The organism is Bacillus infantis (assembly GCF_020171945.1).
Classification (GTDB): Bacteria; Bacillota; Bacilli; order Bacillales; family Cytobacillaceae; genus Bacillus_AB; species Bacillus_AB infantis_A.
The window spans coordinates 1-55,860 of record NZ_JAIVAP010000024.1; the positions used below are offsets into that span (position 1 = coordinate 1).

General features: G+C 46.8%; 71 protein-coding genes, 1 rRNA gene and 1 other annotated feature (1 of these 73 only partly in view). Of the genes, 71 read left to right on the forward strand and 1 reads right to left on the reverse strand.

From position 1 onward, the window contains the following. Positions 1-103 (forward strand): 5S ribosomal RNA (gene rrf, locus LCM00_RS21685); the annotation flags it as partial. Between the two features lie 421 nt (positions 104-524). Here the strand turns inward: rrf and LCM00_RS21690 are convergent. Then, complete coding sequence (locus LCM00_RS21690; protein WP_224905974.1) at positions 525-698, reverse strand: hypothetical protein; 174 nt, start codon at positions 696-698, stop codon at positions 525-527. Between the two features lie 484 nt (positions 699-1,182). Between LCM00_RS21690 and LCM00_RS21695 the strand changes: the two genes are divergently transcribed. From LCM00_RS21695 to cwlD, 70 genes are all read left to right on the forward strand, one after another. Beyond that, positions 1,183-1,647, forward strand: a complete 465-nt coding sequence (locus LCM00_RS21695) for a CtsR family transcriptional regulator (RefSeq protein ID WP_263623464.1) — start codon at positions 1,183-1,185, stop codon at positions 1,645-1,647. A 27-nt stretch (positions 1,648-1,674) separates the two neighbouring features. After that, on the forward strand, positions 1,675-2,223 hold the full coding sequence (locus tag LCM00_RS21700) for a UvrB/UvrC motif-containing protein (RefSeq protein ID WP_224905976.1): 549 nt from the start codon (positions 1,675-1,677) through the stop codon (positions 2,221-2,223). 4 nt (positions 2,224-2,227) lie between these two features. Next, positions 2,228-3,295, forward strand: coding sequence for a protein arginine kinase (locus tag LCM00_RS21705; RefSeq protein ID WP_224905978.1), 1,068 nt, complete (start codon positions 2,228-2,230; stop codon positions 3,293-3,295). Positions 3,296-3,311: 16 nt separating this feature from the next. After that, the gene (gene clpC / locus LCM00_RS21710) at positions 3,312-5,765 is read left to right on the forward strand and encodes an ATP-dependent protease ATP-binding subunit ClpC (protein ID WP_148976990.1); all 2,454 of its coding nucleotides are present in this window, start codon (positions 3,312-3,314) and stop codon (positions 5,763-5,765) included. 221 nt (positions 5,766-5,986) lie between these two features. Then, positions 5,987-7,369, forward strand: coding sequence for a DNA repair protein RadA (gene radA / locus LCM00_RS21715; protein ID WP_224905988.1), 1,383 nt, complete (start codon positions 5,987-5,989; stop codon positions 7,367-7,369). A 3-nt stretch (positions 7,370-7,372) separates the two neighbouring features. Beyond that, complete coding sequence (disA, locus tag LCM00_RS21720; protein WP_009791539.1) at positions 7,373-8,446, forward strand: DNA integrity scanning diadenylate cyclase DisA; 1,074 nt, start codon at positions 7,373-7,375, stop codon at positions 8,444-8,446. Between the two features lie 210 nt (positions 8,447-8,656). Next, complete coding sequence (locus LCM00_RS21725; protein ID WP_009791540.1) at positions 8,657-9,739, forward strand: PIN/TRAM domain-containing protein; 1,083 nt, start codon at positions 8,657-8,659, stop codon at positions 9,737-9,739. A 21-nt stretch (positions 9,740-9,760) separates the two neighbouring features. Beyond that, entirely contained in the window at positions 9,761-10,453 is a 693-nt protein-coding gene (gene ispD, locus LCM00_RS21730; RefSeq protein ID WP_224905990.1) for a 2-C-methyl-D-erythritol 4-phosphate cytidylyltransferase, read from the forward strand. 18 nt (positions 10,454-10,471) lie between these two features. Next, the gene (gene ispF, locus LCM00_RS21735) at positions 10,472-10,951 is read left to right on the forward strand and encodes a 2-C-methyl-D-erythritol 2,4-cyclodiphosphate synthase (protein ID WP_009791542.1); all 480 of its coding nucleotides are present in this window, start codon (positions 10,472-10,474) and stop codon (positions 10,949-10,951) included. Between the two features lie 88 nt (positions 10,952-11,039). Beyond that, a complete protein-coding gene (gltX, locus tag LCM00_RS21740; protein WP_224905992.1) occupies positions 11,040-12,497 on the forward strand; it encodes a glutamate--tRNA ligase in 1,458 nt (485 codons plus the stop codon). Positions 12,498-12,991: 494 nt separating this feature from the next. Further along, positions 12,992-13,642 (forward strand): serine O-acetyltransferase EpsC, encoded by a 651-nt coding sequence (gene epsC, locus LCM00_RS21745; protein ID WP_224905994.1) that lies wholly within the window; start codon positions 12,992-12,994, stop codon positions 13,640-13,642. Next, positions 13,642-15,039 carry a cysteine--tRNA ligase gene (gene cysS / locus LCM00_RS21750; protein WP_009791546.1) on the forward strand — a complete coding sequence of 466 codons (1,398 nt, stop codon included), beginning with the start codon at positions 13,642-13,644 and terminating at the stop codon, positions 15,037-15,039. Before epsC ends, cysS begins: the two co-directional genes overlap by 1 nt. A 4-nt stretch (positions 15,040-15,043) precedes the next feature. Then, positions 15,044-15,469 (forward strand): Mini-ribonuclease 3, encoded by a 426-nt coding sequence (locus LCM00_RS21755; RefSeq protein ID WP_224905996.1) that lies wholly within the window; start codon positions 15,044-15,046, stop codon positions 15,467-15,469. Beyond that, positions 15,466-16,209, forward strand: coding sequence for a 23S rRNA (guanosine(2251)-2'-O)-methyltransferase RlmB (gene rlmB, locus LCM00_RS21760; protein ID WP_224905998.1), 744 nt, complete (start codon positions 15,466-15,468; stop codon positions 16,207-16,209). Before LCM00_RS21755 ends, rlmB begins: the two co-directional genes overlap by 4 nt. A 3-nt stretch (positions 16,210-16,212) precedes the next feature. Further along, positions 16,213-16,722 (forward strand): NYN domain-containing protein, encoded by a 510-nt coding sequence (locus tag LCM00_RS21765; protein ID WP_224906000.1) that lies wholly within the window; start codon positions 16,213-16,215, stop codon positions 16,720-16,722. A gap of 94 nt (positions 16,723-16,816) precedes the next feature. Further along, positions 16,817-17,455: an RNA polymerase sporulation sigma factor SigH gene (gene sigH, locus LCM00_RS21770; protein WP_224906048.1), complete on the forward strand. Its 639-nt coding sequence runs from the start codon at positions 16,817-16,819 to the stop codon at positions 17,453-17,455. Positions 17,456-17,569: 114 nt separating this feature from the next. Then, positions 17,570-17,713 (forward strand): 50S ribosomal protein L33, encoded by a 144-nt coding sequence (rpmG, locus tag LCM00_RS21775; RefSeq protein ID WP_009791551.1) that lies wholly within the window; start codon positions 17,570-17,572, stop codon positions 17,711-17,713. 57 nt (positions 17,714-17,770) lie between these two features. Next, a complete protein-coding gene (secE, locus tag LCM00_RS21780) occupies positions 17,771-17,941 on the forward strand; it encodes a preprotein translocase subunit SecE (protein WP_009791552.1) in 171 nt (56 codons plus the stop codon). A gap of 246 nt (positions 17,942-18,187) precedes the next feature. Further along, positions 18,188-18,721, forward strand: coding sequence for a transcription termination/antitermination protein NusG (nusG, locus tag LCM00_RS21785; protein WP_009791553.1), 534 nt, complete (start codon positions 18,188-18,190; stop codon positions 18,719-18,721). A 174-nt stretch (positions 18,722-18,895) separates the two neighbouring features. Next, complete coding sequence (gene rplK / locus LCM00_RS21790) at positions 18,896-19,321, forward strand: 50S ribosomal protein L11 (protein WP_141195060.1); 426 nt, start codon at positions 18,896-18,898, stop codon at positions 19,319-19,321. A 166-nt stretch (positions 19,322-19,487) separates the two neighbouring features. Then, the gene (gene rplA, locus LCM00_RS21795; RefSeq protein ID WP_148976997.1) at positions 19,488-20,186 is read left to right on the forward strand and encodes a 50S ribosomal protein L1; all 699 of its coding nucleotides are present in this window, start codon (positions 19,488-19,490) and stop codon (positions 20,184-20,186) included. A gap of 50 nt (positions 20,187-20,236) precedes the next feature. Further along, positions 20,237-20,374 (forward strand) — a sequence feature (ribosomal protein L10 leader region). Positions 20,375-20,406: 32 nt separating this feature from the next. Next, entirely contained in the window at positions 20,407-20,907 is a 501-nt protein-coding gene (gene rplJ / locus LCM00_RS21800) for a 50S ribosomal protein L10 (protein WP_224906002.1), read from the forward strand. 51 nt (positions 20,908-20,958) lie between these two features. Next, entirely contained in the window at positions 20,959-21,324 is a 366-nt protein-coding gene (gene rplL, locus LCM00_RS21805; protein WP_022543217.1) for a 50S ribosomal protein L7/L12, read from the forward strand. 121 nt (positions 21,325-21,445) lie between these two features. Beyond that, positions 21,446-22,048, forward strand: coding sequence for a class I SAM-dependent methyltransferase (locus tag LCM00_RS21810; protein WP_224906004.1), 603 nt, complete (start codon positions 21,446-21,448; stop codon positions 22,046-22,048). A 301-nt stretch (positions 22,049-22,349) separates the two neighbouring features. Further along, positions 22,350-25,910: a DNA-directed RNA polymerase subunit beta gene (gene rpoB / locus LCM00_RS21815; protein ID WP_035401163.1), complete on the forward strand. Its 3,561-nt coding sequence runs from the start codon at positions 22,350-22,352 to the stop codon at positions 25,908-25,910. A gap of 114 nt (positions 25,911-26,024) precedes the next feature. Next, the gene (gene rpoC, locus LCM00_RS21820; protein ID WP_224906006.1) at positions 26,025-29,624 is read left to right on the forward strand and encodes a DNA-directed RNA polymerase subunit beta'; all 3,600 of its coding nucleotides are present in this window, start codon (positions 26,025-26,027) and stop codon (positions 29,622-29,624) included. 200 nt (positions 29,625-29,824) lie between these two features. Next, positions 29,825-30,073 (forward strand): 50S ribosomal protein L7ae-like protein, encoded by a 249-nt coding sequence (locus tag LCM00_RS21825; RefSeq protein WP_224906008.1) that lies wholly within the window; start codon positions 29,825-29,827, stop codon positions 30,071-30,073. Positions 30,074-30,175: 102 nt separating this feature from the next. Further along, positions 30,176-30,598, forward strand: coding sequence for a 30S ribosomal protein S12 (rpsL, locus tag LCM00_RS21830; protein WP_009791334.1), 423 nt, complete (start codon positions 30,176-30,178; stop codon positions 30,596-30,598). Positions 30,599-30,645: 47 nt separating this feature from the next. Continuing rightward, positions 30,646-31,116: a 30S ribosomal protein S7 gene (rpsG, locus tag LCM00_RS21835; protein WP_009791333.1), complete on the forward strand. Its 471-nt coding sequence runs from the start codon at positions 30,646-30,648 to the stop codon at positions 31,114-31,116. Positions 31,117-31,167: 51 nt separating this feature from the next. Then, a complete protein-coding gene (gene fusA, locus LCM00_RS21840; protein ID WP_224906016.1) occupies positions 31,168-33,246 on the forward strand; it encodes an elongation factor G in 2,079 nt (692 codons plus the stop codon). 118 nt (positions 33,247-33,364) lie between these two features. Beyond that, entirely contained in the window at positions 33,365-34,552 is a 1,188-nt protein-coding gene (gene tuf, locus LCM00_RS21845; protein WP_224906018.1) for an elongation factor Tu, read from the forward strand. 628 nt (positions 34,553-35,180) lie between these two features. After that, on the forward strand, positions 35,181-35,489 hold the full coding sequence (gene rpsJ, locus LCM00_RS21850) for a 30S ribosomal protein S10 (protein WP_009791329.1): 309 nt from the start codon (positions 35,181-35,183) through the stop codon (positions 35,487-35,489). 36 nt (positions 35,490-35,525) lie between these two features. Continuing rightward, positions 35,526-36,152, forward strand: coding sequence for a 50S ribosomal protein L3 (gene rplC / locus LCM00_RS21855; RefSeq protein WP_224906020.1), 627 nt, complete (start codon positions 35,526-35,528; stop codon positions 36,150-36,152). A gap of 28 nt (positions 36,153-36,180) precedes the next feature. Continuing rightward, complete coding sequence (rplD, locus tag LCM00_RS21860) at positions 36,181-36,804, forward strand: 50S ribosomal protein L4 (RefSeq protein WP_009791327.1); 624 nt, start codon at positions 36,181-36,183, stop codon at positions 36,802-36,804. Continuing rightward, positions 36,801-37,088, forward strand: a complete 288-nt coding sequence (rplW, locus tag LCM00_RS21865; protein ID WP_170939578.1) for a 50S ribosomal protein L23 — start codon at positions 36,801-36,803, stop codon at positions 37,086-37,088. The genes rplD and rplW overlap by 4 nt, the downstream gene beginning before the upstream one ends. Positions 37,089-37,118: 30 nt before the next feature. After that, on the forward strand, positions 37,119-37,949 hold the full coding sequence (rplB, locus tag LCM00_RS21870; protein WP_009791325.1) for a 50S ribosomal protein L2: 831 nt from the start codon (positions 37,119-37,121) through the stop codon (positions 37,947-37,949). Between the two features lie 60 nt (positions 37,950-38,009). Then, entirely contained in the window at positions 38,010-38,288 is a 279-nt protein-coding gene (gene rpsS, locus LCM00_RS21875) for a 30S ribosomal protein S19 (protein WP_009791324.1), read from the forward strand. 18 nt (positions 38,289-38,306) lie between these two features. Continuing rightward, the gene (gene rplV / locus LCM00_RS21880; protein WP_009791323.1) at positions 38,307-38,648 is read left to right on the forward strand and encodes a 50S ribosomal protein L22; all 342 of its coding nucleotides are present in this window, start codon (positions 38,307-38,309) and stop codon (positions 38,646-38,648) included. A 3-nt stretch (positions 38,649-38,651) separates the two neighbouring features. Next, positions 38,652-39,308, forward strand: a complete 657-nt coding sequence (rpsC, locus tag LCM00_RS21885) for a 30S ribosomal protein S3 (protein ID WP_009791322.1) — start codon at positions 38,652-38,654, stop codon at positions 39,306-39,308. A 1-nt stretch (position 39,309) separates the two neighbouring features. Further along, entirely contained in the window at positions 39,310-39,744 is a 435-nt protein-coding gene (gene rplP / locus LCM00_RS21890) for a 50S ribosomal protein L16 (RefSeq protein WP_009791321.1), read from the forward strand. After that, positions 39,734-39,937 (forward strand): 50S ribosomal protein L29, encoded by a 204-nt coding sequence (rpmC, locus tag LCM00_RS21895; protein ID WP_003351417.1) that lies wholly within the window; start codon positions 39,734-39,736, stop codon positions 39,935-39,937. Before rplP ends, rpmC begins: the two co-directional genes overlap by 11 nt. A gap of 19 nt (positions 39,938-39,956) precedes the next feature. Continuing rightward, complete coding sequence (gene rpsQ / locus LCM00_RS21900; RefSeq protein ID WP_009791320.1) at positions 39,957-40,220, forward strand: 30S ribosomal protein S17; 264 nt, start codon at positions 39,957-39,959, stop codon at positions 40,218-40,220. A gap of 40 nt (positions 40,221-40,260) precedes the next feature. After that, complete coding sequence (gene rplN, locus LCM00_RS21905; protein WP_009791319.1) at positions 40,261-40,629, forward strand: 50S ribosomal protein L14; 369 nt, start codon at positions 40,261-40,263, stop codon at positions 40,627-40,629. A 33-nt stretch (positions 40,630-40,662) separates the two neighbouring features. Then, a complete protein-coding gene (gene rplX, locus LCM00_RS21910; protein ID WP_009791318.1) occupies positions 40,663-40,974 on the forward strand; it encodes a 50S ribosomal protein L24 in 312 nt (103 codons plus the stop codon). 25 nt (positions 40,975-40,999) lie between these two features. Further along, positions 41,000-41,539 carry a 50S ribosomal protein L5 gene (rplE, locus tag LCM00_RS21915; RefSeq protein WP_009791317.1) on the forward strand — a complete coding sequence of 180 codons (540 nt, stop codon included), beginning with the start codon at positions 41,000-41,002 and terminating at the stop codon, positions 41,537-41,539. Between the two features lie 25 nt (positions 41,540-41,564). After that, complete coding sequence (locus tag LCM00_RS21920) at positions 41,565-41,750, forward strand: type Z 30S ribosomal protein S14 (RefSeq protein ID WP_009791316.1); 186 nt, start codon at positions 41,565-41,567, stop codon at positions 41,748-41,750. 30 nt (positions 41,751-41,780) lie between these two features. After that, positions 41,781-42,179, forward strand: coding sequence for a 30S ribosomal protein S8 (gene rpsH, locus LCM00_RS21925; protein WP_148977006.1), 399 nt, complete (start codon positions 41,781-41,783; stop codon positions 42,177-42,179). Positions 42,180-42,209: 30 nt separating this feature from the next. Beyond that, positions 42,210-42,746, forward strand: coding sequence for a 50S ribosomal protein L6 (rplF, locus tag LCM00_RS21930; protein WP_009791314.1), 537 nt, complete (start codon positions 42,210-42,212; stop codon positions 42,744-42,746). Positions 42,747-42,778: 32 nt separating this feature from the next. Beyond that, positions 42,779-43,141, forward strand: coding sequence for a 50S ribosomal protein L18 (rplR, locus tag LCM00_RS21935; protein WP_009791313.1), 363 nt, complete (start codon positions 42,779-42,781; stop codon positions 43,139-43,141). 21 nt (positions 43,142-43,162) lie between these two features. Continuing rightward, a complete protein-coding gene (gene rpsE / locus LCM00_RS21940; protein ID WP_009791312.1) occupies positions 43,163-43,663 on the forward strand; it encodes a 30S ribosomal protein S5 in 501 nt (166 codons plus the stop codon). A 13-nt stretch (positions 43,664-43,676) separates the two neighbouring features. Further along, complete coding sequence (gene rpmD / locus LCM00_RS21945; RefSeq protein WP_009791311.1) at positions 43,677-43,859, forward strand: 50S ribosomal protein L30; 183 nt, start codon at positions 43,677-43,679, stop codon at positions 43,857-43,859. A gap of 30 nt (positions 43,860-43,889) precedes the next feature. Continuing rightward, entirely contained in the window at positions 43,890-44,330 is a 441-nt protein-coding gene (gene rplO, locus LCM00_RS21950; RefSeq protein WP_022543220.1) for a 50S ribosomal protein L15, read from the forward strand. Then, complete coding sequence (secY, locus tag LCM00_RS21955; RefSeq protein WP_224906023.1) at positions 44,330-45,625, forward strand: preprotein translocase subunit SecY; 1,296 nt, start codon at positions 44,330-44,332, stop codon at positions 45,623-45,625. Before rplO ends, secY begins: the two co-directional genes overlap by 1 nt. A gap of 59 nt (positions 45,626-45,684) precedes the next feature. After that, positions 45,685-46,335: an adenylate kinase gene (locus tag LCM00_RS21960; RefSeq protein ID WP_224906025.1), complete on the forward strand. Its 651-nt coding sequence runs from the start codon at positions 45,685-45,687 to the stop codon at positions 46,333-46,335. Then, positions 46,335-47,081 carry a type I methionyl aminopeptidase gene (gene map, locus LCM00_RS21965; RefSeq protein WP_224906027.1) on the forward strand — a complete coding sequence of 249 codons (747 nt, stop codon included), beginning with the start codon at positions 46,335-46,337 and terminating at the stop codon, positions 47,079-47,081. Before LCM00_RS21960 ends, map begins: the two co-directional genes overlap by 1 nt. Before the next feature lie 127 nt (positions 47,082-47,208). After that, positions 47,209-47,379: a hypothetical protein gene (locus tag LCM00_RS21970; protein WP_318247645.1), complete on the forward strand. Its 171-nt coding sequence runs from the start codon at positions 47,209-47,211 to the stop codon at positions 47,377-47,379. Between the two features lie 50 nt (positions 47,380-47,429). Beyond that, on the forward strand, positions 47,430-47,648 hold the full coding sequence (gene infA, locus LCM00_RS21975; RefSeq protein WP_009791305.1) for a translation initiation factor IF-1: 219 nt from the start codon (positions 47,430-47,432) through the stop codon (positions 47,646-47,648). Between the two features lie 37 nt (positions 47,649-47,685). Then, positions 47,686-47,799, forward strand: coding sequence for a 50S ribosomal protein L36 (gene rpmJ, locus LCM00_RS21980; RefSeq protein WP_000868344.1), 114 nt, complete (start codon positions 47,686-47,688; stop codon positions 47,797-47,799). 21 nt (positions 47,800-47,820) lie between these two features. Then, positions 47,821-48,186, forward strand: a complete 366-nt coding sequence (gene rpsM / locus LCM00_RS21985) for a 30S ribosomal protein S13 (RefSeq protein WP_009791304.1) — start codon at positions 47,821-47,823, stop codon at positions 48,184-48,186. Positions 48,187-48,208: 22 nt separating this feature from the next. Beyond that, positions 48,209-48,598 carry a 30S ribosomal protein S11 gene (gene rpsK / locus LCM00_RS21990; RefSeq protein ID WP_009791303.1) on the forward strand — a complete coding sequence of 130 codons (390 nt, stop codon included), beginning with the start codon at positions 48,209-48,211 and terminating at the stop codon, positions 48,596-48,598. 171 nt (positions 48,599-48,769) lie between these two features. Further along, complete coding sequence (locus LCM00_RS21995; protein WP_009791301.1) at positions 48,770-49,714, forward strand: DNA-directed RNA polymerase subunit alpha; 945 nt, start codon at positions 48,770-48,772, stop codon at positions 49,712-49,714. Between the two features lie 65 nt (positions 49,715-49,779). Next, complete coding sequence (gene rplQ / locus LCM00_RS22000; RefSeq protein ID WP_009791300.1) at positions 49,780-50,142, forward strand: 50S ribosomal protein L17; 363 nt, start codon at positions 49,780-49,782, stop codon at positions 50,140-50,142. Between the two features lie 580 nt (positions 50,143-50,722). Further along, positions 50,723-51,562, forward strand: a complete 840-nt coding sequence (locus tag LCM00_RS22005) for an energy-coupling factor ABC transporter ATP-binding protein (RefSeq protein WP_224906029.1) — start codon at positions 50,723-50,725, stop codon at positions 51,560-51,562. Next, positions 51,538-52,407, forward strand: coding sequence for an energy-coupling factor ABC transporter ATP-binding protein (locus tag LCM00_RS22010; protein WP_224906031.1), 870 nt, complete (start codon positions 51,538-51,540; stop codon positions 52,405-52,407). Before LCM00_RS22005 ends, LCM00_RS22010 begins: the two co-directional genes overlap by 25 nt. After that, positions 52,404-53,201 carry an energy-coupling factor transporter transmembrane component T family protein gene (locus tag LCM00_RS22015; RefSeq protein WP_224906032.1) on the forward strand — a complete coding sequence of 266 codons (798 nt, stop codon included), beginning with the start codon at positions 52,404-52,406 and terminating at the stop codon, positions 53,199-53,201. The genes LCM00_RS22010 and LCM00_RS22015 overlap by 4 nt, the downstream gene beginning before the upstream one ends. A 12-nt stretch (positions 53,202-53,213) precedes the next feature. After that, positions 53,214-53,951 (forward strand): tRNA pseudouridine(38-40) synthase TruA, encoded by a 738-nt coding sequence (gene truA / locus LCM00_RS22020; protein ID WP_224906034.1) that lies wholly within the window; start codon positions 53,214-53,216, stop codon positions 53,949-53,951. Positions 53,952-54,145: 194 nt separating this feature from the next. Next, positions 54,146-54,580, forward strand: a complete 435-nt coding sequence (gene rplM / locus LCM00_RS22025) for a 50S ribosomal protein L13 (protein ID WP_009791293.1) — start codon at positions 54,146-54,148, stop codon at positions 54,578-54,580. A gap of 22 nt (positions 54,581-54,602) precedes the next feature. Then, positions 54,603-54,995: a 30S ribosomal protein S9 gene (rpsI, locus tag LCM00_RS22030; RefSeq protein WP_009791292.1), complete on the forward strand. Its 393-nt coding sequence runs from the start codon at positions 54,603-54,605 to the stop codon at positions 54,993-54,995. 189 nt (positions 54,996-55,184) lie between these two features. Beyond that, positions 55,185-55,628, forward strand: coding sequence for a YbaK family protein (locus tag LCM00_RS22035; protein WP_224906050.1), 444 nt, complete (start codon positions 55,185-55,187; stop codon positions 55,626-55,628). Between the two features lie 77 nt (positions 55,629-55,705). After that, positions 55,706-55,860, forward strand: the 5' portion of a protein-coding gene (gene cwlD, locus LCM00_RS22040; protein ID WP_224906036.1) for an N-acetylmuramoyl-L-alanine amidase CwlD. 565 nt of this gene lie beyond the right edge of the window; only the first 155 of its 720 coding nucleotides appear in the window; the start codon lies at positions 55,706-55,708; the stop codon falls past the right edge of the window.

A 55,860-nucleotide genomic window follows, 5' to 3' on the forward strand; every position in this document is an offset into this window, starting at 1 on the left:
CGAGAAGGTCACACCCGTTCCCATACCGAACACGGAAGTTAAGCTTCTCAGCGCCGATGGTAGTTGGGGGCTCTCCCCCTGTGAGAGTAGGACGCTGCCGGGCAAACGAAGAACAGTCTGTGAGACTGTTCTTTTTTTTGTGCTTTTTTAGTAAAAAGAGAAGTCTTTTAATTCGAAAGGTGCTCTTGAGCGGAGTTTTGTTGCCGGGGGCAGGCAGATGAGCAGGGTTTATGATTAGAATGGTGGGGTAAGCAGCTGCTTTGATTGCGAATTTCATCAATTGATCCGATAATCTACCAACTTGGCGGTTTATTTAATCAATCGGCCGATTAATTTACCGACTTCGGCACTTATTTTACCATTTGCCTCAAAACAGCCATAGACTGCCGCTAGGTTGCTGACATTGCTGGAAAAAGCATGCCGGGTGGACAACAGAGAAGTGTTTTTGATTAGAATAACGGGGAGAGCAGCTGCTTTGACTGCGAATCTCATCAATTGACTCGATAATCTACCAACTTCGTGATTTATTTAATCATTTGGCTGACTAATTTACCAACTTCGGCATTTATTTTACCATTTGCCTCAAAACAGCCATAGCCACCCGCTAGATTCCTGATATCACTGGAAAAAGCATACCGGGCGGGCGAATGAGCTGCATTTTTGATTAAAATAACGGGAAAAGCAGCTGCTTTAACCATGAATTTCATCAATTCACCCGATAATCTACCAACTTAGCGACTTATTTAATCAATTGACCGATTAAATTACCAACTTCCCCATTTATTTTACCATTTCCCCCAAAAACACCATCCAGAGAGCCCAACTCCAAAGCAAGGGCACTAAAAGGCCATCCGCCGTACAGCCAATCCGCCAAGGACGAATCACCATTCTCCCCCTCACCAACACAACCCGCACATCCCATACATCCTGTCCGTCTCTGCCCCACCAGCTGCAAAATATCCCGCCTACACGTTCTGCCTCTCTCCAAAATCAACTATCCCTTCCATGACAAGCACCCAAAAGCCCATCATCTGAATACTCTATACAGCTGGAAGAATTTGCTCTTGTTACGTTTGAGATATTTATTAAATGGGAAAATTAATAAGGCATCCATCTTGCAACTTTTTACATAATTCATTTATAATTAAAGTCAAATATAGTCAAAGTCAGGGAGGAGGAGGCCTGGTGAGGAATATATCCGACATAATCGAGAAATATCTGAAGGAAGTCTTGGAGCTTAGTGAACGGGAAAGTGTCGAGATCAAAAGGAGCGAAGTGGCTGATAAATTCCAATGTGTCCCCTCGCAGATCAATTACGTCATCAATACCCGATTTACAATCGAAAAAGGATATATTGTTGAAAGCAAGCGGGGCGGCGGAGGATATATCCGGATCATGAAGGTGCAGTCCTATGATCATGCGGATCTGATTGACCAGCTGCTGATGCTCATCCAAAGCAGGATATCGCAGGGAAGCGCCGAGAGCGTCATCTTGCGCCTGGTTGAAGAGGAAGTCATCACACGCCGCGAAGCTAAAATCATGCTCAGTGTAATCGACCGGTCGGTTTTATATATAGAGCTTCCGTTCCGCGATGAATTGCGATCAAGAATGCTGAGAGCAATGCTGACTTCGTTGAAGTATAAATAAAGATTAAGCAGCTGGAGAGGTGAGTGCATGATTTGCCAAGAATGTAATCAGAGGCCGGCAACGCTGCATTTTACAAAAAGCATAAATGGCGAGAAGATCGAGTTCCATCTATGCGAGGTCTGCGCCAAGGAAAAAGGCGAAATGTTCTTGATCAATAATCAGGCTTCCGGGTTTTCCCTCAACAGCCTGCTGGCGGGGCTGCTGAATATCGAGCCGGGTCTGCAGCAGCCGAAGAAAGAGCAAAGGCCGCAGGAGCATATCCTGCAGTGCAGAAAATGCCAGATGACTTTTAAGCAGTTCATTAAAATCGGACGGTTTGGATGTGCCCACTGCTATTCGGAATTCAAAGGGCAGCTTGACCCGATTCTGAAGCGCCTCCACAGCGGGAACTGGTCCCATAGAGGGAAGATACCGGCAAGAGCCGGCGGGAGCATTCAGCTCAGGAGAAAGATTGAAGACATGAGAAAAGAATTGAAGGAATTGATCCTGCAGGAAGAGTTTGAAAAAGCTGCCGAGCGCAGGGATGAGATACGGTCCCTTGAAAAGCAGCTGAGCAGCGGCAGGGAGGGGGACTGATATCGTGTCACTGGAACGTTTTATCAGCCAGGCGGTCAGTTCCTGGATGAGTGCGGAAGGCCCTGATTCTGATATTGTGCTAAGCTCCCGCATCCGACTGGCAAGGAATATGAATGTATATAAATTTCCGACTCTATTTTCAAATGAGGAAGCACAAAGCATCATTGAAGATATCCGGAAGATTTCGGCGGAGAAGCCTTTCAAAGGGCTAGGCGGAATGGAGCTTTTAGAGATGGGGAGCCTCCAGCCCCTTCAGAAAAGGGTGCTTGTTGAAAAGCATCTGATCAGCCCCAATCTGGCTGAGCAGTCTCCTTACGGTGCTTGTCTCCTGTCAGAAAATGAAGAGGTCAGCATCATGGTCAACGAGGAAGACCATATCCGGATTCAATGCCTGTTTCCTGCATTCCGGCTGACCGAGGCCCTGGAGATGGCCAATAAGCTGGATGACTGGCTGGAGGAAAACCTTGAATTTGCCTTTGATGAAGACTACGGGTATCTTACCAGCTGTCCGACCAATGTCGGAACAGGGCTTCGGGCTTCTGTCATGATGCACCTCCCCGGTCTGATGCTCACCCATCAGATGAACCGGATCATTCCGGCCATCAACCAGCTGGGGCTTGTGGTGAGAGGGACATATGGCGAAGGAAGCGAGGCGCTTGGCAATATTTTTCAGGTTTCCAATCAGATTACGCTCGGAAAGTCGGAGGAAGACATCGTAGAAGATCTGAAGAGTGTCGTGGGCCAGCTCATCGCCCAGGAAAGATATGCCCGGGAAGCATTAGCAAAGACTTCAAACATACAATTAGAAGACAGAGTGTACCGTTCTTATGGGATTCTCTCCAACAGCCGGATCATTGAATCAAAAGAAGCGGCAAAATGCTTATCTGATGTCCGGCTGGGTATAGATATGGGATACATCAAAGATATTTCCAAAAATATTTTAAATGAATTGATGATTCTTACACAGCCCGGTTTTCTGCAGCAATATGCCGGCGGGCCGCTCCGGCCTGAAGAACGTGATATTAGAAGGGCTGCACTTATACGTGAAAGATTGAAAATGGAAAAACAATAGTCGGGAGGATGAAAATATGATGTTCGGACGATTTACTGAAAGAGCTCAAAAAGTATTGGCATTAGCACAGGAGGAAGCCATTCGCTTAGGACACAGCAATATCGGCACAGAGCATATCCTGCTCGGCCTCGTCCGTGAAGGAGAGGGGATTGCCGCAAAGGCGCTGTATGCACTCGGGCTGGGCTCTGAAAAGATCCAAAAAGAGGTGGAAAACCTCATTGGCCGCGGCCAGGACTCCTCACAGACTCCCCACTATACACCAAGGGCCAAAAAGGTCATCGAACTCTCAATGGATGAGGCAAGAAAACTGGGCCACTCATATGTCGGCACAGAGCATATTCTGCTAGGCTTGATCCGCGAGGGCGAGGGAGTTGCCGCAAGGGTGCTGAACAATCTGGGAGTAAGCTTGAATAAAGCAAGGCAGCAGGTGCTCCAGCTTCTGGGCAGCAATGATTCAGGAAGCCATCAGGGAGGATCAGCGGCAAGCGCCAATACACCTACCCTTGATAGTCTTGCAAGAGATCTGACGGCCATTGCCAGGGAAGGCAGCCTTGATCCGGTCATCGGCCGAAGCAAGGAAATCCAGCGCGTCATTGAAGTGCTGAGCCGCCGGACAAAGAACAACCCGGTTCTGATCGGGGAGCCTGGCGTCGGTAAGACAGCCATCGCTGAAGGCCTTGCACAGCAGATCATCAACAATGAAGTGCCGGAGATCCTCCGTGACAAACGGGTCATGACGCTTGATATGGGAACGGTTGTAGCCGGAACAAAATACAGGGGCGAATTTGAAGACCGCTTAAAGAAAGTGATGGATGAAATCCGCCAGGCAGGCAATATCATTCTCTTTATCGATGAGCTTCATACTTTGATCGGTGCAGGCGGAGCAGAAGGGGCAATTGATGCTTCCAATATCCTGAAGCCTTCTCTTGCAAGGGGCGAGCTGCAGTGCATCGGCGCCACTACCCTGGATGAATACAGAAAATATATCGAAAAGGATGCTGCGCTTGAAAGGCGTTTCCAGCCTATTACGGTAGATGAACCGACAGCAGATGAGTCAGTCCAGATCCTTAAGGGGCTGCGCGACCGCTATGAGGCCCATCACAGAGTATCCATTACAGACGAAGCCATCGAGGCTGCTGTTAAGCTTTCTGACCGTTATATCTCAGACAGGTTCCTCCCGGATAAAGCAATCGATCTGATTGATGAAGCTGGTTCAAAAGTACGCCTGCGTTCTTACACTACTCCTCCTAACCTGAAAGAGCTTGAAATGAAGCTTGAAGAAGTCAGGAAGGAAAAAGATGCTGCCGTCCAAAGCCAGGAGTTTGAGAAAGCTGCATCTCTCAGAGATTCTGAGCAGCGCCTGCGCGAGCAGCTGGAGGAAACAAAGAAGAGCTGGAAAGAGAAGCAGGGGAAGGAAAACAGTGAAGTTACAGTGGATGATATTGCACATGTTGTGGCTAGCTGGACTGGAATTCCTGTGGCGAAGCTGGCCCAGACCGAAACAGCCAAGCTCCTGAACATGGAAGAAATTCTTCATTCCCGTGTCATTGGCCAGGAAGAAGCAGTCAAGGCGATCTCCAAAGCGGTCCGCCGTGCGCGTGCCGGACTGAAAGATCCTAAGCGTCCGATCGGCTCCTTTGTATTCCTTGGCCCTACCGGTGTCGGTAAGACCGAGCTTGCGCGTGCGCTGGCTGAAGCGATGTTCGGCGATGAAGATGCGATGATCCGCATTGATATGTCTGAATATATGGAGAAGCATTCAACTTCCCGCCTTGTTGGTTCACCTCCGGGCTATGTAGGCTATGAGGAAGGCGGCCAGCTGACAGAAAAGGTACGCAGGAAGCCATATTCAGTTGTCCTTCTGGATGAGATTGAGAAAGCACATCCGGATGTATTCAATATCCTCCTTCAGGTTCTTGAAGATGGGCGCCTGACAGATTCTAAAGGGCGGACAGTCGACTTCCGCAACACAGTCCTGATCATGACATCCAATGTCGGGGCAGAGGCGCTGAAACGCAATAAATATGTCGGCTTCAACATCCAGGATGGAGAGCAGGACTATAAGGATATGAAAGGCAAGGTAATGGAAGAGCTTAAGAAGGCTTTCCGCCCTGAATTCCTTAACCGTATCGATGAAATCATCGTGTTCCATGCCCTGGAGAAAAAACATCTCAAGGAAATCGTTACACTGCTTTCCGATCAGCTGGTTAAACGCCTGCAGGAACAGGAAATCGTCCTTGGCCTGACAGATAAGGCAAAAGAGAAAATTTCCGAGGAAGGCTACGATCCTGAATATGGTGCAAGGCCGCTCCGCCGTGCGATCCAAAAGCATATCGAGGACCGCTTGTCAGAGGAGCTGCTGAAGGGCCAGGTGCTGACAGGGCAGAATGTCATCATCGATGTAGAAGATGGGGAATTTGTCGTGAAAACAGAAGAATCTCCTGAAACTGCAACAAACTTATCTAAATAAACGTCATACTATATAATGAAAAGGTACACGGTGTACAATGCGTGTACCTTTTTCCATTCAAGGCATTTCGCTCTGCTTTTGAATAAAAATCAGCTATTTCCACTACTTTCCTTGGACAGGCATTTTTATATAGGCGGGCAAGTATAATATACTTTCCCTATAATGAAACTAATGGTGCACTTTTCACAATAGAAGAGAATGAGATAGAAAGGGAGAAACGGATGGCAAAAAGAAAGACCAAATTCATCTGCCAGGAATGCGGATATGAGTCCGCCAAGTGGATGGGCAAATGTCCTGCCTGCGGGCAGTGGAATACAATGGTGGAGGAAACAGAGAAGCCTGCAGCTGCAGGAAGAAGGGGTGCCTTTGCCCATTCGGCAGGCGCAACGCTTGCTTCTAAAGCCACGCCAATTACATCAATTGAGACAGTTAATGAACCGCGGATTTATACAGACCTGAAGGAGCTTAACCGCGTTCTGGGCGGAGGGGTGGTAAGGGGCTCCCTTGTTCTGATCGGGGGCGATCCCGGAATAGGAAAGTCGACGCTTCTTCTGCAGGTATCCAACCAGCTGGCCCGGAAGGATCATTCTGTTCTGTATATTTCCGGTGAGGAATCCATGAGGCAGACAAAGCTCAGGGCTGACAGGCTCGGGGTCGTATCAGATAATCTGCTGGTATATGCAGAAACGAATCTCGAGGAAATCAGCCGGACCATCGAAAATGAAAATCCCAGCTTTGTGATCATTGATTCAATCCAGACTGTTTTTCATCCGGACATCACCTCGGCCCCTGGAAGCGTCTCGCAGGTAAGGGAATGTACAGCAGAGCTGATGAGGATCGGAAAGACAAAAGGCATTGCGATCTTTATCGTAGGGCATGTCACGAAGGAAGGCTCGATTGCCGGCCCGAGGCTGCTCGAGCATATGGTTGACACAGTCCTCTACTTTGAGGGTGAAAGGCATCATACTTATCGCATTCTCAGGGCTGTTAAGAACCGATTCGGGTCGACCAATGAAATGGGCATTTTTGAAATGAAGGAATTCGGCCTTGAAGAGGTGGAAAATCCATCGGAAATATTCCTTGAAGAGCGCTCCCAGGGGGCATCCGGATCTACAGTTGTTGCCTCCATGGAAGGGACGAGGCCGGTGCTGGTTGAGATACAGGCGCTGATTTCTCCAACAAGCTTCGGGAATCCGCGGAGGATGGCTACAGGGATTGACCATAACCGCGTCCCGCTTTTAATGGCTGTGCTTGAAAAGCGTGTCGGGATGCTCCTGCAAAATCAGGATGCTTATTTGAAGGTGGCAGGCGGTGTTAAGCTGGATGAACCTGCGATCGACCTGGCAATTGCCGTCAGCATTGCTTCAAGCTTCAGGGATAAGCCGACACAGGCGTCGGACTGCATCATCGGAGAGGTAGGTTTGACCGGCGAGGTCCGCCGAGTCTCCAGAATAGAACAGCGTGTTCAGGAAGCTGCCAAGCTTGGATTTGAACGGATCATCCTTCCTGCTAAGAACCTTGGGGGCTGGGACTCTCCGCCGGGCGTGCAGCTAATCGGGGTCAATACAGTCAGCGAGGCCTTAAAAGCGGCATTAGGAGGATAAGATATGGACAATAAAAAACTGGGGGAAAAGACCCGGAGTGACATTCTGAAATTTTTGGCACCGGGAACACCGATACGCGAAGGGATAGATAATGTCCTGCGTGCAAATACAGGCGGACTGATTGTACTGGGCTGCAATGAGAAGGTAAAGGCGATTGTAGACGGGGGCTTTCAGATCAATTGCCCTTTCACGCCAAGTTATCTGTATGAGCTGGCCAAAATGGATGGCGCCATCGTCCTGAATGAGACAGGCAGCAAAATCCTTATTGCCAATGCGCAGCTTGCCCCGAATCCGGGCATCCCTTCATCGGAAACCGGGATGCGGCACCGGACGGCAGAGAGGGTGGCAAAGGAGACAGGGGCACTGGTAGTTGCCATTTCACAGCGGCGGACAGTCATTACGCTCTATCAGGGCCATTTCAGATATGCGCTGAAAGACATTGCCGTCATTCTTGCAAAAGCCAATCAGGCAGTCCAGACGCTTGAGAAATACAAAGTGGTGCTGGAGCAGAGCATCGCAAGCCTCGGAATCCTTGAGTTTGAAGAGCTTGTGACCTACAGCGATGTTCTTCAGGTGCTGCACCGCTATGAGATGGTGTTGAAGATCAAGCAGGAACTGATGTCCTACCTGAGTGAACTGGGCACGGAAGGCAGGCTGATCCGCCTGCAGATGAACGAGCTCTTGACTGACATGGAAAAGGAAACTTCTTTGATCATCAAAGACTATGCCTTTGATAAGGATGTCAGCACGAAGGAAGCAATCAGCAAAATGCAGGAGCTGGCAAGCGGCGAAACGATTGAGGACAGCATCCTCCTGAAGCTGATCGGCTATAGCGGCTATGTCCACCTGGATGAAGGAATTTGTCCAAGAGGCTACCGGATGCTTAATAAAATCCCCCGTCTCCCGCCAATCATTATTGAAAATCTCATCACCAGATTCCAGGAGCTTCCTGAAATCACAGCCGCTTCAGTAGAGGATCTTGATGAGGTGGAAGGCATCGGTGAAGTCAGGGCGAGAAAAATCCGTGAGGGCCTCAAGCTGGTCAAGGAGCAGCTGTTTGCGGACCGTCAGCTTTAATTGCCCATTGAATTGGGCTAGACAGTATGCTAAAATGGTGGTTTTATATTATTTGACACTATGTTTGCACGGTGCTACGCTTAAGGTGTATCAGTATATAAAACCTCCAATATTATTATTTTTAAATAATGTTACAAAAAACCAAATTAACATATTCTGCAGGTTTCAATTCAGGGAATTTGTTTATAATGATTAAAAGGAGGTGAAGGAATGTTAAAACGCATTGTACAGGCATGCTTTCTTATTACCGGGGGGACCCTTGGGATCTTTTTGATTCCGGACTTGCTCGGGCTAGTTGCTTTGGACGACATTCCTCTTTTAAATAATCCGTATGTGTCCGCTATTTTAGGTGCCATTATTTTTTATCTTATATCTTTTTGGGCAGTTGATTATGTAACCAATTTCGTGAGATGGGTAGAGGAATCATTGGTGAAAGCGCCTATAACAGATATTATTTTTGGCAGTGTGGGCCTTGCTTTCGGCCTGATAGTGGCATTTTTGATCGGCTTTGCGCTCAATGCAATCGAATTTCCGATTGTCAATACGGTCGCCCCGATCCTGCTGACGCTGATTTTTGGCTATCTTGGCTTCCAGGTGGGCTTTAAAAAGCGCGATGAGCTTCTGGGATTATTTACGAGCCGGAAAAAGAAATCCGGTGAAGAGGAAGCAGAACCAGTTGAGAAAAACGCATTAAAGATTCTGGATACAAGTGTGATCATTGACGGCAGGATTGCGGATATCTGCCAGACGGGCTTCCTTGAAGGAACCATCGTCATTCCCCAGTTTGTCCTTGAGGAGCTTCAGCATATAGCTGATTCTTCAGATGTATTGAAAAGGAACAGGGGGAGGCGTGGGCTGGATATCCTGAACCGTATCCAGAAGGAGCTTTCCATCAAGGTCGAGATATATGAAGGAGACTTTGAGGAGATCCAGGAAGTGGACAGCAAGCTTGTGAAACTGGCAAAGCTGACGAACGGTGTTGTGGTGACAAATGACTTTAATCTTAACAAGGTATGCGAGCTCCAGAAGGTATCTGTGCTCAATATCAATGACTTGGCCAATGCGGTCAAGCCGGTAGTGCTGCCGGGTGAAGAGATGAAGGTGCAGGTCATCAAGGACGGGAAAGAGCATAATCAGGGTGTTGCCTATCTGGATGATGGCACAATGATTGTTGTTGAAGATGGCCGTGATTATATCGGCAAGCACATCGACGTCCTTGTCACCAGCGTGCTGCAGACTTCTGCAGGCCGCATGATATTTGCAAAGCCTAAGCTGCTTGAAAAAGCTTTATAAAAGAGAGTTGGGAGACTGTTTATGCCTTATCAGGTAATTATTCCTGCTGCAGGCCAGGGGAAGAGGATGGGTGCCGGCAAAAATAAGCTTTTGCTTGAGATCCGCGGTGTGCCGGTATTCATCCACACGCTCAGGGTGTTTGAAAGCGATCCGGATTGCACAGGCATCCTGCTTGCGGTCAATCCGTCCGAGAAAGCGGAGATTGAAGCGCTTCTTGCCTTATACAATATCAAAAAAGCCGCCGGGCTCATTCCCGGGGGGTCCGAACGCCAATACAGCGTCTATAATGCGGTGAAGGAGCTGCAGGGAGATGGCATTGCCATGGTGCATGATGCGGCCCGCCCTTTCATTGACCAGCACCTGATCCGGGAGCTGACGGAGGCTGCGGATCAGGATGCTGGCGCAGTATTGGCCGTTCCGGTGAAGGATACTGTGAAAAAGGCTGACGGCAATCAAATCCTGGAAACAGTTGAACGTTCAAGTCTGTGGGCAGTCCAAACCCCACAGGCTTTTCGTGTTTCCACCCTCCTGCACATCCACCAGAAAGCCGCTGAGGAAGATTACCTCGGCACAGATGATGCCAGCCTGGCAGAACGGCTCGGCATCCCTGTAAAAATCATTGAAGGAAATTATGATAATATCAAGCTCACTACTCCTGAGGATCTGTACTTTGCAGAAGCGATTATCCGGAAACGTGAAGCACAAGGGAAATAACGTAAAGGGGAATATATTATGTTTCGAATTGGACAAGGCTTTGATGTACATCAATTAACCGAAGGAAGGCCGCTGATTATCGGCGGTATTGAAATTCCCTATGAAAAGGGGCTGCTGGGCCATTCTGATGCGGACGTGCTTCTCCATACCATTGCAGATGCGTGCCTCGGGGCAATCGGGGAAGGCGATATCGGCAGGCATTTTCCGGATACAGATCCTGAGTTTAAGGATGCTGATTCAGCCAAGCTGCTGGAGCATGTGTGGAAGATTGTAGATGAAAAAGGTTATAAGCTTGTAAATGCCGATTGCACCATCATTGCGCAGATGCCGAAAATGGCGCCTTATATCGGTCAGATGAGAGAGCGGATTGCCGAGCTGCTGCAGGCAGATGCGGACCGCATCAATGTCAAGGCAACTACAACAGAAAAGCTCGGTTTTCCGGGCAGGGGCGAAGGGATCGCTTCACAGGCTGCCGTCCTGCTGCAGAAAAAGGACTGAGCTCCGGAAAAATTAGCTTTATAAGGCAAAAACACGGTGTTAGAATATAGCAAAGAAGAAGGAAAATGACTACAATAGGAGGCTTATCATGTCTAATGAAATCAGGGTCCGCTATGCGCCAAGCCCAACCGGACATTTACATATAGGCAATGCCCGCACGGCGCTGTTCAACTATTTGTTTGCACGCTCAAAAGGCGGAAAATTCATCATCAGGATTGAGGATACCGACCTTAAGAGGAATATTGAAGGCGGAGAGGAAAGCCAGCTGAAATATCTGCAGTGGCTTGGCATTGATTGGGATGAAAGCATTGATAAGGATGGGGGATACGGCCCATACCGCCAGTCAGAGCGGAATGATATCTACCAGAAGCTGTACCTGGAGCTGCTCGATAAAGATCTTGCTTATAAATGCTATTGCACAGAGGAAGAGCTTGAAGCAGAGCGCGAAGAGCAGATGGCAAGGGGAGACAATCCTCAGTATTCCGGCAAATGCCGCCACCTGTCACAGGAGGACAGGGAAAAGCTTGAGGCTGAAGGCCGCAGGCCGAGCATCCGTTTCATCGTTCCGAAAGGGAAGGTTTATGCATTCAATGACATGGTCAAGGACGAGGTTTCCTTTGAGTCTGACGGATTCGGCGATTTTGTCATCGTAAAGAAAGATGGTATTCCGACTTATAATTTCGCGGTGGCTGCCGATGACCATCTGATGAAGATTTCCCATGTGCTGCGCGGGGATGACCATATTTCAAATACACCGAAGCAGCTGATGATTTATGAGGCCTTTGGCTGGGAGCCCCCTGTTTTCGGACATATGACGCTCATCGTCAACGAAAGCCGCAAGAAGCTCAGCAAGCGGGATGAATCCATCATCCAGTTCATCGAGCAGTACGAGGAGCTGGGCTATCTTCCGGAAGCATTATTCAACTTTATCGCCCTGCTTGGCTGGTCGCCTGCCGGAGAAGAAGAGATCTTCACGAAGGAAGAGCTGATCAATATCTTTGAAGCGGACCGGCTTTCAAAGTCGCCGGCTCTGTTTGATAAGCAGAAGCTGACATGGATGAATAACCAATACATCAAGCAGGAAGAACTCGATAAGCTGGTGGAAATTTCACTTCCTCATCTCATCAAGGCAGGAAAAGTAAGTGAAAACCTGACAAGCGCGGATGAAGAGTGGGTGCGCGGGCTTATTTCCCTTTATCAGGACCAAATGAGCTATGGAGCTGAAATCGTGGATCTTTCCGGTATCTTCTTCACAGAGGAAGTCAGCTATGATGAAGAAGCGAAAGAAGTTCTGAGCGAAGAGCAGGTACCGGAAGTGCTCTCTGCCTTCCTCGGCGAAATTAGCTCCCTGGAAGATTTCACAGCGGAAGAAATCAAGGCAGCGCTGAAGGCAGTCCAGAAAGGCACAGGCCATAAAGGCAAGAAGCTGTTTATGCCTGTACGTGCAGCCATCACAGGACAGACGCACGGACCGGATCTTCCAAAGGCAATCGCTCTTTTAGGAAAAGACAAGGTGAAAAATCGTTTGGCAAGCATTAATGATTAACATCTTGGCAAAAATGTAATATAGTAAGAGTAATTCAAATTTAATGATCCAAAAGTGTTGAAGAGGAAGAGTAGAAAAATGACGCTTCAATAGCCTTGCCCGCGCATTAAGGGTTAGGCTGAAAGAGAGAACCATCACCGGCTGAAAGTGGTTCAGGCCCCTCATTTTTTGAAGTGCCCCTCTGAGCCCCATTTCGAAATGCAGAGTAGACTTGGGCGGACTCCCTTCCGTTAACAGGGCAAAGTTGAGGCTCTTTTACATGTGCCTAAACAGAGTGGAACCGCGCTTGCAGCGTCTCTGTCATTATGACAGGGGCGCTTTTTTGTTGTTAAGTTCAAAAGCTTGCCGGGCTTGAAGTAAACAGCTTAAGGCCTGCTCCAGCGCCCGGTCCCTCGTATATGAGCCGCTCCGGAAAGGATTTCCCGGAAGGATGCTGGCCGTCTGGAGAAAAATTTCAACCGTCAGATATGCAAAAACAGGGAGGGGGAGAACAAATGTTCCGAAGGCTTAAAGAGGATATAGAGGTGGTCTTTGACCAGGACCCTGCAGCCAGGAGCTATATTGAAGTCATACTTACGTATTCCGGAGTCCATGCCATCTGGGCACATAGGCTGGCACATGCCCTGTTCAAAAGGAAATTCTATTTTTGGGCCCGGGTTGTTTCCCAGATCAGCCGATTTTTTACGGGTATCGAGATCCATCCTGGCGCAAAAATCGGCCGGCGTTTCTTCATTGACCACGGAATGGGCGTAGTAATCGGCGAGACATGCGAAATCGGTGATAATGTGACAGTGTTCCAGGGGGTCACCCTCGGCGGGACCGGCAAGGAAAAAGGGAAGCGCCACCCGACAATCAAAGATAATGCCCTGATAGCCACCGGTGCGAAGGTTTTGGGTTCAATCACCATCGGAGAGAACTCGAAGGTGGGAGCGGGTTCGGTCGTCCTAAGGGATGTTCCCCCCAATTCAACGGCAGTGGGTATTCCGGGCAAGGTCGTCATCAAAGATGGCGTGAAGCTCAAGAAGGATCTCAACCACAGCGATCTGCCAGATCCAGTGAGCGACAGGCTGGTCGAGATGGAGAAGAAGCTTCAGGAGATGCAGGTCGAACTGGAGGATTTGAGAAGAGAAAGGAGCCTTAAATAATGGCTATTGCTATTTATAATACAATGTCCAGGCAGAAGGAAGAGTTTATTCCCCTTGAAGAAGGGAAAGTCAAAATGTATGTATGCGGGCCGACCGTATATAACTATATCCATATAGGAAATGCCCGTCCGCCGATCGTTTTTGATACGGTAAGAAGATACCTGGAGTTCAGGGGCTATGATGTACAGTATATCTCTAATTTTACAGATGTGGATGATAAGCTGATCAGAGCTGCCAAGGAGCTTGGGGAGGATGTTCCGTCCATTGCCGAGCGTTTCATCGATGCTTACTTTGAGGATGTTTCAGCGCTTGGATGCAAACGGGCGGATGTGCACCCGCGCGTAACTGAAAGCATGGATCTCATCATTCAGTTCATCGAGGCCCTGATTGAAAAAGGATTTGCCTATGAATCAAACGGGGATGTGTATTTCCACACTAGAAGATTCGATGAATACGGCAAGCTGTCACAGCAATCCATTGATGAGCTCCGTGTCGGCGCCAGGATTGCTGTAGGGGAGAAGAAGCAGGATGCCCTTGACTTTGCACTCTGGAAAACGGCGAAAGAAGGGGAAATATCCTGGGAAAGCCCATGGGGCAAAGGCCGTCCGGGCTGGCATATCGAGTGCTCTGCCATGGCGAGGAAGTATCTTGGCGACACGATTGATATCCATGCCGGCGGCCAGGATCTCTCGTTCCCGCACCACGAAAATGAAATCGCCCAGTCCGAAGCGCTGACAGGAAAGACATTTGCGCGCTATTGGATGCATAACGGGTATATTAATATCAATAATGAAAAGATGTCCAAGTCGCTTGGCAACTTTGTCCTTGTGCATGACATCATCAAAAAGCATGATCCGCAGGTATTGAGATTCTTCATGCTTTCTGTCCATTACCGCCACCCGATCAATTACAGCGATGAGCTGCTTGAAAATACACGCAGCGGGCTGGAAAGAATCACAACTTCTTATCAGAACCTTGCGCACCGGAAGGAAGCAAGCGCCGAGCTGACAGACAACAACAGCGAATGGCTGAAAAAGATTGAAGATCTCCACGGGGAATTCATCAAGGAAATGGATGATGACTTCAATACAGCAAACGGGATCTCCGTCCTGTTCGAGCTTTCAAGGCAGGCGAATTATTATCTGCTGGAAAAGAATACGAGCGTCGAAGTGATCGAAGCCTTCATGAAAGAATTTGAAATTCTGTTCGATGTCCTCGGGCTGTCGCTTGGCGGCGAGGAGCTGCTGGATGATGAGATCGATGCGCTGATTGAAAAGCGCAATCAGGCGAGGAAAGAACGGAACTTCCAGCTTTCTGACCAGATCCGCGACCAGCTGAAGGAAATGAACATCATTCTGGAAGATACGGCCCAGGGCACAAGATGGAAAAGAGGCTGACGTCATGCTTCGCTACGAAAATAAGATCAATGAAAAGCAGCTGAACAGCCTCGCGCTTGCCTATATGGGCGATGCTGTATTTGAGCAGTATGTACGGAATCACTTGATCCAGAAGGGGACCGTGAGGCCGAACTTCCTTCATAAAGAGGCGACGGCTTATGTATCCGCCAAGGCGCAGTCCTATGTGATCCATAAATTCCTTGAAGCGGACTTTCTGGATGAAGAGGAAGCTGCTGTTGTCAGGAGGGGGCGGAACGCCAAGTCCGGAACCATCCCGAAAAATACTGATGTGCAGACATACCGGTACAGCACTGCATTTGAAGCGCTGATTGGCTATCTATATTTATCTGGAGCGGAGGAGCGGCTGGAGGAAATCATCTCTGCCGCCTTCCTTCACGCCGAGGAAAGGAAAGGGGGGCAAGGAAAGTGAGCCAGGATTTTATTATTGGGAAAAATCCCGTGCTGGAAGCCTTGAGGGCAGAGCGGGATATCAACAAGATTTTTATAGCGGAAGGATCCCAGGGCGGGCAAATGCAGCAGGTTATCGGCCTTGCCAAAACAAACGGGGTGCTTGTGCAGTTTGTGCCGAAGAAGAAGCTTGACCAGATGGCAGAAGGAATTCACCAGGGTGTCGTGGCAGCGGTCGCGGCCTATGAGTACGCCGAGGTGGATGATCTCTTCGCGGCAGCGGAGAAAAAGAATGAAACTCCGTTCTTCCTGCTGCTGGATGAGATTGAAGATCCCCATAATCTGGGTTCCATCATGAGGACGGCCGATGCTGTCGGCGCCCATGGCATCATCATTCCGAAAAGAAGGGCAGTGGGGCTGACCGCCACCGTGGCGAAGGCATCGACCGGTGCAATCGAGCATATCCCCGTCGCAAGAGTGACCAATTTGGCCAGGACGATTGATGAGCTGAAGGAAAAAGGTGTCTGGATCGCCGGGACGGATGCAAAGGGAAGCGAGGATTATCGCCGCTTTGACGGTACTATGCCGCTGGGCCTTGTTATCGGCAGTGAAGGAAAGGGGATGGGCCGCCTGATCCGGGACAAGTGCGATTTTCTGATCCATTTGCCGATGGCCGGACATGTAACATCACTGAACGCTTCTGTTGCAGCAGCACTTTTAATGTATGAGGTATACCGCAAACGCCATCCGCTAGAGGGATAAAAGATGGACATCCTTATAGTGGACGGCTATAACATCATTGGCGCCTGGCCTGATCTCAGGGAACTGAAGAACAAGGATCTCGGTGCAGCAAGGGACAAGCTTGTAGAAAAGATGGCGGAATTCCAGGGATACTCAGGATACCGGGTCATCATCGTCTTTGATGCCCATTATGTCAAAGGGACAGAGAAAAAGTTCAAGAACTATAAAGTCGAGGTTGTTTTTACAAAAGAAAATGAGTCTGCAGATGAACGGATTGAAAAGCTCGCCATCAGCCTGAACAACATCAAGACCCAGATCCATGTCGCTACGTCCGATTATACCGAGCAATGGGCCATTTTCGGACAGGGCGCCCTGCGCATATCCGCGCGGGAGCTCATGATCGAGATGGAAAGCACGGAAAAAAGGATCGAAAAAAAGGTAAAGAAAATTCAGGAAAAAAAGCCGGTTTCAAAGATCCCGCTCACGGACGAAGTGGCAGAAATTTTTGAAAAATGGCGCAGAGGACAGAAATGAGCGGTTGACGCTCAAAATTTTCCTGCTGTATAATAATTTTTATCCAGTGGTTTGTGCGGTCAGGGGGATCTGTGTGAGTACCGATTTCAAGACGATGACTAACGAAGAGGAAAAGAATTATCTTCAGCTCGAAGATGAAGAGATAATTGAATTGGTCCACAGGGGCGAGAGCGAGGCTTTGGATTATCTGATCCAAAAGTACCGGAATTTCGTGCGTGCCAAGGCAAGGTCCTATTTTCTGATAGGCGCTGATAAAGAAGACATCGTCCAGGAAGGCATGATCGGCCTCTATAAGGCCATCAGGGACTTCAAAGAGGACAAGCTGTCTTCCTTCAAGGCGTTTGCCGAGCTGTGCATCACCAGGCAGATCATAACAGCAATCAAAACCGCCACCCGGCAGAAGCATATACCGCTCAATTCCTATGTTTCGCTTGATAAGCCGATTTATGACGAAGAATCGGACCGGACGCTGATGGATGTGATATCCGGCGCCAAGGTGATGGATCCGGAAGAGCTGATCATCAACCAGGAGGAATTCGACAACATCGAAGTGAAAATGTCCGAGCTCCTGAGCGATCTGGAAAGAAAGGTCCTTGCCCTTTATCTTGACGGGCAGTCCTATCAGGAAATCTCCGAGGAGCTGAACCGGCATGTGAAGTCGATCGACAACGCCCTGCAGCGGGTCAAAAGGAAGCTGGAGAGATATCTTGAAGTCCGAGAATTTTCATTGTAAAGGCAATTATTACAAATAGATCCTTATTTCCTATGATTCTGACTCTTATTGACATGATAGGGGTGCCATGTTAAAGTTTGTAAGGAAACAGACAAGCAATAAGAAGGTGCCGATATGAGGAAAAAAGTTGTACTGGCTTGTGCAGAATGCGGGTCCCGCAACTATTCGACCATGAGCAATAAAGAATCAGAGCGTATGGAATTAAAAAAGTTCTGTGATACATGCAAGGCTCATACTGTCCACCGGGAAACAAAATAGCAATAGCACTCATTCATAGATCAGCAAGCAACCCTTGAAAGTTGGAGGTTACGAACCGTGAATTTTTTCCGTGATATTGGACGCGAAATGAGAAAGGTCAGCTGGCCAAAGCGCAAGGAGCTCACCAGCTATACGATAACAGTCCTTGTGACAGTAACGTTCTTCGCCCTTTTCTTCGCCGTTCTTGACTTAGGTATTTCTGAATTGATTCGTTTAATTCTTGAATAACTCCTGTAATCTCATGGTATAATGGAGAATAACACAGGAAACTTCTGCAAAGCCCGGAAACGGGTTTTTTCATTTGCTTAAAAAAAGACAGGCATCCGCGCCTGTTTTGGCCTGGGAAGAGCGGAACTCTTTAAGGGAGCCGGAGGAGGAAACAGGATCCGGCCGTGTTCACAGGTATATTGGAAACCTACAGAGGGAAGTTTGATTTTATTTAGACAGGGAGGGAAGGACGAACAGTCCTCTTGAATGGAAAAAAACTGGTATGTAGTCCATACTTATTCAGGTTATGAAAACAAAGTAAAAGCCAACCTGGAAAAACGGGTGGAAACAATGGCGATGCAAGATAAGATCTTCCGCGTGATTGTGCCTGAAGAAGAAGAAACAGATATTAAGAACGGCAAGAAAAAAGTGGTGAAGCGAAAGGTATTCCCAGGGTATGTGCTTGTCGAGATCGTCATGACGGACGATTCCTGGTATGTTGTCCGGAATACACCGGGCGTTACAGGATTTGTCGGTTCGGCAGGTTCGGGCTCAAAGCCTACGCCATTGCTTCCTGAAGAAGTAAATGTTATCCTTAAGCGCATGGGCGTGGATGAAAAGCGTGTGGACATCGACTTTGAAATTGGCGAAACCGTCAAGGTGAACGAAGGTCCTTTTGCGAACTTCACGGGCTCCATCGAAGAGATCGATAAAGACAAAGCGAAGATCAAAGTTCTGGTTAATATGTTCGGCCGGGAAACACCGGTTGAGCTCGATTTTACACAAATTGAAAAATTATAGCCTGAAAAACTTGAAATCCGCTTTTAAAAATGTTACTATTTCATAGGTCAGTATGTCTCGGACAACGAGGCTGGACAAATTGATTATGTTCTTTATTTTTAATATAAAGACTACAAGTTGAGTGGGAGGGAAATTCCCTATTACCACATCACGGACTTTAAGGAGGTGTGTCTCGTGGCTAAAAAAGTTATCAAGGTAGTGAAATTGCAAATCCCTGCTGGTAAAGCAAATCCAGCGCCGCCAGTTGGTCCTGCATTGGGTCAAGCCGGTGTTAACATCATGGGATTCTGTAAAGAGTTTAATGCTCGTACAGCTGAACAGGCTGGACTGATCATCCCTGTTGAAATCTCGGTTTTTGAAGACCGTTCATTTACATTTATTACGAAAACTCCTCCTGCTGCCGTTCTTCTTAAGAAAGCGGCTGGAATCGAGTCTGGTTCTGGTGAACCAAACCGTAATAAAGTAGCAACAGTTAAGCGTGATAAAGTACGCGAGATTGCTGAGACTAAAATGCCTGACTTAAATGCTGCTAGCGTTGAATCCGCTATGCGCATGGTAGAAGGTACTGCACGCAGCATGGGTATCGTCATCGAAGACTGATCCATGCTCGAAGATTAGGTTCTAATGGGGTTGCGGCTGAATTGGATTCACTCGCAACCTTTGTTCTGTAAAGCCCGGGCGCCCGGCCTTTTCGAGGGAGGGCGCCCCTGCTTTTGGGACGTGGGAGGTTATTCCGCTAAAACCACAATTCAAGGAGGAAATAATAATGGCTAAAAAAGGTAAGAAGTATTTAGAAGCTGCTAAGCTTGTAGATCGTTCTAAAGCTTACCCAGTCGCTGAAGCGATTGAGCTTGCTAAGAAAACAAACTATGCGAAATTCGATGCAACTGTTGAAGTGGCTTTCCGTCTTGGGGTTGACCCTAAGAAAGCTGACCAGCAAATCCGCGGAGCAGTCGTGCTTCCAAACGGAACTGGTAAAACTCAGCGTGTATTAGTATTCGCTAAAGGTGAAAAAGCGAAGGAAGCTGAAGCTGCCGGAGCTGACTACGTAGGCGATTCCGAGTACATCAACAAAATCAGCCAAGGCTGGTTCGAATTTGATGTAATCGTTGCTACTCCAGACATGATGGGTGAAGTTGGTAAGCTTGGACGTACATTAGGTCCTAAAGGCTTAATGCCAAACCCTAAAACTGGAACAGTTACTTTTGATGTAGAAAAAGCAGTAAACGAAATCAAAGCTGGTAAAGTTGAGTACCGTCTGGACAAAGCTGGAATCATCCACGTTCCAATCGGAAAAACTTCATTCGAAGATGGGAAGCTTGCTGAAAACTTCAACACTATCTACGATACTATGCTGAAGGTTAAGCCTGCTGCAGCAAAAGGAACTTACGTAAAATCTGTAACTGTAACAACAACTATGGGCCCTGGCGTCAAAGTTGATCCTTCTACAGCTGCAGTAAAATAATACCAATTGACAACAGCTTGTTTATTTCATATAATCTAAACTGTTGTGAAAATAAAATAACATTTGTACCGTAGACAGCAGGTGCGACAGCTTAATTTCCTGCCGAGGTCATACGATAGATTTTCTTTTGAACGGCTATTGTATACTTCCTCCATGTCTGCAAGATGTGGAGGTTTTTCTTTGGACGGTATAAATGAAAAAATCTACAGGAGGTGTAAGGATGAGCAGCGCTATTGAACAAAAGAAATTGATCGTTGATGAGATTGCTGATAAATTCAAAGCAAGCAAATCAACGATTGTAGTTGACTACCGCGGACTGACTGTTGCAGAAGTAACTGAACTTCGTAAGCAGCTTCGTGAAGCGGGAATCGAGTTCAAGGTTTACAAAAACAGCATGGCTCGCCGTGCTGCAGATGCTACTGAGCTTTCTGGCTTGAACGAAGCACTGACAGGTCCAAATGCGATTGCATTCAGTAATGATGATGTAGTTGCACCTGCGAAAATCCTAAACGATTTCGCTAAAAAACATGAGGCTCTTGAAATCAAGGCTGGTGTAATCGAAGGCAACATCGCTTCTGTTGATGAAGTTAAAGCACTTGCTGAACTTCCATCACGCGAAGGCTTGCTGTCTATGCTACTCAGCGTACTTCAAGCACCTATCCGCAATCTTGCTCTTGCTGCAAAAGCTGTTGCAGACCAAAAAGAAGAACAAGGCGCGTAAGCTAGTCTTTTCATAAAAAATTCAAACCAATCATAAGGAGGAAATTTTATCATGACTAAAGAACAAATCATTGAAGCAGTCAAAAGCATGACTGTTCTAGAACTTAACGACCTAGTAAAAGCAATCGAAGAAGAGTTTGGCGTAACTGCTGCAGCTCCTGTAGCTGTAATGGGTGGCGCTGCTGGCGGAGATGCTGCAGCTGAGAAAACTGAATTTGACGTTGTTCTTGCATCTGCAGGCGACCAAAAAATCAAAGTTATCAAAGTTGTTCGTGAAATCACAGGTCTTGGTCTTAAAGAAGCGAAAGAACTTGTTGACAACACTCCTAAGCCTGTTAAAGAAGGCGCTTCTAAAGAAGAAGCTGAAGAAATCAAAGCTAAGCTTGAAGAAGTTGGAGCTGGCGTTGAAGTTAAGTAATGCCAACTTTGAAAAGCCCGCTGCCCAGCGGGCTTTTTGCTTTTTTATTTTGTATGATTTATAATTCGTCCGAACAGGATGCATGATCCTCAATGTGTTTCCTCAGGTTGGAGGTGATTCTATGACCGAACATTATTATTCCCGCATGTCAAAAACTGAAAGTGATCCTGCTTATTGGAATTTTCCGCTAAGAGGGCATTCTTTCCGTTTTAAAACCGATAACGGTGTATTCTCAAAGAAAGAAGTGGATTTTGGATCAAGGCTTCTTGTTGAAGCGTTCGCATTGCCGGAGCTTGAAGGCAACATCCTGGATGTTGGCTGCGGTTATGGGCCGATTGGCTTGGCCATTGCCAAAAGTTTTCCGGAAAGGACGGTCCACATGGTTGATGTGAATCTCCGGGCGATCGAGCTGGCAAAGGAGAATGCGGCTGGAAATTCAGTCGGCAACGCTGCCATCTATGAAAGTGACCGCTTAACCGGTGTTGGCGGGGGCAAGTTTGCGGCTATCCTGACAAATCCGCCAATCCGTGCCGGAAAGCAGGTTGTCCACGACATTTTTGAACAAAGCTTCGAGCATTTGCTGCCGGGCGGCGAGCTCTGGGTTGTCATCCAGAAAAAGCAGGGTGCCCCTTCAGCAATTGAGAAACTGGACTCGCTTTTTTCAGAGGTGGAAACCATAGAAAAGAAAAAAGGCTACTTTATTTTAAAAGCGAAAAAAAGTTGACTTGACTTTTTCTCTATGATAGTATTGTAAAATGCCAACATAATACTTTCCGATTTATTTGCTATTTTGCAGTCGTTCTGTATAAATTTGGCTATAATGGGAAAGCTAATAAAATAATAGTCGAAATGTGAAAATGTGGTTTTTGAGTTGAAAACCCTTTTTCTTTTTGTCTTATGAAAAGTAAAAGCTGTCTGCGCCCGAGGGGGATTGGCAATGCCGGTTTGTTTAAATGCCGGTTTCTCTTTTGGACAGGGTGCTTGCGCTTTTCGATAAATAACGCTTGATTTGAGGGGTGAATCAGTTGACAGGTCAACTAGTTCAGTATGGACGACACCGCCAACGTAGAAGTTACGCACGAATCAGTGAAGTTTTGGATTTGCCTAATCTAATTGAAATCCAAACCTCTTCTTATCAATGGTTTCTTGATGAGGGTCTTCGTGAAATGTTCCAGGACATTTCGCCAATTGAAGACTTTACTGGTAACTTATCGCTTGAATTTATTGATTACAGCCTTGGCGATCCAAAGTATTCCGTTGAGGAATCGAAAGAACGAGATGTTACATATTCAGCACCTTTGCGTGTTAAAGTGCGTCTTGTAAACAAAGAAACAGGCGAAGTTAAAGACCAGGATGTCTTTATGGGTGACTTCCCGCTTATGACAGAAACAGGTACGTTTGTGATCAATGGAGCAGAACGCGTCATCGTTTCTCAGTTAGTACGTTCACCGAGTGTATACTATAGCGGAAAGCTGGATAAAAACGGGAAAAGAGGCTTCTCTGCTACTGTTATCCCGAACCGCGGCGCCTGGCTTGAATATGAAACAGATGCCAAGGATGTCGTATACGTTAGAATAGATCGTACTCGGAAACTGCCCGTTACGGTTCTTTTGCGTGCACTTGGGTTCGGCTCTGATCAAGAAATCATTGATTTGATCGGAGACAATGAATATATCCGCAATACGCTTGAAAAAGACAACACAGAAAGTACAGATAAAGCCCTTCTGGAAATCTATGAGCGTCTTCGTCCGGGCGAGCCGCCGACTGTAGAAAATGCAAAAAGCCTGCTCGTTTCCAGATTCTTTGATCCAAAGCGCTATGATTTAGCGAATGTTGGACGCTATAAGATCAACAAGAAGCTTCATATTAAAAACAGACTGTTCAACCAGCGCCTTGCTGAGACACTGGTTGATCCAGAAACAGGCGAAATCATCGCAGAGAAAGGGACAATGCTGGACCGCCGCAACCTGGACCGCATCATCCCTAATCTTGAAAACAATATCGGCTTCAGGACAGCAGCTCCTTCAGGCGGAGTGGTGGAGGACGAGGTCCTTCTTCAATCCATCAAGGTCTATGCCCCTAATGAAGACGGAGAGAAAGAGATCAATATCATCGGCAATGCCTATGTTGAGGAAGCGGTCAAGAATATCGCTCCTTCTGATATCATTGCGTCGATTGGCTATTTCTTCAACCTTCTTCACGGAGTCGGCGATACAGATGATATCGACCACCTGGGGAACAGACGTCTACGTTCAGTTGGCGAACTGCTCCAGAACCAGTTCCGAATCGGACTTTCCAGGATGGAACGTGTTGTCCGTGAGAGGATGTCCATCCAGGATACAAATACAATTACACCGCAGCAGCTGATCAACATCAGGCCTGTTATCGCTTCAATCAAAGAGTTCTTTGGAAGCTCACAGCTTTCACAGTTCATGGACCAGACAAACCCGCTTGCCGAGCTGACGCATAAGCGCCGTCTATCTGCATTGGGGCCAGGCGGTCTGACTCGTGAGCGCGCCGGCTTTGAAGTCCGTGACGTTCACTATTCACACTATGGCCGCATGTGTCCGATTGAAACGCCGGAAGGACCGAACATTGGTCTGATCAACTCATTGTCATCCTTTGCAAAGGTTAACCGCTTCGGTTTCATCGAAACGCCATACCGCCGCATCAACCCTGAGACCGGCAGAGTGACAGACCAGATCGATTACCTGACAGCTGATGAAGAAGATAACTATGTTGTTGCACAGGCGAATGCGCGCCTTGGTGATGACGGTACTTTCCTTGACGATGAAGTCGTCGCGCGTTTCCGCGGGGAAAATACGGTTGTGCCGAAAGACCGCGTTGACTATATGGATGTATCGCCTAAGCAGGTAGTGTCAGCCGCGACAGCATGTATTCCTTTCCTTGAAAACGATGACTCCAACCGTGCCCTCATGGGAGCGAACATGCAGCGTCAGGCAGTACCATTGCTGCAGCCTGAAGCACCTCGTGTAGGTACAGGAATGGAGTATGTGTCCGGGAAAGACTCCGGTGCAGCTGTCATCTGTAAGCATGAAGGAATCGTCGAGCATGTTGAAGCACGTGAAGTCTGGGTGCGCCGCATTTCCGAGGTCAATGGCCAGGAAGTCAAAGGCGACCTTGATAAATACAGGATGCTGAAATTCATCCGCTCCAACCAGGGAACATGCTATAACCAGCGCCCGATTGTTGCTGTTGGAAACCGTGTGACAAAAGGTGAAATCCTTGCCGACGGACCTTCCATGGAGCTTGGCGAGCTTGCGCTTGGCCGCAACGTGCTTGTTGCCTTCATGACTTGGGACGGCTATAACTATGAGGATGCGATCATTATGAGCGAACGCCTTGTAAAAGACGACGTTTATACTTCCATCCACATTGAAGAATATGAATCAGAATCAAGAGATACCAAGCTTGGGCCTGAAGAAATCACCCGTGACATCCCGAATGTCGGTGAAGATGCACTCCGCAATCTTGATGAGCGCGGAATCATCCGTACGGGTGCTGAAGTAAAGGATGGCGACCTGCTTGTCGGTAAGGTTACTCCTAAGGGTGTAACAGAGCTGACTGCCGAAGAGCGCCTTCTGCATGCCATCTTTGGCGAGAAAGCCCGTGAAGTGCGTGATACTTCCCTTCGTGTTCCTCACGGAGGAGGCGGAATCGTGCTTGATGTCAAAGTCTTCAACCGTGAAGACGGAGATGAGCTGCCGCCAGGCGTGAACCAGCTTGTACGTGTATATATCGTTCAGAAGCGTAAGATCTCCGAGGGAGATAAAATGGCGGGACGCCACGGAAATAAAGGGGTAATCTCCCGGATTCTTCCGGAAGAAGATATGCCTTACCTTCCAGATGGCACACCTGTCGACATCATGTTGAACCCGTTGGGGGTTCCTTCCCGTATGAACATCGGGCAGGTGCTTGAACTCCACCTCGGCATGGCTGCGAGAGCGCTGGGCATCCATGTCGCTTCACCGGTATTCGATGGAGCGCGCGAGGAAGATGTCTGGTCAACAATCGAAGAAGCCGGCATGGCCCGTGATGCAAAGACAGTCCTGTACGACGGCCGTTCGGGAGAACCGTTCGACAACCGCGTATCTGTCGGCGTCATGTACATGATCAAACTGGCCCACATGGTTGATGATAAGCTCCATGCCCGCTCAACAGGCCCTTACTCACTTGTTACGCAGCAGCCTCTTGGCGGTAAAGCCCAGTTCGGCGGACAGCGTTTCGGGGAGATGGAGGTCTGGGCGCTTGAAGCTTATGGTGCCGCCTATACATTGCAGGAAATCCTGACAGTTAAGTCAGATGACGTTGTCGGACGTGTGAAAACGTACGAAGCGATCGTCAAAGGCGAGAATGTACCTGAGCCTGGGGTGCCGGAATCCTTCCGCGTATTGATGAAAGAGCTTCAGAGCTTGGGTATGGATGTTAAGATCCTGTCAGGTGATGAGAAGGAAATTGAAATGCGCGATCTTGAGGACGATGATGATGTGCAGCAGGCTGAATCGCTGACCATCGCACCGGACACAGAGGAAGCAAACACTGAAAAAGTAGCTAGCAAAGAATAAATAGCATAACTATATAAATTTGACTGCCGCTCCGCCTTAACGGGCGGAGGGCGGCATATTATTGCCGGATTAGCAATAAGGGTATAACCCGAGATTGAAAGGGAGGTAGGCCCCTTGCTGGATGTAAACAATTTTGAGTATATGAAGATCGGTCTTGCTTCACCAGATAAGATCCGTTCCTGGTCTTTTGGTGAAGTCAAAAAACCTGAAACAATCAACTATCGTACATTAAAGCCTGAAAAAGACGGCTTATTCTGCGAGCGTATTTTCGGACCTCAGAAAGACTGGGAATGCCATTGCGGAAAATACAAAAGGGTGCGCTATAAAGGCGTAGTCTGTGACCGATGCGGAGTGGAAGTGACCCGCGCCAAGGTCCGCCGTGAAAGAATGGGCCATATCGAACTAGCTGCTCCTGTATCGCATATCTGGTATTTCAAGGGAATCCCGAGCCGCATGGGCCTTGTTCTGGATATGTCACCGCGTGCGCTTGAAGAAGTCATCTACTTTGCTTCATATGTAGTAACTGATTCCGGCGATACAGCATTAGAGAAAAAACAGCTTCTGTCTGAGAAGGAATACCGCGCTTACCGTGAAAAGTACGGCAATAAGTTCCAGGCATCCATGGGTGCAGAATCCATCAAGAAGCTGCTTTCCGATATCGACCTGAACAAAGAAGTAGACGCGCTTAAAGAAGAACTAACAACTGCCCAGGGCCAGCGCCGCACACGCGCTATCAAGCGCCTTGAGGTACTTGAAGCCTTCCGTGGATCAGGAAATGAGCCATCATGGATGATCCTGGATGTACTTCCTGTCATTCCGCCTGAGCTCCGTCCGATGGTCCAGCTTGATGGAGGAAGATTCGCGACTTCTGACCTGAATGATCTGTACCGCCGTGTCATCAACCGGAACAACCGCCTGAAGCGCTTGCTGGACCTCGGTGCTCCAAGCATCATCGTCCAGAACGAAAAGCGTATGCTTCAGGAAGCCGTAGACGCCTTGATTGACAACGGCCGCCGCGGACGTCCTGTAACAGGTCCCGGGAACAGGCCGCTTAAATCTCTTTCACACATGCTGAAAGGGAAGCAGGGGCGTTTCCGTCAGAACCTGCTCGGAAAGCGTGTTGACTACTCCGGACGTTCTGTTATCGTAGTAGGTCCTAACCTGAAAATGTACCAGTGCGGTCTGCCTAAGGAAATGGCGCTTGAGCTGTTCAAGCCTTTCGTCATGAAGGAATTGGTGGAAAAAGGACTGGCTCACAATATCAAATCCGCAAAACGCAAGATCGAAAGGGTCCAGCCTGAAGTCTGGGATGTGCTTGAAGAGGTAATCAAAGAGCATCCAGTTCTGCTGAACCGTGCACCGACCCTTCACAGGCTCGGAATCCAGGCCTTTGAACCAACATTGGTTGAAGGACGCGCGATCCGTCTCCATCCGCTTGTATGTACAGCATACAACGCCGACTTTGACGGTGACCAAATGGCGGTCCACGTACCGCTTTCATCTGAAGCTCAGGCAGAAGCACGCCTTCTTATGCTTGCAGCCCAGAACATCCTGAACCCTAAGGATGGAAAACCTGTTGTTACACCTTCCCAGGATATGGTGCTTGGTAACTATTACCTGACTATGGAAAGAGAAGGTGCAGTGGGCGAAGGAATGATTTTCAATGATACAAGCGAAGCATTGCTTGCTTATCAGAATGGCTATGTCCACCTTCATACCCGCGTAGCAGTTAATGCAGGTACACTGAACAATGAAACGTTCACTGAAGAACAAAGGAAAAAGCTTCTTATCACGACTGTCGGAAAGCTCGTCTTCAACGAAATCCTGCCGACATCATTCCCATACATCAACGAGCCGACAAAGACGAATCTTGAAGAAGAAACGCCTGCCCGCTACTTTGTAGAACGGGGTACTGATGTAAAAGAAGCTATTAAAAATATGCCGCTTGTTGATCCTTTCAAGAAGAAAATTCTTGGAAACATCATTGCGGAAGTCTTCAAGCGCTTTAAGATAACTGAAACATCCAAAATGCTTGACCGCATGAAGGATCTCGGGTTCAGACATTCCACTAAAGCCGGCATCACTGTCGGTGTGGCGGATATCGTCGTTCTTAAAGAAAAGCAGGAAATCATTTCTGAAGCACAAGGTAAGGTTGATAATGTCCTTAAACAGTTCAGGCGGGGTCTCATCACTGAGGATGAGCGCTATGACCGTGTCATCTCCATCTGGAGTGCTGCGAAGGATACTATCCAGGCCAAGCTGATGAAGTCCCTGGATAAATCCAACCCGATCTTTATGATGAGTGACTCCGGTGCCCGTGGTAACGCATCTAACTTTACACAGTTAGCCGGTATGCGCGGACTCATGGCCAACCCGGCCGGCCGGATCATCGAACTTCCGATCAAGTCCAGCTTCCGTGAAGGACTGACAGTACTTGAGTACTTCATCTCAACACACGGAGCGCGTAAAGGTTTGGCCGATACAGCACTTAAGACAGCTGACTCCGGCTACCTGACCCGCCGTCTCGTTGACGTTGCACAGGATGTCATCGTCCGTGATGACGATTGCGGAACAGACAGAGGCCTGCAGATCAGCGCCCTGAAGGATGGCACAGAAGTTATCGAAGCGCTGGATGAGCGCCTGATTGGCCGCTATGCGCGCAGAGATATCAAACATCCTGAAACAAACGCAGTAATCGTAAAAGAAAATGATCTTATTACAGAAGATCTGTCTGTTGAAATCGTAGAAGCAGGCATTGAGACTGTCTGGATCCGTTCTGCCTTTACCTGTAACACACGCCATGGCGTATGTAAGAAATGCTACGGGCGCAACCTGGCAACAGGCCAGGAAGTTGAAGTGGGCGAAGCTGTCGGAATCATCGCAGCCCAGTCCATCGGTGAGCCTGGTACACAGCTTACAATGCGTACTTTCCATACAGGAGGCGTAGCAGGAGACGATATTACACAAGGTCTTCCGCGTATCCAGGAAATTTTCGAAGCGCGTAACCCTAAAGGGCAGGCTGTCATTTCAGAGCTTGAAGGTGTTGTCGTCGGCATCAATGAAGGCCGTGACCGCCAGCATGAAATCGTGGTGCAGGGCGAGGTTGAATCCCGCACATACACAGCTCCGTACACAGCACGCCTGAAAGTGGCTGTTGATGACAGGGTAGACCGCGGACAGGAATTGACCGAAGGTTCTATCGATCCTAAAGAATTGATCAAAGTAAGAGATGTAAATGCTGTCCAAGAGTATCTGCTTCGCGAAGTGCAGAAGGTATACCGCATGCAGGGTGTTGAAATCGGCGATAAGCACATAGAGGTAATGGTCCGCCAGATGCTTCGCAAGGTGCGCGTCATCGATGCAGGGGAAACAGAAGTGCTGCCTGGCTCACTTCTTGATATCCACCAGTTCACAGACGCCAACGAAAAGGCTCTGTTAAATGGCAAAATGCCTGCGACTGGCCGTCCTGTACTGCTTGGTATTACAAAAGCTTCACTTGAAACGGATTCCTTCCTGTCAGCTGCTTCCTTCCAGGAAACAACGAGGGTACTTACAGATGCTGCTATTAAAGGCAAGCGTGATGAATTGCTCGGTCTTAAAGAGAATGTCATCATCGGTAAGCTGGTCCCTGCCGGAACTGGAATGCAGCGCTATCGCAGAGCTGAACCATTCACTGCGGAAGAAGCATCCGAAGAAACAGTTACAGTGGAATAATAGAAATGCGGTGCCTGCCGAAAAGGGGGCACCGCATTTTATAGTAATTGCTAAGCAGTTGGACGCACAGGTTCATAGATAGACTGAATGGAATTATGCATGATTCTAAAAAAATATTTGCCGTGATGTTGACAATATTCTTGTGCGATGGTACTATAGCAAAGGTGCTCCTATTTACCGGATACTTTGGAGGATATATCATGTCTTATGATAAAGTATTGCAGGCAAGAAATATTATAGTAGGAACAAAGCAAACAGTAAAAGCTCTGAAATCAGGAACAATCAGCGAAGTGCTGATCGCTGAGGATGCAGACCATAGGGCTGTTGAAAAAGTGATTAAAGCAGCGCTTGAATATAAAGTTCCGGTCACCCGGGCCGGCTCGATGAAATCATTGGGAAAGGCCTGCGGAATCGACGTAGGTGCGGCAGCTGTTGCAATATCTATTTAAAAACTGTTTTTGTAGATGAAGATCTGCAAGGACTTTGTTTTTGCAACAAAATGAACCACCTGGATGTGTGGGCTTACACAAAAGACGAAGGGAGGAAAAATCATGCCTACAATTAACCAATTAGTGCGCAAGCCTCGTAAGACAAAAGAGGAAAAGTCAAAATCACCTGCGCTTAACAAAGGTTACAACAGCTTCAAAAAAGCACAAACTAACGTATCATCTCCACAGAAACGCGGTGTATGTACTCGTGTTGGTACAATGACTCCGAAGAAACCAAACTCAGCGTTGCGTAAATATGCTCGTGTACGCTTGACTAACGGAATCGAGGTTACTGCCTACATTCCTGGTATCGGACACAACCTTCAAGAGCACAGCGTAGTATTAATCCGCGGCGGACGTGTAAAGGACTTACCAGGGGTACGTTACCACATCGTGCGCGGCGCGCTTGACACTGCCGGTGTTAACAACCGTATGCAAGGCCGTTCAAAATACGGTACTAAGCGTCCTAAAGCAGCTAAAAAATAATGACAGACCAAAAATAATATTCAGTTTTATCGAAAGGAGGAAATTACATGCCACGTAAAGGTCCTGTAGCAAAAAGAGACGTATTACCAGATCCGATTTACAATTCAAAGCTAGTTAGCCGTCTTATCAACAAAATGATGGTTGATGGCAAGAGAGGTAAATCTCAAGCTATTCTTTATTCAGCATTTGATATCATCAGCGAGCGCAGCGGAAAAGAGCCAATGGAAGTGTTCGATCAAGCACTTAAGAACATCATGCCGGTTCTTGAAGTAAGAGCGCGCCGTGTAGGTGGTGCGAACTATCAAGTACCAGTTGAGGTGCGCCCAGACCGCCGTACGACTCTTGGTCTTCGCTGGTTGGTTAACTATTCTCGTCTTCGCGGTGAGAAAACAATGGAAGAGCGTTTAGCTAACGAAATCCTTGACGCTGCCAACAACACAGGTTCATCTGTGAAGAAGCGTGAAGATACTCATAAAATGGCTGAAGCTAACAAAGCATTCGCTCACTACCGCTGGTAGGATCGAACCCACAAACAAACTATTACATTTACTAGGAAGGAGAAAGACCCAATGGCAAGAGAGTTCTCCTTGGATAATACTCGTAATATCGGCATCATGGCCCACATCGATGCCGGTAAAACAACTACGACTGAGCGCGTACTTTACTACACTGGCCGTATCCACAAAATCGGTGAAACACACGAAGGTGCTTCACAGATGGACTGGATGGAACAGGAACAGGAACGCGGTATCACAATCACTTCTGCAGCAACAACTGCACAGTGGAAGGGCCACCGTGTAAACATCATCGATACACCAGGACACGTAGACTTCACAGTTGAAGTTGAACGTTCACTTCGTGTACTTGATGGTGCAGTAGCAGTCCTTGATGCACAATCAGGGGTTGAGCCTCAAACTGAAACAGTTTGGCGCCAGGCTACTACTTACGGTGTACCACGTGTGGTATTCGTAAATAAAATGGATAAGCTGGGTGCAGACTTCCTATACTCACTCGGTACACTCCATGATCGTCTGCAAGCCAATGCAGCAGCTATCCAGCTGCCAATCGGTGCTGAAGACCAGTTCGAAGGAATCATCGACCTGATCGAGATGAAAGCGACTTTCTACGGCAACGACCTTGGAACAGACATCGAAGACCGTGAAATCCCGGAAGAATACAAGGCGCAAGCTGAAGAATACCGTGAAAAGCTGATTGAAGCGGTAGCTGAGCTTGATGAAGAATTAATGGAGAAATACCTTGGCGGTGAAGAAATCACTAACGAAGAGCTGAAAGCAGCTATTCGTAAAGGTACTGTAAACGTTGAATTCTACCCTGTAATCTGTGGATCAGCGTTCAAAAACAAAGGTGTTCAGAAAATGCTTGATGCAGTAATCGACTACCTTCCGTCTCCACTGGACGTACCTGCAATCAAAGGTACTCTTCCGGATTCTGAAGAAGAAGTTACTCGTCCTTCAAGTGACGAAGAGCCATTCTCAGCTCTTGCATTTAAAGTTATGACTGACCCTTATGTCGGTAAGCTTACATTCTTCCGTGTATACTCTGGTACGCTGAGCTCAGGTTCATATGTACAGAACTCTACTAAAGGAAAGCGTGAACGTGTAGGACGTATCCTGCAGATGCACGCCAACTCCCGTGAAGAGATCTCTCAAGTATACGCAGGGGATATTGCTGCTGCCGTAGGTCTTAAGGACACTACAACTGGTGACACTCTGTGTGATGAGAAGAACCTTGTAATCCTTGAGTCCATGGAATTCCCTGAGCCGGTTATCCAATTGTCCATCGAGCCTAAGTCAAAGGCTGACCAGGACAAAATGACAACTGCTCTTCAAAAGCTTCAAGAAGAAGATCCTACATTCCGTGCGCATACTGACCAGGAAACTGGACAGGTTATCATCGCGGGTATGGGTGAACTTCACCTTGATATCCTTGTTGACCGAATGAAACGTGAATTTAAAGTGGAAGCAAACGTTGGTGCGCCCCAGGTTGCATACCGTGAAACTTTCCGCGCTTCAGCTAAGGTTGAAGGTAAATTCGCACGCCAATCTGGTGGACGCGGACAATTCGGACACGTTTGGATTGAATTCTCTCCAAACGAAGAAGGAAAAGGCTTTGAATTTGAAAACGGCATCGTCGGCGGTGTTGTTCCTCGTGAATACATCCCGGCTGTCCAAGCTGGACTGGAAGATTCCCTTGACAGAGGTGTTCTTGCTGGATATCCGCTAGTTGATATTAAAGCAAGACTGTTCGATGGATCTTACCATGATGTCGATTCATCAGAAATGGCGTTCAAAATTGCCGCTTCAATGGCACTGAAAAACGCAGCTTCAAAATGTAGCCCTGTTATCCTTGAGCCAGTCATGAGGATAGAAGTTATCATTCCAGAAGAATACCTGGGAGATATCATGGGTAACGTCACTTCCCGTCGTGGACGTGTAGAAGGTATGGATGCCCGCGGCAACGCTCAAGTTGTCCGTGCAATGGTTCCGCTGTCTGAAATGTTCGGATATGCAACTTCCCTGCGTTCAAGCACACAAGGCCGTGGAGTATTCTCCATGCACTTTGACCACTATGAAGAAGTACCGAAGTCAATTTCTGAAGAAATCATCAAGAAAAATAAAGGTGAATAATTGATTTTACCTTTATAATCAAGTATAACTACTATTGTAGAACCAAGCTGCTGATCGGCTTGCCTGTCAGCAGCTCTAAAAATACTTAACTTTTTAAAATTAAAGGAGGATTTTCCTAATGGGTAAAGCTAAATTCGACCGTTCAAAACCCCACGTTAATATTGGTACAATTGGTCACGTTGACCACGGAAAAACAACTCTAACTGCTGCTATCACTACAGTTCTTGCTAAGACTGGTGGAGCTGAAGCACGCGCTTACGACCAAATCGATGGTGCTCCAGAAGAAAGAGAGCGTGGTATCACAATCTCTACTGCGCACGTTGAGTACGAAACTGCTAACCGTCACTATGCACACGTTGACTGCCCAGGACACGCTGACTATGTTAAAAACATGATCACTGGTGCTGCTCAAATGGACGGCGGTATCCTAGTAGTATCTGCTTCTGACGGCCCAATGCCACAAACTCGTGAGCACATCCTTCTTTCTCGTCAAGTAGGTGTACCTTACCTTGTTGTATTCATGAACAAGTGTGACATGGTTGACGATGAAGAGCTTCTTGAACTAGTTGAAATGGAAATCCGTGACCTTCTTTCTGAGTATGAGTTCCCTGGTGATGACATTCCTGTAATCAAAGGTTCTGCTCTTAAAGCTCTTGAAGGCGACGCTGCTTGGGAAGAGAAAATCAACGAGCTTATGGCTGCAGTTGACGAGTACATCCCAACTCCAACACGTGACACTGACAAGCCATTCATGATGCCTGTTGAGGATGTATTCTCAATCACTGGCCGTGGTACTGTTGCTACAGGACGTGTTGAGCGTGGACAAGTTAAAGTCGGTGACGTAATCGAAATCATCGGTCTTACTGAAGAGCCAAAATCAACAACTGTAACAGGTGTTGAAATGTTCCGTAAGCTTCTTGACTTCGCAGAAGCTGGTGACAACATCGGTGCCCTTCTTCGTGGTGTAGCACGTGAAGACATCCAGCGTGGTCAAGTTTTGGCTAAGCCAGGCTCAATCACTCCACACGTAAAGTTCAAAGCTGAAGTTTACGTTCTATCTAAAGAAGAAGGTGGACGTCACACTCCATTCTTCACTAACTACCGCCCTCAGTTCTACTTCCGTACAACTGACGTAACTGGAATCTGCAACCTTCCTGAAGGTGTAGAAATGGTTATGCCTGGCGACAACATCGAAATGACTGTTGAGCTTATCGCTCCAATCGCTATCGAAGAAGGTACTAAGTTCTCTATCCGTGAGGGTGGACGTACTGTAGGCGCTGGCGTTGTTGCTACAATCACTGAGTAATCTTTGATTGATATACAAAGAAGCAGATGGATCTAATCCATCTGCTTCTTTTTTGATTTGGCTTTAAACTATACTATAAGTTTTCTCTGCGTGAACTTTCGCTCTAACTGTAATAAGTGGAGACAAACTCCAACGTAATCTGGGAAGATCCATTTTTTAGCATGAAAATCTGATCGCTGCTTCACAGGATCAAAAATGCTTCCTCCCCAGAATGCTTATAATGATGGTGGCTGCAGCTGTCGACGCAAGACTGCTCCTATACTATAGAAGAAACTCGGTGTGCAGCTTCAGCAGAAGGGAAAACAATGACAGGATAACATGAAATTATACAGTTTTTATAATGTTATTTTATTTTTTCCAAAGAGGCATAGTGAATTGTTAGACTTCTTCCAATCCTCTTGAAAACCTGCGGCATACCCGCTATAATAGTAAAAGTGTGCGAAACATAAAAGAATATAACATTTCATGTTGCAATTCTTAAATGTTTTCTGTATAATAGACAATGTTGGTCTTTGACTGCGATGAAGTGAAAGGTTGCTGACACACCCGGCCGCTTTGCCATGGCGAGTGTGTGGGAAATTTTCACGGAGAATGTCTATATCAATATAGGCGAAAAGGAGGGAAAATAATGGCAAAACAAAAAATTCGTATCCGTTTAAAAGCGTATGATCACAGGATCCTTGATCAGTCTGCTGAAAAGATTGTTGAAACTGCAAAGCGTTCTGGTGCGGCTGTGTCCGGCCCGATCCCATTGCCGACTGAAAAGTCAATTTACACAATCCTGCGTGCGGTCCATAAGTACAAAGATTCACGTGAGCAGTTCGAAATGCGTACGCATAAGCGTCTGATCGACATCATCAACCCAACTCCACAAACAGTTGATTCACTGATGCGCTTAGACCTGCCATCAGGTGTAGATATCGAAATCAAATTATAATGAAATAAATAATTAAATTCTCAGGAGGTGTGACTAATGACCAAAGGAATCTTAGGAAGAAAGATCGGTATGACTCAAGTATTTGCTGAAAATGGCGACCTTATCCCGGTAACTGTTGTAGAAGCTGCAGGAAACGTTGTTCTTCAAGTGAAATCTGTCGACACTGACGGATATGAAGCAATCCAGCTTGGCTTTGAAGATAAGCGCGAAAAGCTTTCCAACAAACCTGAACAAGGACACGTCGCAAAAGCTGATACTGCTCCTAAGCGCTTCGTTCGCGAATTCCGCGGAGTTGACTTAGCAGCATATGAAGTTGGTCAGGAAGTCAAAGTAGATATTTTCGCAGAAGGCGATACTGTTGATGTAACAGGAATCTCTAAAGGTAAAGGTTTCCAAGGCTCTATCAAGCGCCACGGACAATCACGCGGACCTATGTCACACGGTTCTCGCTACCACCGTCGCCCTGGTTCAATGGGACCTGTAGCTCCTAACCGTGTATTCAAAGGCAAAGCATTGCCAGGACGCATGGGCGGAGACCAGATCACTGTTCAAAACCTTGAAATCGTTAAAATTGATGCAGAACGCAACCTGCTTCTGATCAAAGGTAACGTACCTGGAGCGAAAAAAGCTCTTCTAAAAATCAAAACTGCGGTTAAAGCATAATTAATCCAGTCAGAAAGGAGGAAATAGAATGCCTAAAGTAGCATTGTTAAACCAAGCTGGTTCACAAGTTGGAGAAATCGAGCTTAATGAAACCATCTTCGGTATTGAGCCTAACAACCACGTACTATTCGAAGCTGTTGTAATGCAAAGAGCTTCTTTACGTCAAGGAACTCATAAAACTAAAATTCGTTCTGAAGTAGCCGGCGGCGGACGCAAGCCATGGCGCCAAAAAGGAACTGGACGCGCTCGTCAAGGTTCTATCCGTTCACCACAATGGCGCGGAGGCGGTACAGTATTCGGTCCTACTCCACGCAGCTACAGCTATAAGCTGCCTAAAAAGGTACGCCGTTTAGCAATCAAATCTGCACTATCTTCTAAAGTGGCAGAAGAAAACATTCTAGTATTAGAAAACCTTGCTTTAGAAACTCCTAAAACAAAAGACTTCAAGGGTGTCCTTACAGGTCTGTCTGTTGATAAGAAAGCACTTATCGTAACAGCTGATCTTGATGAGAACGTAGCATTGTCTGCGCGCAATATCCCTGGAGTGACTGTTGTAACTGCAACAGGCGTCAATGTTTTGGATGTTCTAAGCCATGATAAGCTTATCATGACTAAAGCAGCGGTTGAAAAAGTAGAGGAGGTGCTTGCATAATGGATGCACGCGATATCATTAAGCGCCCCGTTATCACTGAACGTTCTACTGACCTGATGGCTGACAAGAAGTATACTTTTGAAGTTGATGTTAGAGCTAACAAAACTCAAGTTAAAGATTCTATCGAAGAAATCTTTGGCGTAAAAGTTGAGAAAGTAAACATCATGAACTACAAAGGCAAGTTCAAGCGCATGGGTAAATTCGGCGGCTATACGAACAAACGCCGTAAAGCTATCGTTAAACTAACTGCAGACAGCAAAGAAATCGAATTCTTTGAAGTCTAATAACCATAACTAGAAGAGGAGGGAAACGAAATGGCGATTAAAAAGTATAAACCTACCTCCAACGGTCGTCGCGGCATGACTACTTCTGACTTTGCTGAGATCACTACAGACAAGCCGGAAAAGTCACTCTTAGCTCCTTTAAAGCGTAAAGGCGGCCGTAACAACCAAGGTAAGTTAACAGTTCGTCACCAAGGCGGCGGACACAAACGTCAATATCGTATCATCGATTTCAAACGTGATAAAGATGGCATTCCAGGACGCGTTGCTACGATCGAATATGATCCAAACCGTTCAGCCAACATCGCACTAATCAACTACGTGGATGGAGAAAAGCGTTACATCCTTGCACCTAAGAACCTTTCAGTGGGCACTGAAGTAATGTCTGGACCTGAAGCTGACATCAAAGTGGGTAACGCACTTCCACTTGCAAACATTCCAGTGGGTACTGTTATCCACAACATCGAACTGAAACCTGGCAAAGGCGGACAGCTTGTACGTTCAGCAGGTACTTCTGCTCAAGTATTGGGTAAAGAAGGCAAATATGTTCTGGTTCGTTTAAACTCTGGTGAAGTTCGCATGATCCTTGCTACTTGCCGCGCTACAGTAGGCCAAGTGGGCAACGAGCAGCACGAACTGATCAACATCGGTAAAGCCGGTCGTTCACGCTGGTTAGGCAAGCGCCCAACTGTCCGTGGTTCTGTAATGAACCCGAATGATCACCCGCACGGTGGTGGTGAAGGTCGCGCTCCTATCGGACGTAAATCACCAATGTCACCTTGGGGCAAACCAACTCTTGGTGCCAAAACACGTAAGAAGAAGAGCAAATCCGACAAGTTTATCGTACGTCGTCGTAAAAAATAACGGGATTGAGCTACGGTTCCACAAGAGAACCGTAGAACGATCACGAAGGGAGGTTCAATCATGGGTCGCAGCTTAAAAAAAGGACCTTTTGTTGATGAGCATTTAATGACAAAGATCGAAAAGTTAAATGAAAACGAAGGCAAGCAAGTGGTAAAGACTTGGTCACGCCGTTCTACGATCTTCCCGCAATTCATTGGTCACACTATCGCAGTTTATGATGGTCGTAAACATGTACCTGTATATGTGACAGAAGACATGGTAGGGCACAAGCTTGGAGAATTCGCTCCATCTCGTACTTACAAAGGCCATGGCAATGATGACAAGAAAACAAGACGTTAATGAGAGGAGGGCATCCTGATGCAAGCTAAAGCTGTTGCAAGAACAGTTCGTATTGCTCCTCGTAAAGCTCGTTTAGTCGTAGATTTAATTCGAGGTAAGCAAGTAGGTGAAGCGGTGGCTATCTTAAACCATACGCCAAAAGCAGCTTCTCCTGTCGTTGAAAAATTATTGAAATCCGCATTGGCAAATGCTGAGCATAACTACGAAATGGACGTAAACAATTTAGTAGTATCTCAAGTATTCGTTGACGAGGGACCAACTTTGAAGCGTTTCCGTCCGCGTGCTATGGGCCGTGCAAGTGCAATCAACAAACGTACTAGTCATATTACTATCGTTTTATCAGAAAAGAAGGAGGGATAATCAGTGGGTCAAAAAGTAAATCCAGTCGGTTTGCGAATCGGTGTCATCCGTGATTGGGAGTCAAAATGGTTCGCAGGCAAAGACTATGCTGAACTTTTACACGAAGACCTTAAAGTGCGTGAGTACATTACGAAGCGTTTAAGCGATGCATCACTTTCTAAAGTTGAGATCGAGCGTGCAGCTAACCGTTTAAACATCACTATCCACACTGCTAAGCCTGGTATGGTTATCGGTAAAGGCGGTTCTGAAGTTGAAGCTCTTCGTAAAGCTCTTAACTCACTTACTGGCAAACGTGTTCACATCAACATTCTTGAAATCAAAAAAGCAGACATCGACGCGAAATTAGTTGCGGAAAACATTGCTCGTCAATTGGAAAACCGTGTATCTTTCCGTCGTGCTCAAAAGCAAGTTATCCAACGTGCAATGCGCGCTGGCGCTAAAGGTATCAAAACAATGGTATCTGGCCGTCTTGGCGGTGCTGATATCGCTCGTTCTGAATCTTACAGCGAAGGTACTGTTCCACTTCATACACTTCGTGCTGATATCGACTATGCTACTGCAGAAGCAGATACAACATACGGTAAATTAGGCGTTAAAGTATGGATCTATCGTGGAGAGGTGCTTCCTACAAAGAAGAAAACTGAGGAAGGAGGCAAATAATATGTTATTGCCAAAACGCGTTAAGTATCGCCGTGTACACCGCGGAAAAATGCGTGGACAATCAAAAGGCGGTACTGAAGTGAACTTCGGTGAATTTGGCCTTCAAGCTCTTGAGGCTTCTTGGATCACTAACCGTCAGATTGAATCTGCCCGTATCGCGATGACTCGTTACATGAAACGTGGCGGTAAAGTATGGATCAACATCTTCCCTCACAAGCCTTACACTGCAAAGCCTCTAGAAGTCCGAATGGGTTCTGGTAAAGGTGCTCCTGAAGGATGGGTAGCAGTAGTTAAGCCAGGGAAAATCATGTTTGAAATCGCCGGCGTATCTGAAGAGGTAGCTCGTGAAGCATTACGTCTTGCATCACACAAACTTCCTGTAAAGTGCAAGTTTGTAAAACGAGAAGAAATTGGTGGTGAATCAAATGAAAGCTAATGAAATTCGTGACCTTACCACTGCTGAAATAGAACAAAAAGTAAAATCTTTAAAAGAAGAGCTATTCAACCTGCGCTTTCAATTGGCGACTGGACAACTTGAAAATACAGCTCGCATTCGTGAAGTACGCAAAGCGATTGCTCGCATGAAAACTGTAATTCGTGAGAGAGAGATCGGCGTTAACAATCGATAATTGATAGGAGGTTCGCACAATGAGTGAACGTAACCAACGCAAGGTTTACACTGGACGCGTTGTTTCCGACAAGATGGACAAAACAGTCACAGTTCTTGTTGAAACATACAAAAAGCATACGCTCTATGGTAAGCGCGTTAAGTACTCTAAAAAGTTTAAAGCTCATGACGAGCAAAACGAAGCAAAAATTGGCGATGTGGTTCGTATTATGGAAACTCGTCCACTTTCTGCGACTAAACGCTTCCGTCTTGTAGAAGTAGTAGAAAAAGCAGTTATAATCTAATGGTTCGGAATAAGCTTCATCCCGAAGGGAGGTTACACGCATGATTCAACAAGAATCACGTTTGAAAGTTGCTGACAACTCAGGTGCTCGTGAAGTACTGACAATTAAAGTCCTTGGTGGCTCTGGCCGCAAAACAGCTAATATCGGTGATGTTATCGTTTGTACTGTAAAACAAGCAACACCAGGTGGCGTTGTTAAAAAAGGTGACGTCGTTAAAGCAGTTATCGTTAGAACTAAGCGCGGTGTCCGCCGTGATGACGGTACTTACATCCGTTTTGATGAAAACGCATGTGTAATTATCCGTGACGATAAGGGTCCACGCGGAACACGTATCTTTGGCCCAGTTGCACGTGAATTGCGCGACAGCAACTTTATGAAAATTGTATCACTAGCTCCAGAAGTACTATAATTCAAACAAATTGCCTTTAAGGAGGTGCGACAGATGCATGTAAAAAAAGGTGACAAAGTCATGGTCATTTCTGGTAAGGATAAAGGCAAATCAGGTGTGATCCTTGCTGCTTTCCCAAAACAAAGCCGTGTGCTTGTTGAAGGTGTGAACGTAGTAAAGAAGCACTCTAAGCCATCCCAAGTGAATCCGCAAGGCGGAATCATCAGCCAAGAAGCACCTATTCATGTATCAAACGTGATGCCAATCGACCCTAAGTCAGGTAACCCGACACGTGTTGGTTACAAAGAGGTTGATGGCAAGAAAGTTCGCGTTGCGAAAAAATCCGGTGAAGTTCTAGATAAATAAGTAACTGAAGAAGGGAGGTACAAGAATGAACCGCCTAAAAGAGAAGTTTTCAAATGAAATTACACCTGCTCTAATGAGCAAGTTTAACTACGAATCAATCATGCAAGTACCAAAGCTTGAAAAAATCGTTATCAACATGGGTGTCGGTGATGCTGTTGCAAACGCAAAGTCACTTGACAATGCTGTTGAAGAGCTTGCGGTTATCAGCGGCCAAAAGCCTGTTGTAACCCGTGCTAAAAAATCAATCGCTGGGTTCCGTCTTCGTGAAGGCATGCCTATCGGTGCGAAAGTTACTCTGCGCGGAGAGCGCATGTACGAGTTTTTTGATAAATTAGTATCTGTATCTCTTCCACGTGTACGTGACTTCCGCGGGATCTCAAAGAAATCCTTTGACGGCCGCGGCAACTACACTCTTGGTGTGAAAGAACAGTTAATCTTCCCTGAGATTGATTACGATAAAGTAAGCAAAGTTCGTGGTATGGATATCGTTATCGTTACTACAGCTAACACAGATGAAGAAGCTCGTGAACTTTTAACTCAATTTGGAATGCCATTCCAAAAGTAATCGCTAAATAGAGGGAGGCGACAACGTGGCTAAAAAGTCAATGATTGCGAAACAAAAACGCACGCCTAAATATCCGGTACAAGAATACACTCGCTGCGAACGCTGCGGGCGTCCACATTCTGTATACCGTAAATTTAAGCTTTGCCGTATCTGTTTCCGTGAATTAGCATACAAAGGACAAATTCCTGGTGTGAAAAAAGCTAGCTGGTAAAACCCAAAGTCTGGGAAGGAGGTAAAAACAATGGTCATGACAGATCCAATTGCAGATTTGCTTACACGCATCCGTAATGCGAATATGGTACGTCACGAAAAATTAGAGGTTCCTGCTTCTAATATCAAGAAAGAAATCGCTGAAATCCTTAAGCGTGAAGGTTTCGTTCGTGATGTTGAGTTTATCGAAGACAATAAACAAGGCATCATCCGCATTTTCCTTAAATACGGTGCAAACAATGAGCGCGTAATCACTGGTCTTAAGCGCATCAGTAAGCCTGGTCTTCGTGTATATGCAAAATCAAACGAAGTTCCTCGCGTGTTAAACGGTCTAGGAATCGCATTAGTATCTACTTCTCAAGGAGTTCTTACAGATAAAGAAGCCCGCGCTAAGCAAGCTGGCGGAGAAGTATTAGCATACGTTTGGTAATAGAGTTTCTTAAGAATGGAGGTGCAATAAATGTCTCGCGTAGGTAAAAAACCAATTGAAATTCCAAGTGGAGTTACAATCACTGTAGATAATAACAATGTGACAGTTAAAGGCCCTAAAGGCGAATTGACTCGTTCATTCAGCCCTGATATGGCAATCAGCGTGGAAGAGAACATCATTAATGTTTCTCGTCCATCAGAAGCGAAGGAGCACCGCGCACTGCACGGAACTACTCGCGCCCTGATCGCAAACATGGTTGAAGGTGTTTCTAAAGGATTCGAAAGAGGCCTTGAGCTAATCGGTGTCGGTTACCGTGCTCAAAAGCAGGGGAAAAACCTGATCCTGAACGTTGGCTACTCTCACCCTGTTGAAATCGTTCCTGAAGAAGGAATCGAAATCGAAGTGCCTTCTAACACGAAGGTTATCGTAAAAGGCACAAGCAAAGAACGTGTTGGTGCACTTGCTGCTAACATTCGTGACGTTCGTCCTCCAGAGCCTTACAAAGGTAAAGGTATCCGCTACGAAGGCGAATATGTGCGTCGCAAAGAAGGTAAAACAGGTAAGTAATGCCGCATAGGCAAACGAAAGGAGTGACCTAAATGATTACGAAGGCTGATAAAAATCAAGTCCGCAAAAAAAGACATGCCCGCGTGCGTGCTAAACTTAGCGGTACTGAAGCTCGTCCTCGTTTAAACGTGTTCCGCTCTAACAAGCATATCTATGCTCAGCTGATCGATGATGTGAACAAAGTGACTGTTGCAAGTGCTTCAACACTTGATAAGGAAGTTGAACTTACTGCTACAGGAAACACAGATGCTGCTGTTAAGGTTGGAGAACTAGTTGCTAAGCGCGCTGTTGAAAAAGGAGTTAAAGCTGTCGTTTTTGACCGCGGAGGCTACCTGTATCACGGACGTGTTAAAGCATTAGCAGATGCTGCTCGTGAAAACGGCTTAGAATTTTAATAGAAGGAGGGACACATAAAGATGCTTCGTATTGACCCAAACAAACTTGAACTTGAAGAACGCGTAGTTACAATCAATCGTGTAGCGAAAGTTGTTAAAGGTGGACGTCGTTTCCGTTTTACTGCTCTTGTAGTAGTTGGCGATAAGAACGGACATGTAGGCTTTGGTACTGGTAAAGCCCAGGAAGTTCCGGACGCGATCCGCAAAGCAATTGAAGATGCTAAGAAAAACCTTATCGAAGTACCTATGGTTGGAACAACTATTCCACACCAAATCATCGGTCATTTCGGTGCTGGCGAAATCCTTTTGAAGCCTGCTTCTGAAGGTACTGGAGTTATCGCTGGTGGTCCGGTTCGTGCGGTTCTTGAATTGGCTGGTGTAGCTGATATCCTGTCTAAGTCATTAGGCACAAACACACCAATCAACATGGTTCGCGCAACTCTTGAAGGACTAAATAACTTAAAACGTGCTGAAGACGTAGCTAAGTTACGCGGTAAATCAGTAGAAGAACTGTTAGGATAAGGAGGGAAATCAAATGGCGAATAAACTAGAAGTTACCCTCACTCGCAGCGTGATTGGTCGTCCTCAAGACCAGCGCGAAACAGTTAAAGCTCTAGGATTACGTAAGATGAACCAAACAGTTGAGCACCAGGATAATGCTGCTATCCGCGGCATGATCAACAAGGTTGCTCACCTTGTAAAGGTCTCTGAGAAATAAGTTCGATTTTTTCAATAAGGAGGTGCCAAAATGAAACTTCATGAATTAAAACCTGCAGAGGGTTCTCGTCAAGAACGTAAGCGCAAAGGTCGCGGTATCGGTTCAGGCAATGGTAAAACTGCTGGTAAAGGTCATAAAGGTCAAAACGCACGTTCAGGCGGCGGTGTACGTCTTGGTTTCGAAGGTGGTCAAACACCTTTATTCCGACGCTTGCCAAAGCGCGGTTTCACAAACATCAACCGCAAAGAATATGCAGTTGTTAACCTTGATGCACTTAACCGTTTTGAAGACGGAACAGAAGTTACACCAGAACTTCTTATCGAAACAGGAGTCGTAAGCAACGAAAAAGCAGGAGTGAAAGTTCTTGCTAAAGGCAAAGTAGAGAAAAAGCTTACTGTTAAAGCTCATAAATTCTCCTCTGCTGCAAAGGAAGCTATTGAAGCTGCCGGCGGTCAAACAGAGGTGATCTAATGTTTCAGACAATCTCCAATTTTATGCGCGTGGGTGATATAAGACGAAAGATCCTATTCACCCTTTTAATGCTGATCGTATTCCGCATCGGTACATTCATTCCTGTACCGCATGTGAATGCTGATCTGTTAAAAGCACAGGATGACTTGAGCGTATTCGGTATCCTGAATACATTTGGCGGAGGAGCGCTACTTAACTTCTCTATCCTTGCAATGGGGATCATGCCGTATATCACGGCCTCGATCATCATTCAGCTTTTGCAGATGGACGTAGTCCCGAAGTTTACTGAATGGTCAAAGCAAGGGGAAGTGGGGCGCCGCAAATTGGCTCAATTTACCCGCTACTTTACAATCGTGCTTGGTTTCATCCAGGCGCTGGGTATGTCTTACGGCTTTAATAACATGGCCGGCGGCATGCTGATTGAAAACCCGGGCATCGGAACTTACCTTCTGATTGCAACTGTACTGACAGCAGGAACAGCCTTCTTAATGTGGCTTGGAGAGCAGATCACATCCAAAGGTGTCGGAAACGGCATTTCCATCATCATTTTTGCTGGTATCGTAGCGGCTATACCTTCAACGGTCAACCAGATCTACGCCCAGAAAATTGAAGATGCAGGTGAACAGCTTTTCCTTAGCATCGTTACAGTAGTACTTATCCTGGTTGCAGTCATTGCCATCATCGTTGGAACGATCTTCATCCAGCAGGCATTAAGGAAAATTCCGATCCAGTACGCTAAGCGTATGGCCACAGGAGGCAATCCTGCGGGCGGACAATCAACTCATTTGCCTTTAAAGGTGAATGCAGCCGGAGTTATTCCAGTCATCTTTGCTGTGTCGTTCATCGTAACGCCAAGAACGATTGCTTCTTTCTTTGAGCAGAACGATGTGACGATGTGGATCCAAAGAGTGTTTGACTATACCCACCCAATTGGTATGATCGTGTACAGTGCATTGATCATTGCCTTTACGTATTTCTATGCTTTTATCCAGGTGAATCCGGAGCAGGTTGCCGACAACTTGAAAAAGCAAGGCGGCTATATCCCGGGTATACGCCCAGGTAAAAACACTCAGGAATATCTGACTCGTGTCTTATATCGTTTGACATTTGTCGGTGCGCTTTTCTTGACTGCCATTGCGATCCTTCCGGTCTTCTTCATTAATTTCGCCGGACTGCCGCAATCAGCCCAGATTGGCGGAACAAGCCTTCTGATTGTTGTGGGTGTTGCACTCGAAACAATGAAGCAGCTTGAAGCCCAAATGGTTAAGCGTCATTATAAAGGTTTCATAAAATAATTCGGTTTTGGGAACTTTTAGTTCCCATTAACCTTATTAGAGACTGAGGGGGAAATCTTGTGAATTTAGTATTGATGGGGCTCCCAGGTGCCGGCAAAGGTACGCAAGCCGAGAAAATTGTCGAGAAATACGGCATCCCTCATATCTCAACAGGAGATATGTTTCGTGCAGCTATTAAAGAAGGCACGGAACTAGGTTTAGAAGCTAAATCTTTCATGGATAAAGGCGAGCTTGTCCCTGATCAGGTGACAATCGGCATTGTCCGCGAAAGGCTAAGCAAGGAAGATTGCAACAAAGGCTTTTTGCTTGATGGCTTCCCGCGAACGGTTGCCCAGGCTGATGCCCTTGAAGACATTCTTTCCGAATTGAAAAAAAAGATTGATTATGTCATCAACATTGACGTTGACCAAAGCATTTTAATGGAGCGCCTGACTGGCAGACGCATCTGCAAGAACTGCGGGGCAACATACCATTTGGTATTCAATCCTCCAGCAAAGGCAGACGAATGCGACCGGTGCGGCGGCGAACTTTATCAGCGCGCTGATGATAACGCCGAAACTGTTAAAAACCGTCTTGATGTCAACATTAAGCAGACAAAGCCTCTTCTTGATTTCTATGAAACAAAAGGGTATCTGCGCAATATTGATGGCCAGCAGGAAATTTCCAAGGTGTTCACTGATCTTGATGCGCTCCTCGGAGGCCTGCGTTAATGATCATCTGCAAAACACCGCGTGAAATTGAAATCATGCGTGAAGCCGGGCGTATTGTTGCCCTGACTCACCAGGAGCTGCAGAAGCATGTTGCACCGGGCATTACAACCGGAGAGCTGGATACAATTGCCGAGGCGTTTATACGTAAACATCATGCAATTCCATCTTTTAAAGGTTATAATGGTTTTCGTGGCAGCATCTGTGCATCTGTGAACAATGAACTTGTGCATGGGATTCCCGGGGATCGGGTGCTTAACGACGGCGACATTATCAGCATCGATATAGGTGCTGAATATAATGGCTACCATGGCGACTCCGCCTGGACCTACCCTGTAGGCATTGTTGACAAACAAGTCCAGCAGCTGCTGGATGTCACAGAGCAGTCATTGTATGAAGGGCTTAAAGAGTCAAAGCCGGATGTACGTTTATCGAACATCTCTCATGCGATTCAGACGTATGCGGAAGCAAACGGTTTTTCCATTGTGCGTGAGTATGTCGGCCACGGAATCGGGCAAGACTTACATGAGGAACCGCAAATCCCTCACTATGGTCCGCCTAATAAAGGGCCGGTGCTTAAGCCGGGGATGGTACTGTGCATCGAGCCTATGGTCAATGCCGGAAGCAGGTATGTAAGGACCTTGGCTGATGACTGGACAGTCGTTACAGTGGACGGCAGCATGTGTGCGCATTTTGAGCATACCATTGCCATTACTGAAACAGGCTATGAAATCCTCACTAAAGCTTGATGTTCAGGTGATTGCATTGGCTGATTCTGAGAATGTTCTGCAGCCCTGACAAGATCATTTGATCCCCGATCAAATTGTTTTGATTAAAATTGGGCGGGATGCTGGTGAATATGATATAATTATAAGGTTGATAGATGGACGGTTTGTCTCTATAGCCGATGGAGCCAGGCGAAAGTCCGGCAGCCCATTGCTGAAGAGTATCCGGCATCTGGAGCTGACTGATTATGTTTCTCCGGAAATCGAACGCAGCATAAATGAAACCGGCCGTGCAATGAAGGGAAAATTACGTTTTGCGTAAGCAGCGTATGAATAGGTGAGATTCTGAAAAGAAGAAGGGAGACATGTTCGATGGCGAAAGACGATGTAATCGAAATAGAAGGCACAGTTATTGAAACTTTGCCAAACGCTATGTTTAAGGTAGAATTGGAAAACGGTCATACTGTTTTGGCTCATGTTTCCGGCAAGATCCGCATGCACTTCATCCGCATCCTGCCAGGAGATAAAGTAACAGTTGAGCTTTCACCATATGACTTGACTCGCGGAAGAATCACTTACCGCTTCAAATAGACTGATTGCACTCCGTAATATCAAGGAGGTTAGGATAATGAAAGTAAGACCATCAGTTAAGCCGATCTGCGAAAAGTGCAAAGTTATCCGCAGACGTGGTAAAGTTATGGTTATCTGTGAAAACCCTAAGCATAAACAAAAACAAGGCTAATAACAAGGAGGTGCGCATAGAATGGCACGTATTGCTGGTGTAGATATTCCACGTGAAAAACGTGTAGTAATCTCATTGACTTACATTTATGGTATCGGTAAAAATACTGCTCAAAAGGTTTTGGCTGAAGCTGGTGTTTCTGAAGACACTCGCGTTCGCGACCTTACAGAAGATGAGCTTAACAAAATCCGTGAAGTAATCGACAGACTTAAAGTTGAAGGTGACCTTCGCCGTGAAGTTTCACTCAACATCAAGCGTCTTATGGAAATCGGTTCTTACCGCGGTCTTCGTCACCGCCGTGGCCTTCCTGTACGCGGACAGAACACTAAGAACAATGCCCGTACACGTAAAGGTCCTCGTAAGACTGTAGCTAACAAGAAGAAATAATCGGTAAAGGAGGTAATATACAATGGCTCGTAAAACTAATACACGCAAACGCCGTGTTAAAAAGAATATTGAAAGTGGTATCGCCCACATCCGTTCAACATTCAATAACACTATCGTAACAATCACAGACGTTCATGGTAACGCTCTTTCTTGGTCAAGTGCTGGAGCTCTTGGATTCAGAGGTTCTCGTAAATCTACTCCATTTGCTGCTCAAATGGCTGCTGAAACTGCAGCGAAGACATCTATGGAACATGGTATGAAAACTCTTGAAGTTACTGTTAAAGGACCTGGTGCAGGACGTGAAGCTGCCATTCGTGCCCTTCAGGCTGCTGGTCTAGAAGTAACGGCTATCAGAGATGTTACTCCGGTTCCTCATAACGGATGCCGCCCGCCAAAACGTCGCCGCGTATAATTTTTTCTGTATAGAATTTGTATCCTTGTCTATAATGGGTTATGATACAATTTTCCGTTATACAGAAACTTTATTCCAGTTGTTGTGCACAAACGGGAACGTATACATGGGGGAATTTCGGCAGGCAGAAGCTAGCCGGGGTTTCGACGTTTTGAAGGAGGGTATATTTTGATGATCGAAATAGAAAAACCAAAAATCGAAACGGTTGAGATCAGCGATGATGCCAAGTATGGAAAGTTCGTCGTAGAGCCGCTTGAGCGTGGGTATGGTACTACTTTGGGTAACTCCTTACGTCGTATCCTTTTATCCTCACTCCCTGGTGCCGCTGTCACATCTATTCAAATTGATGGGGTACTTCATGAGTTCTCAACAATTGAAGGCGTCGTAGAAGATGTAACATCTGTAATCTTAAATATTAAAAAACTGGCTCTTAAAATCTATTCTGATGATGAAAAGACGCTGGAAATTGATATTCAAGGTGAAGGTGCGGTTACTGCAGCTGACGTAACGCATGACAGTGATGTCGAGATCCTCAATCCGGATCTTCATATTGCTACCCTTGGGTCCAATGGGCACTTGCGCATGCGCTTGACTGCCAAAAGAGGACGCGGTTATACACCAGCTGATCAAAACAAGCGAGAAGATCAACCAATCGGTGTCATTCCTATCGATTCCATCTACACTCCAGTATCGCGTATTTCCTACCAGGTAGAAAATACACGCGTCGGGCAAATGACTAACTATGATAAGTTAACATTCGATGTATGGACTGATGGAAGCACTGGTCCACAAGATGCGGTTGCTCTTGGAGCGAAGATTTTAACTGAGCATTTAAATATCTTTGTCGGCCTTACTGACGAAGCGCAAAATGCTGAAATCATGGTTGAGAAAGAAGAGGACCAAAAGGAAAAAGTTCTTGAAATGACCATTGAAGAACTCGATCTTTCAGTCCGTTCATATAACTGCTTAAAGCGCGCAGGCATCAATACTGTTCAGGAATTGGCCAACAAGACCGAAGAGGATATGATGAAAGTCCGCAACCTTGGCAGAAAATCTCTTGAAGAGGTAAAACATAAATTAGAAGAGCTGGGATTAGGCTTACGCAAGGATGACTGATCTTAGGATCTATCACTCTTAGGCCTATCACCGACTGATCACTTCAACAAAGGAGGGAAACTTTCATGGGATACAGAAAGTTAGGACGCACTAGTGCTCAACGTAAAGCTATGCTACGTGACTTAGCTACAGACTTAATCATCAGTGAGCGCATCGAAACAACTGAAGCTCGTGCGAAAGAGCTGCGTTCAGTTGTTGAGAAAATGATCACTTTAGGCAAGCGCGGAGACCTGCATGCTCGCCGTCAAGCAGCTGCATTCATTCGCAATGAGGTAGCTAATGCTGAGACAAACCAAGATGCAGTACAAAAGTTATTCAGCGACATCGCAACTCGTTATGAAGAGCGCCAAGGTGGATACACTCGAATCATGAAGCTTGGGCCTCGTCGTGGAGACGGAGCACCAATGGTTATCATCGAGTTAGTATAATTGCTGCAGCAGACAACAAGGGCGCTGGACAGTTTATCATGAACTTGTTCTTTGCCCTTTTTCTGTAAAAGGCTTATCTTCCATTATCTTCATAAGCCTTATATTCAAGCCAAACACGAGCGTTACGATGAGCAAGATTCTGCTGTGCCTGAATGGGCCTCTCAGTGCAAGTTCCATACTGACGGATGCAGCATACGCATCCCGGACTTGTCTCGTCTAGCTCATGCACCTCTTCCGGACCTGTTTTATGCGCACAGAATGATAATTCTGCAGCCGGAATGAGGTGCAGGCTTTTTTATAAGTTCCAGTTTTTTTGGCAGAGAGCACAGATTAGAGAGGCAGCTAAAGCGATTATTGAGCTTTGATGCAATTAACGACACAAGCGCATATGTGCCGGCAGCCATCTGACTTCAGCTAATAATTCAATGTCTTCTGTAAATCAGGCTCGCCAAAAGGCGAGTTATTTTTATTTTCGGGAGATAAATTATGCAATGACCCATCCCTTTTAAAAGGCAGGCGCTGATGCTGTGAAGTCAGGGCTGTATATGCAGCTGCTAGAAGAGCAGAGAGGAGGATCCCTATGTCAAATCCACTTGTTCAATTAGAAAACATTTCTTTTCAATATGATGCCGGCAGCCAGTATGCCCTAAGAAACGTTTCCTTTAACATACATGAAGGAGAATGGCTTGCCATTGTCGGTCACAACGGATCAGGCAAGTCTACATTGGCCAAGCTGTTAAATGGTCTGCAGTATGCCCAGGAAGGCAGGATCCTGGTGAAGGGGACTGAACTGACAGAAGAGACCGTCTGGGAAGTCAGAAGGGCTGTAGGGATGGTCTTCCAGAATCCCGATAACCAGTTTGTCGGAACAACGGTGCAGGATGATGTGGCTTTTGGTTTAGAAAACAATGGTGTCCCGCAGGAAGATATGAAAGAAAGAGTGAGTTCCTCATTAGAGATGGTCAATATGGGCCAATTTCTAGATCAAGAGCCGCACCATCTTTCAGGCGGCCAGAAACAAAGGGTTGCCATTGCAGGGGTTATCGCCCTGCGGCCTTCGCTGATCATATTGGATGAAGCTACAAGCATGCTGGACCCCCGCGGAAGAGAAGAGGTCCTGAAGACGGTAAGAGAGTTAAAGAGCGAGCATCAGATGACGGTTATTTCCATCACGCATGATCTCGAAGAGGCGGCCAAGGCAGACCGGATCATCGTCATGAACCAGGGGCAATTATACAGGGAAGGCACACCCGAGGAGATCTTCCAGATGGATGAGGAGCTCGTAAAGCTCGGCCTGGACATCCCATTCCCAGTAAAGATGAGCAAGGCACTGCGTGAAAAAGGGCTGCCCATCCCGAAATTTTACTTAACAGAAGAAGAGTTGGTGGAAGAGCTATGGACATCTCACTCCAAAATGTAGAGCATAGATACCAGATAAACACTCCATTTGAGCGCCTGGCCATCCAGGATGTATCGATTGATATCCCAGCAGGCACCTATCTTGCCCTAATCGGCCATACCGGTTCAGGCAAATCTACTGTCCTTCAGCACTTGAATGCCCTTTTAAAGCCGACAAAAGGGAGTGTAAGAATAGGGGACAGGGTGCTCAATGCCGGGAAAAAGGAGAAAAACCTCAAGGCAGTCCGCCAAAAGGTAGGGATTGTCTTTCAATTCCCCGAGCATCAGCTTTTCGAAGAAACAGTCGAAAAGGATATCTGCTTCGGACCGATGAACTTTGGCGTCAGTGAAACTGAGGCTAAGGAAAGGGCAAGAAAGGCAATTATTCAGGTTGGCCTGACCGAGTCCATACTTGAGAAGTCTCCTTTCGATCTATCCGGCGGCCAAATGCGGAGAGTGGCCATTGCCGGGGTGCTTGCCATGAACCCGGATGTAATTGTTTTGGATGAACCAACAGCAGGTCTGGACCCGCGCGGGCGGAAAGAGATCATGGAGATGTTCTATTCGCTCCATAAGGAAAGGGGCCTTTCCACTATCCTGGTGACCCACAGCATGGAGGACGCTGCTGCCTACGCCGATCAGATTGTGATCATGCATAAAGGCGAGGTATACAGAAAAGGCATTCCGGTAGAAATTTTTGCGGATCCGGCGGGACTTCTTGAGCTCGGCCTGGATGTTCCGGAGGTTGTCAAATTTCAGCAGAAGTTCGAGAAGGCATTCGGAGTGAAGCTCGAAAGGACCTGCCTGACGATGGAGCAGCTGACAGAAGCGATCGCAGATGCTGTGAAGCGGGGTGACGCCAAATGATGGAGAAAATGATCTTTGGCCGCTATGTGCCGGCCGACTCAGTCCTTCACCGGATGGATCCCCGTGCCAAGCTTGCCATTATCTTTTTATTTGTATGTGTCGTCTTTTTGGCCAATAATGTCCTGACTTATGCCATCCTCACTGTCTATACGCTGATGATGGTCAGTTCATCCAAGGTGCCTGCCAGATTCATTTATATGGGGCTGCGGCCGGTGCTGTGGCTTGTGCTTTTCACCCTGCTGCTGCATGTATTCATGACAAAGGGCGGAGAGGTCATCCTCGATCTTGGCTGGCTGAAAATATATGAAGAAGGCCTGAAGCAGGGTCTGTTCATTTCTATGCGCTTTTTCCTGCTGATCATGATGACGTCGCTATTAACCCTGACGACGACCCCCATTGAAATTACAGATGGGCTGGAAAGCCTGCTGGGTCCTTTAAACAAGGTGAAGTTCCCTGTCCATGAGCTGGCTCTGATGATGTCGATTTCGCTTCGGTTCATCCCGACCCTTATGCAGGAAACAGATAAGATCATGAAGGCGCAGACTGCCAGGGGAGTCGATTTTTCAGGCGGGCCGATCAAGGACCGTGTAAAATCGATCATCCCGCTGCTGATCCCTTTATTCGTCAGCTCATTCAAACGCGCTGAGGAGCTTGCCACTGCAATGGAGGCAAGAGGCTACCGCGGAGGGGAAGGCAGAACGAAGTACCGGCAGCTGAACTGGAGCACAAGGGACACCCTTATGCTGGTCCTGCTCCTGGCCGTTGCGGCACTGCTTGCTGTATTCCGCACATAATGGGGTGAAAAAATGCAAAGATTCAAATGCAAGATTGCCTATGACGGCTCACAGTTCTCCGGCTACCAGGTGCAGCCGGGAAAGCGGACGGTGCAGCTGGAAGTGGAAAGGGCATTGGCCAAAATCCATAAAGGAAACCCGGTAAAGATTTTTGCCTCCGGCAGGACTGACGCCGGGGTGCATGCTAGAGGGCAGGTCATCCACTTTGACTCGCCGCTCGCCATTCCAGAGGACAGATGGGTGACAGCCCTGAATTCCCTCCTTCCGAAGGACATCGCCGTGGAGAGCGCTGAGAAGGCCGCTGAAGGCTTTCATGCCCGCTTTGATGCAAACGGGAAGGAATACCGCTATTTTATCTACAGAGGGAAAATACGCAGCCCGTTTGAGCGGCACTATGCCTATCACTACCCTCATCACATTGATATCGGAGCGATGAGGGAAGCGGCAGAGCATCTTCTCGGCACCCACGACTTCTCAAGCTTCTGCGCCTCCAAAACAGACGTAGAGGACAAAGTAAGGGAAATCAGGAAGGTTCGTGTCGAGGAAGCGGGGGAGATGCTGGAGCTTCATTTTACGGGCAGCGGTTTTCTGTATAATATGGTCCGCATCCTGACTGGCACACTCCTTGAGGCAGGCGCAGGAACAAGAGAGCCGGGGAGCATCCCGGAAATCATATCAGGCAGAGACAGGAGCCTGGCAGGCAAGACAGCTCCTGCCGAGGGATTATATCTGTGGAAGGTATTTTACTAAAGGGGAAAAAGGAAAAAATTATTTTTTTCAAAACAACTAAACCTGGCGTAACATTCCCTTGACATTGTACTATATAGGATATATCATAATATGGTATGTATTTTAACCCCACAAATAAGCCCCGGAACTTATCTGTGTGATAATATACGAAATCAAAGAACATGAATATGATTGATTATTTAGGAGGGAAATCCATGCGTACGTTTATGGCTAACGCAAACAATATCGAGCGTAAATGGTATGTTGTTGACGCTGAAGGCAAGACTCTAGGTCGCCTTGCAAGTGAAGTAGCAGCAGTCCTGCGCGGCAAAAATAAACCAACTTTCACACCGCACGTTGACACTGGTGACAATGTGATCATCATCAACGCTGAGAAAATCGAACTGACAGGTAAGAAGCTTACTGACAAGATCTATTACCGTCACACAATGCACCCAGGCGGTCTTAAAACAAGAACTGCTCTTGAGATGCGTACAAACTATCCTGTGAAAATGCTTGAGCTTGCTATCAAAGGCATGCTTCCAAAGAATTCACTTGGCCGTCAAATGTTCAAAAAGTTACACGTATATGCTGGCAGCGAACATCCGCACCAAGCACAACAACCTGAAGTTTACGAACTTCGTGGATAATTTTTAAAGGGAGGTTATTATCTTGGCACAAGTTCAATATATCGGTACTGGTCGTCGTAAAAGCTCCGTTGCCCGTGTTCGTTTAGTTCCTGGCGATGGCAAAATCATCATCAATGGTCGTGAGATCGAAAGCTACATCCCATTCGCAGCTTTGCGTGAAGTAGTTAAGCAGCCGCTTGTTGCTACTGAAACACTAAACAGCTACGATATCCTAGTAAACGTTAATGGCGGTGGATACACTGGCCAAGCTGGCGCAATCCGTCACGGCATCGCTCGTGCATTGCTTCAAGCTGATCCGGAATTCCGTCCAACATTAAAGCGCGCTGGACTATTGACTCGTGACGCACGTATGAAAGAGCGTAAGAAATACGGTCTTAAAGGTGCTCGTCGTGCTCCTCAGTTCTCAAAGCGTTAATCTTTACTCTATCAAAGGCTCCCAGGCTTATGTCTGGGGGTCTTTTTTGCTGTCTGTGCAAAGAGTCATCCATAGCTTTTGAAAAATGATTGGCCTTCATCCGCGCTATTCTCTGTCAAAATTGCCAGTGCTTTCTTGAATGACACCCATTGGGCGGATGAAGACTATCTTTAAGGGGTGAAGAAAGCTGTGAGTGTGATTACAACCTTTACAGATAAACAGCGTGAAAAGCAGATCAAATATGAAAAAACGGTCCTGAAGGACATTTCGATAAAATCTCTGAAGGAAAGCGTCAAACAGCATTTTGGAAGTATAAGGTTCACGTCGGGGCTCCTGCTGAATACTGGGGTGGAGGAGGCCTGTTATGATGTCGCAATCGAAGCCTACCTCCTTGGCGCCCATTTCAGCCGGTTCGGCTATTATGGAGAAGGCGTCGAACAGGTTCTCGAAAGATGCAGGAGCGAGGAAAAGCATTTTGTTGATACGCTCTACAACTTCCTCCTATACTGGGGGAGCGGAGAAGAAGCGGCCGCGAACGAGTCGCTGGCTGGCACCTGTGAGCATTATGTGCGCCACTGGTGGATGGAAGGATTTCAAAAAGGCCAGCGGCGGCATAAGCTGAGGCTCCATTGATCTCTCTAAAGATGTTCTAACCCCCTCCCTTGTCCCATATATATGAATGAGGACAAGCGGAGGGATGGGTTAGGACGATGAAGCGAAAACTGCAGATGGCTGCTTTTGCAGCCGGCCTTATAATCCTATTTTTAATCTTTCGATACGATTTTCTTGAAAATAACTCCTGGAAGTCATGGAATTTGCCGCTCACAGGCGAAATCATTCTCCTGGATCCAGGACATGGCGGACC

Excerpts from the sequence above, each read along its gene's own strand:
- LCM00_RS21690 (WP_224905974.1), bottom strand. The coding sequence starts at position 698 with ATGGTTAAAGCAGCTGCTTTTCCCGTTATTTTAATCAAAAATGCAGCT.
- LCM00_RS21700 (WP_224905976.1), top strand. The coding sequence starts at position 1,675 with ATGATTTGCCAAGAATGTAATCAGAGGCCGGCAACGCTGCATTTTACA.
- clpC (WP_148976990.1), top strand. The coding sequence starts at position 3,312 with ATGATGTTCGGACGATTTACTGAAAGAGCTCAAAAAGTATTGGCATTA.
- radA (WP_224905988.1), top strand. The coding sequence starts at position 5,987 with ATGGCAAAAAGAAAGACCAAATTCATCTGCCAGGAATGCGGATATGAG.
- disA (WP_009791539.1), top strand. The coding sequence starts at position 7,373 with ATGGACAATAAAAAACTGGGGGAAAAGACCCGGAGTGACATTCTGAAA.
- LCM00_RS21725 (WP_009791540.1), top strand. The coding sequence starts at position 8,657 with ATGTTAAAACGCATTGTACAGGCATGCTTTCTTATTACCGGGGGGACC.
- ispD (WP_224905990.1), top strand. The coding sequence starts at position 9,761 with ATGCCTTATCAGGTAATTATTCCTGCTGCAGGCCAGGGGAAGAGGATG.
- ispF (WP_009791542.1), top strand. The coding sequence starts at position 10,472 with ATGTTTCGAATTGGACAAGGCTTTGATGTACATCAATTAACCGAAGGA.
- gltX (WP_224905992.1), top strand. The coding sequence starts at position 11,040 with ATGTCTAATGAAATCAGGGTCCGCTATGCGCCAAGCCCAACCGGACAT.
- epsC (WP_224905994.1), top strand. The coding sequence starts at position 12,992 with ATGTTCCGAAGGCTTAAAGAGGATATAGAGGTGGTCTTTGACCAGGAC.
- cysS (WP_009791546.1), top strand. The coding sequence starts at position 13,642 with ATGGCTATTGCTATTTATAATACAATGTCCAGGCAGAAGGAAGAGTTT.
- LCM00_RS21755 (WP_224905996.1), top strand. The coding sequence starts at position 15,044 with ATGCTTCGCTACGAAAATAAGATCAATGAAAAGCAGCTGAACAGCCTC.
- LCM00_RS21765 (WP_224906000.1), top strand. The coding sequence starts at position 16,213 with ATGGACATCCTTATAGTGGACGGCTATAACATCATTGGCGCCTGGCCT.
- sigH (WP_224906048.1), top strand. The coding sequence starts at position 16,817 with ATGACTAACGAAGAGGAAAAGAATTATCTTCAGCTCGAAGATGAAGAG.
- rpmG (WP_009791551.1), top strand. The coding sequence starts at position 17,570 with ATGAGGAAAAAAGTTGTACTGGCTTGTGCAGAATGCGGGTCCCGCAAC.
- nusG (WP_009791553.1), top strand. The coding sequence starts at position 18,188 with ATGGAAAAAAACTGGTATGTAGTCCATACTTATTCAGGTTATGAAAAC.
- rplA (WP_148976997.1), top strand. The coding sequence starts at position 19,488 with ATGGCTAAAAAAGGTAAGAAGTATTTAGAAGCTGCTAAGCTTGTAGAT.
- rplJ (WP_224906002.1), top strand. The coding sequence starts at position 20,407 with ATGAGCAGCGCTATTGAACAAAAGAAATTGATCGTTGATGAGATTGCT.
- rplL (WP_022543217.1), top strand. The coding sequence starts at position 20,959 with ATGACTAAAGAACAAATCATTGAAGCAGTCAAAAGCATGACTGTTCTA.
- LCM00_RS21810 (WP_224906004.1), top strand. The coding sequence starts at position 21,446 with ATGACCGAACATTATTATTCCCGCATGTCAAAAACTGAAAGTGATCCT.
- LCM00_RS21825 (WP_224906008.1), top strand. The coding sequence starts at position 29,825 with ATGTCTTATGATAAAGTATTGCAGGCAAGAAATATTATAGTAGGAACA.
- rpsL (WP_009791334.1), top strand. The coding sequence starts at position 30,176 with ATGCCTACAATTAACCAATTAGTGCGCAAGCCTCGTAAGACAAAAGAG.
- rpsG (WP_009791333.1), top strand. The coding sequence starts at position 30,646 with ATGCCACGTAAAGGTCCTGTAGCAAAAAGAGACGTATTACCAGATCCG.
- fusA (WP_224906016.1), top strand. The coding sequence starts at position 31,168 with ATGGCAAGAGAGTTCTCCTTGGATAATACTCGTAATATCGGCATCATG.
- tuf (WP_224906018.1), top strand. The coding sequence starts at position 33,365 with ATGGGTAAAGCTAAATTCGACCGTTCAAAACCCCACGTTAATATTGGT.
- rpsJ (WP_009791329.1), top strand. The coding sequence starts at position 35,181 with ATGGCAAAACAAAAAATTCGTATCCGTTTAAAAGCGTATGATCACAGG.
- rplC (WP_224906020.1), top strand. The coding sequence starts at position 35,526 with ATGACCAAAGGAATCTTAGGAAGAAAGATCGGTATGACTCAAGTATTT.
- rplD (WP_009791327.1), top strand. The coding sequence starts at position 36,181 with ATGCCTAAAGTAGCATTGTTAAACCAAGCTGGTTCACAAGTTGGAGAA.
- rplB (WP_009791325.1), top strand. The coding sequence starts at position 37,119 with ATGGCGATTAAAAAGTATAAACCTACCTCCAACGGTCGTCGCGGCATG.
- rpsS (WP_009791324.1), top strand. The coding sequence starts at position 38,010 with ATGGGTCGCAGCTTAAAAAAAGGACCTTTTGTTGATGAGCATTTAATG.
- rplV (WP_009791323.1), top strand. The coding sequence starts at position 38,307 with ATGCAAGCTAAAGCTGTTGCAAGAACAGTTCGTATTGCTCCTCGTAAA.
- rplP (WP_009791321.1), top strand. The coding sequence starts at position 39,310 with ATGTTATTGCCAAAACGCGTTAAGTATCGCCGTGTACACCGCGGAAAA.
- rpmC (WP_003351417.1), top strand. The coding sequence starts at position 39,734 with ATGAAAGCTAATGAAATTCGTGACCTTACCACTGCTGAAATAGAACAA.
- rpsQ (WP_009791320.1), top strand. The coding sequence starts at position 39,957 with ATGAGTGAACGTAACCAACGCAAGGTTTACACTGGACGCGTTGTTTCC.
- rplN (WP_009791319.1), top strand. The coding sequence starts at position 40,261 with ATGATTCAACAAGAATCACGTTTGAAAGTTGCTGACAACTCAGGTGCT.
- rplX (WP_009791318.1), top strand. The coding sequence starts at position 40,663 with ATGCATGTAAAAAAAGGTGACAAAGTCATGGTCATTTCTGGTAAGGAT.
- rplE (WP_009791317.1), top strand. The coding sequence starts at position 41,000 with ATGAACCGCCTAAAAGAGAAGTTTTCAAATGAAATTACACCTGCTCTA.
- rpsH (WP_148977006.1), top strand. The coding sequence starts at position 41,781 with ATGGTCATGACAGATCCAATTGCAGATTTGCTTACACGCATCCGTAAT.
- rplF (WP_009791314.1), top strand. The coding sequence starts at position 42,210 with ATGTCTCGCGTAGGTAAAAAACCAATTGAAATTCCAAGTGGAGTTACA.
- rplR (WP_009791313.1), top strand. The coding sequence starts at position 42,779 with ATGATTACGAAGGCTGATAAAAATCAAGTCCGCAAAAAAAGACATGCC.
- rpsE (WP_009791312.1), top strand. The coding sequence starts at position 43,163 with ATGCTTCGTATTGACCCAAACAAACTTGAACTTGAAGAACGCGTAGTT.
- rpmD (WP_009791311.1), top strand. The coding sequence starts at position 43,677 with ATGGCGAATAAACTAGAAGTTACCCTCACTCGCAGCGTGATTGGTCGT.
- rplO (WP_022543220.1), top strand. The coding sequence starts at position 43,890 with ATGAAACTTCATGAATTAAAACCTGCAGAGGGTTCTCGTCAAGAACGT.
- secY (WP_224906023.1), top strand. The coding sequence starts at position 44,330 with ATGTTTCAGACAATCTCCAATTTTATGCGCGTGGGTGATATAAGACGA.
- map (WP_224906027.1), top strand. The coding sequence starts at position 46,335 with ATGATCATCTGCAAAACACCGCGTGAAATTGAAATCATGCGTGAAGCC.
- infA (WP_009791305.1), top strand. The coding sequence starts at position 47,430 with ATGGCGAAAGACGATGTAATCGAAATAGAAGGCACAGTTATTGAAACT.
- rpmJ (WP_000868344.1), top strand. The coding sequence starts at position 47,686 with ATGAAAGTAAGACCATCAGTTAAGCCGATCTGCGAAAAGTGCAAAGTT.
- rpsM (WP_009791304.1), top strand. The coding sequence starts at position 47,821 with ATGGCACGTATTGCTGGTGTAGATATTCCACGTGAAAAACGTGTAGTA.
- rpsK (WP_009791303.1), top strand. The coding sequence starts at position 48,209 with ATGGCTCGTAAAACTAATACACGCAAACGCCGTGTTAAAAAGAATATT.
- LCM00_RS21995 (WP_009791301.1), top strand. The coding sequence starts at position 48,770 with ATGATCGAAATAGAAAAACCAAAAATCGAAACGGTTGAGATCAGCGAT.
- rplQ (WP_009791300.1), top strand. The coding sequence starts at position 49,780 with ATGGGATACAGAAAGTTAGGACGCACTAGTGCTCAACGTAAAGCTATG.
- LCM00_RS22005 (WP_224906029.1), top strand. The coding sequence starts at position 50,723 with ATGTCAAATCCACTTGTTCAATTAGAAAACATTTCTTTTCAATATGAT.
- LCM00_RS22010 (WP_224906031.1), top strand. The coding sequence starts at position 51,538 with ATGGACATCTCACTCCAAAATGTAGAGCATAGATACCAGATAAACACT.
- LCM00_RS22015 (WP_224906032.1), top strand. The coding sequence starts at position 52,404 with ATGATGGAGAAAATGATCTTTGGCCGCTATGTGCCGGCCGACTCAGTC.
- truA (WP_224906034.1), top strand. The coding sequence starts at position 53,214 with ATGCAAAGATTCAAATGCAAGATTGCCTATGACGGCTCACAGTTCTCC.
- rplM (WP_009791293.1), top strand. The coding sequence starts at position 54,146 with ATGCGTACGTTTATGGCTAACGCAAACAATATCGAGCGTAAATGGTAT.